This window comes from Gordonia sp. HS-NH1, assembly GCF_001418765.1.
Taxonomy (GTDB): domain Bacteria; phylum Actinomycetota; class Actinomycetes; order Mycobacteriales; family Mycobacteriaceae; genus Gordonia.
Window position 1 is genome coordinate 1 of record NZ_LIYC01000032.1, and the last position, 56,767, is coordinate 56,767.

The 56,767-nt window shown below is 68.9% G+C and carries 49 protein-coding genes, 1 tRNA gene, 1 other RNA gene, 1 pseudogene and 1 riboswitch; of the genes and pseudogenes, 31 read left to right on the forward strand and 21 right to left on the reverse strand.

Annotated elements, in window-relative coordinates:
* Positions 1-73: 73 nt before the first annotated feature.
* The 4 genes from AMD30_RS18245 to AMD30_RS18260 all read right to left on the reverse strand — a co-directional run bounded on the left by AMD30_RS18245 (position 74) and on the right by AMD30_RS18260 (position 3,363).
* Positions 74-388 carry a DMT family transporter gene (locus AMD30_RS18245; protein ID WP_010841126.1) on the reverse strand — a complete coding sequence of 105 codons (315 nt, stop codon included), beginning with the start codon at positions 386-388 and terminating at the stop codon, positions 74-76.
* 9 nt (positions 389-397) lie between these two features.
* Positions 398-464, reverse strand: a riboswitch (guanidine-III (ykkC-III) riboswitch).
* A gap of 67 nt (positions 465-531) precedes the next feature.
* Entirely contained in the window at positions 532-1,509 is a 978-nt protein-coding gene (locus AMD30_RS18250; RefSeq protein WP_014927333.1) for a carbohydrate kinase family protein, read from the reverse strand.
* Between the two features lie 180 nt (positions 1,510-1,689).
* Positions 1,690-2,049 (reverse strand): HesB/IscA family protein, encoded by a 360-nt coding sequence (locus AMD30_RS18255; RefSeq protein WP_004022921.1) that lies wholly within the window; start codon positions 2,047-2,049, stop codon positions 1,690-1,692.
* A gap of 216 nt (positions 2,050-2,265) precedes the next feature.
* Positions 2,266-3,363 (reverse strand): glycerate kinase family protein, encoded by a 1,098-nt coding sequence (locus AMD30_RS18260; RefSeq protein WP_055476592.1) that lies wholly within the window; start codon positions 3,361-3,363, stop codon positions 2,266-2,268.
* A gap of 238 nt (positions 3,364-3,601) precedes the next feature.
* Here AMD30_RS18260 and AMD30_RS18265 point away from each other — a divergent pair, with 238 nt between their 5' ends.
* Genes AMD30_RS18265 through AMD30_RS18275 form a run of 3 tightly spaced genes read left to right on the forward strand, consistent with a single transcriptional unit; the run spans position 3,602 to position 6,984 of the window.
* On the forward strand, positions 3,602-4,291 hold the full coding sequence (locus AMD30_RS18265) for a DUF3043 domain-containing protein (RefSeq protein WP_010841129.1): 690 nt from the start codon (positions 3,602-3,604) through the stop codon (positions 4,289-4,291).
* A gap of 3 nt (positions 4,292-4,294) precedes the next feature.
* Positions 4,295-6,172, forward strand: a complete 1,878-nt coding sequence (gene cobT / locus AMD30_RS18270) for a nicotinate-nucleotide--dimethylbenzimidazole phosphoribosyltransferase (RefSeq protein WP_055476593.1) — start codon at positions 4,295-4,297, stop codon at positions 6,170-6,172.
* A gap of 17 nt (positions 6,173-6,189) precedes the next feature.
* Entirely contained in the window at positions 6,190-6,984 is a 795-nt protein-coding gene (locus AMD30_RS18275) for an adenosylcobinamide-GDP ribazoletransferase (protein ID WP_055476594.1), read from the forward strand.
* A gap of 28 nt (positions 6,985-7,012) precedes the next feature.
* On the opposite strand, the gene AMD30_RS18280 is transcribed toward AMD30_RS18275, so the two are convergent.
* Positions 7,013-8,119, reverse strand: a complete 1,107-nt coding sequence (locus tag AMD30_RS18280; protein ID WP_055476595.1) for a branched-chain amino acid aminotransferase — start codon at positions 8,117-8,119, stop codon at positions 7,013-7,015.
* A gap of 90 nt (positions 8,120-8,209) precedes the next feature.
* Positions 8,210-9,328 (reverse strand): glycine cleavage system aminomethyltransferase GcvT, encoded by a 1,119-nt coding sequence (gene gcvT / locus AMD30_RS18285; RefSeq protein WP_055476620.1) that lies wholly within the window; start codon positions 9,326-9,328, stop codon positions 8,210-8,212.
* A gap of 182 nt (positions 9,329-9,510) precedes the next feature.
* Here gcvT and AMD30_RS18290 point away from each other — a divergent pair, with 182 nt between their 5' ends.
* The 6 genes from AMD30_RS18290 to AMD30_RS18315 all read left to right on the forward strand — a co-directional run bounded on the left by AMD30_RS18290 (position 9,511) and on the right by AMD30_RS18315 (position 16,655).
* Positions 9,511-11,055: a leucyl aminopeptidase gene (locus tag AMD30_RS18290; protein ID WP_055476596.1), complete on the forward strand. Its 1,545-nt coding sequence runs from the start codon at positions 9,511-9,513 to the stop codon at positions 11,053-11,055.
* Positions 11,056-11,284: 229 nt separating this feature from the next.
* The gene (gene sucB / locus AMD30_RS18295; protein ID WP_055476597.1) at positions 11,285-13,096 is read left to right on the forward strand and encodes a 2-oxoglutarate dehydrogenase, E2 component, dihydrolipoamide succinyltransferase; all 1,812 of its coding nucleotides are present in this window, start codon (positions 11,285-11,287) and stop codon (positions 13,094-13,096) included.
* Positions 13,097-13,132: 36 nt separating this feature from the next.
* Positions 13,133-14,032 (forward strand): TIGR01777 family oxidoreductase, encoded by a 900-nt coding sequence (locus AMD30_RS18300; RefSeq protein WP_055476598.1) that lies wholly within the window; start codon positions 13,133-13,135, stop codon positions 14,030-14,032.
* Complete coding sequence (lipB, locus tag AMD30_RS18305) at positions 14,025-14,777, forward strand: lipoyl(octanoyl) transferase LipB (protein ID WP_055476599.1); 753 nt, start codon at positions 14,025-14,027, stop codon at positions 14,775-14,777. The genes AMD30_RS18300 and lipB overlap by 8 nt, the downstream gene beginning before the upstream one ends.
* On the forward strand, positions 14,774-15,850 hold the full coding sequence (gene lipA, locus AMD30_RS18310) for a lipoyl synthase (RefSeq protein WP_010841138.1): 1,077 nt from the start codon (positions 14,774-14,776) through the stop codon (positions 15,848-15,850). Before lipB ends, lipA begins: the two co-directional genes overlap by 4 nt.
* A 64-nt stretch (positions 15,851-15,914) precedes the next feature.
* A complete protein-coding gene (locus AMD30_RS18315) occupies positions 15,915-16,655 on the forward strand; it encodes a DUF4191 domain-containing protein (protein WP_010841139.1) in 741 nt (246 codons plus the stop codon).
* A gap of 181 nt (positions 16,656-16,836) precedes the next feature.
* On the opposite strand, the gene AMD30_RS18320 is transcribed toward AMD30_RS18315, so the two are convergent.
* Entirely contained in the window at positions 16,837-17,340 is a 504-nt protein-coding gene (locus tag AMD30_RS18320; RefSeq protein WP_055476600.1) for a transporter, read from the reverse strand.
* A gap of 321 nt (positions 17,341-17,661) precedes the next feature.
* Here AMD30_RS18320 and glnA (AMD30_RS18325) point away from each other — a divergent pair, with 321 nt between their 5' ends.
* From glnA (AMD30_RS18325) to AMD30_RS18335, 3 genes are all read left to right on the forward strand, one after another.
* Entirely contained in the window at positions 17,662-19,095 is a 1,434-nt protein-coding gene (gene glnA, locus AMD30_RS18325; RefSeq protein WP_010841141.1) for a type I glutamate--ammonia ligase, read from the forward strand.
* Positions 19,096-19,235: 140 nt separating this feature from the next.
* Positions 19,236-19,493: a hypothetical protein gene (locus AMD30_RS18330; RefSeq protein ID WP_044506934.1), complete on the forward strand. Its 258-nt coding sequence runs from the start codon at positions 19,236-19,238 to the stop codon at positions 19,491-19,493.
* Between the two features lie 236 nt (positions 19,494-19,729).
* On the forward strand, positions 19,730-19,915 hold the full coding sequence (locus tag AMD30_RS18335) for a hypothetical protein (protein WP_010841143.1): 186 nt from the start codon (positions 19,730-19,732) through the stop codon (positions 19,913-19,915).
* A gap of 42 nt (positions 19,916-19,957) precedes the next feature.
* Here the strand turns inward: AMD30_RS18335 and AMD30_RS18340 are convergent, their stop codons facing one another.
* The 4 genes from AMD30_RS18340 to glnA (AMD30_RS18355) form a co-directional block, all read right to left on the reverse strand.
* Positions 19,958-20,644, reverse strand: a complete 687-nt coding sequence (locus tag AMD30_RS18340; protein ID WP_010841144.1) for a biliverdin-producing heme oxygenase — start codon at positions 20,642-20,644, stop codon at positions 19,958-19,960.
* On the reverse strand, positions 20,641-21,591 hold the full coding sequence (locus tag AMD30_RS18345) for an endonuclease/exonuclease/phosphatase family protein (protein ID WP_055476601.1): 951 nt from the start codon (positions 21,589-21,591) through the stop codon (positions 20,641-20,643). The genes AMD30_RS18340 and AMD30_RS18345 overlap by 4 nt, the downstream gene beginning before the upstream one ends.
* Before the next feature lie 77 nt (positions 21,592-21,668).
* The gene (locus AMD30_RS18350; RefSeq protein WP_084817313.1) at positions 21,669-24,719 is read right to left on the reverse strand and encodes a bifunctional [glutamine synthetase] adenylyltransferase/[glutamine synthetase]-adenylyl-L-tyrosine phosphorylase; all 3,051 of its coding nucleotides are present in this window, start codon (positions 24,717-24,719) and stop codon (positions 21,669-21,671) included.
* A 66-nt stretch (positions 24,720-24,785) separates the two neighbouring features.
* Positions 24,786-26,126 (reverse strand): type I glutamate--ammonia ligase, encoded by a 1,341-nt coding sequence (glnA, locus tag AMD30_RS18355; RefSeq protein WP_010841147.1) that lies wholly within the window; start codon positions 26,124-26,126, stop codon positions 24,786-24,788.
* Between the two features lie 326 nt (positions 26,127-26,452).
* On the opposite strand from glnA (AMD30_RS18355), the gene panB reads away from it, so the two are divergent.
* The 3 genes from panB to AMD30_RS18370 all read left to right on the forward strand — a co-directional run bounded on the left by panB (position 26,453) and on the right by AMD30_RS18370 (position 29,867).
* Complete coding sequence (gene panB, locus AMD30_RS18360) at positions 26,453-27,298, forward strand: 3-methyl-2-oxobutanoate hydroxymethyltransferase (RefSeq protein ID WP_055476622.1); 846 nt, start codon at positions 26,453-26,455, stop codon at positions 27,296-27,298.
* Positions 27,299-27,321: 23 nt separating this feature from the next.
* Positions 27,322-28,305, forward strand: coding sequence for a prolyl aminopeptidase (gene pip, locus AMD30_RS18365; protein ID WP_055476602.1), 984 nt, complete (start codon positions 27,322-27,324; stop codon positions 28,303-28,305).
* A 68-nt stretch (positions 28,306-28,373) separates the two neighbouring features.
* Positions 28,374-29,867: a CYTH and CHAD domain-containing protein gene (locus AMD30_RS18370; RefSeq protein WP_010841150.1), complete on the forward strand. Its 1,494-nt coding sequence runs from the start codon at positions 28,374-28,376 to the stop codon at positions 29,865-29,867.
* A gap of 23 nt (positions 29,868-29,890) precedes the next feature.
* Here the strand turns inward: AMD30_RS18370 and AMD30_RS18375 are convergent, their stop codons facing one another.
* The 6 genes from AMD30_RS18375 to cobC form a co-directional block, all read right to left on the reverse strand.
* Complete coding sequence (locus tag AMD30_RS18375; RefSeq protein ID WP_055476603.1) at positions 29,891-31,339, reverse strand: RNB domain-containing ribonuclease; 1,449 nt, start codon at positions 31,337-31,339, stop codon at positions 29,891-29,893.
* A gap of 81 nt (positions 31,340-31,420) precedes the next feature.
* Positions 31,421-31,836, reverse strand: an RNA gene (gene rnpB, locus AMD30_RS18490) — RNase P RNA component class A.
* Between the two features lie 70 nt (positions 31,837-31,906).
* The gene (locus AMD30_RS18380; RefSeq protein WP_055476604.1) at positions 31,907-32,599 is read right to left on the reverse strand and encodes a histidine phosphatase family protein; all 693 of its coding nucleotides are present in this window, start codon (positions 32,597-32,599) and stop codon (positions 31,907-31,909) included.
* Positions 32,600-32,603: 4 nt separating this feature from the next.
* Complete coding sequence (locus AMD30_RS18385) at positions 32,604-33,341, reverse strand: zinc ribbon domain-containing protein (RefSeq protein WP_010841153.1); 738 nt, start codon at positions 33,339-33,341, stop codon at positions 32,604-32,606.
* An 80-nt stretch (positions 33,342-33,421) separates the two neighbouring features.
* The gene (locus AMD30_RS18390; protein WP_055476605.1) at positions 33,422-34,564 is read right to left on the reverse strand and encodes a Nif3-like dinuclear metal center hexameric protein; all 1,143 of its coding nucleotides are present in this window, start codon (positions 34,562-34,564) and stop codon (positions 33,422-33,424) included.
* The gene (cobC, locus tag AMD30_RS18395) at positions 34,542-35,747 is read right to left on the reverse strand and encodes an Rv2231c family pyridoxal phosphate-dependent protein CobC (RefSeq protein WP_055476606.1); all 1,206 of its coding nucleotides are present in this window, start codon (positions 35,745-35,747) and stop codon (positions 34,542-34,544) included. Before cobC ends, AMD30_RS18390 begins: the two co-directional genes overlap by 23 nt.
* Positions 35,748-35,777: 30 nt before the next feature.
* Here cobC and AMD30_RS18400 point away from each other — a divergent pair, with 30 nt between their 5' ends.
* On the forward strand, positions 35,778-36,464 hold the full coding sequence (locus tag AMD30_RS18400) for an HAD hydrolase-like protein (protein ID WP_055476623.1): 687 nt from the start codon (positions 35,778-35,780) through the stop codon (positions 36,462-36,464).
* A 48-nt stretch (positions 36,465-36,512) separates the two neighbouring features.
* Complete coding sequence (locus AMD30_RS18405; RefSeq protein WP_010841157.1) at positions 36,513-36,992, forward strand: low molecular weight protein-tyrosine-phosphatase; 480 nt, start codon at positions 36,513-36,515, stop codon at positions 36,990-36,992.
* A 114-nt stretch (positions 36,993-37,106) separates the two neighbouring features.
* On the opposite strand, the gene AMD30_RS18410 is transcribed toward AMD30_RS18405, so the two are convergent.
* Entirely contained in the window at positions 37,107-38,111 is a 1,005-nt protein-coding gene (locus AMD30_RS18410) for a zinc-binding metallopeptidase family protein (protein WP_055476607.1), read from the reverse strand.
* 35 nt (positions 38,112-38,146) lie between these two features.
* Here AMD30_RS18410 and AMD30_RS18415 point away from each other — a divergent pair, with 35 nt between their 5' ends.
* A complete protein-coding gene (locus AMD30_RS18415; RefSeq protein WP_197282807.1) occupies positions 38,147-39,142 on the forward strand; it encodes an SURF1 family cytochrome oxidase biogenesis protein in 996 nt (331 codons plus the stop codon).
* Here the strand turns inward: AMD30_RS18415 and AMD30_RS18420 are convergent.
* Complete coding sequence (locus AMD30_RS18420) at positions 39,120-40,157, reverse strand: cobalamin biosynthesis protein (protein ID WP_055476608.1); 1,038 nt, start codon at positions 40,155-40,157, stop codon at positions 39,120-39,122. The two genes, AMD30_RS18415 and AMD30_RS18420, sit on opposite strands and share 23 nt — an antisense overlap.
* 119 nt (positions 40,158-40,276) lie before the next feature.
* Between AMD30_RS18420 and AMD30_RS18425 the strand changes: the two genes are divergently transcribed.
* A complete protein-coding gene (locus AMD30_RS18425) occupies positions 40,277-41,086 on the forward strand; it encodes a spermidine synthase (protein WP_055476609.1) in 810 nt (269 codons plus the stop codon).
* A 132-nt stretch (positions 41,087-41,218) separates the two neighbouring features.
* Positions 41,219-43,207 carry a protein kinase domain-containing protein gene (locus AMD30_RS18430; protein WP_055476610.1) on the forward strand — a complete coding sequence of 663 codons (1,989 nt, stop codon included), beginning with the start codon at positions 41,219-41,221 and terminating at the stop codon, positions 43,205-43,207.
* A gap of 117 nt (positions 43,208-43,324) precedes the next feature.
* Here AMD30_RS18430 and AMD30_RS18435 read toward each other — a convergent pair whose 3' ends face one another.
* The gene (locus tag AMD30_RS18435) at positions 43,325-44,149 is read right to left on the reverse strand and encodes a maleylpyruvate isomerase family mycothiol-dependent enzyme (RefSeq protein WP_055476611.1); all 825 of its coding nucleotides are present in this window, start codon (positions 44,147-44,149) and stop codon (positions 43,325-43,327) included.
* 157 nt (positions 44,150-44,306) lie between these two features.
* On the opposite strand from AMD30_RS18435, the gene AMD30_RS18440 reads away from it, so the two are divergent.
* The 6 genes from AMD30_RS18440 (at position 44,307) to AMD30_RS18465 (ending at position 49,805) form a co-directional block, all read left to right on the forward strand.
* Complete coding sequence (locus AMD30_RS18440) at positions 44,307-45,872, forward strand: serine/threonine-protein kinase (protein ID WP_055476612.1); 1,566 nt, start codon at positions 44,307-44,309, stop codon at positions 45,870-45,872.
* A gap of 75 nt (positions 45,873-45,947) precedes the next feature.
* A complete protein-coding gene (locus AMD30_RS18445) occupies positions 45,948-46,931 on the forward strand; it encodes a helix-turn-helix transcriptional regulator (RefSeq protein ID WP_010841165.1) in 984 nt (327 codons plus the stop codon).
* A gap of 103 nt (positions 46,932-47,034) precedes the next feature.
* On the forward strand, positions 47,035-48,126 hold the full coding sequence (locus tag AMD30_RS18450) for an NAD(P)H-binding protein (protein WP_055476613.1): 1,092 nt from the start codon (positions 47,035-47,037) through the stop codon (positions 48,124-48,126).
* 51 nt (positions 48,127-48,177) lie between these two features.
* Positions 48,178-48,885: a type II CAAX endopeptidase family protein gene (locus tag AMD30_RS18455; RefSeq protein WP_055476614.1), complete on the forward strand. Its 708-nt coding sequence runs from the start codon at positions 48,178-48,180 to the stop codon at positions 48,883-48,885.
* A 184-nt stretch (positions 48,886-49,069) separates the two neighbouring features.
* Positions 49,070-49,144 (forward strand) — tRNA-Val (locus AMD30_RS18460).
* 139 nt (positions 49,145-49,283) lie between these two features.
* Entirely contained in the window at positions 49,284-49,805 is a 522-nt protein-coding gene (locus AMD30_RS18465; RefSeq protein WP_055476615.1) for a hypothetical protein, read from the forward strand.
* Here the strand turns inward: AMD30_RS18465 and AMD30_RS18470 are convergent.
* A complete protein-coding gene (locus AMD30_RS18470; RefSeq protein WP_055476616.1) occupies positions 49,802-51,067 on the reverse strand; it encodes a tyrosine-type recombinase/integrase in 1,266 nt (421 codons plus the stop codon). The genes AMD30_RS18465 and AMD30_RS18470 overlap by 4 nt on opposite strands.
* Before the next feature lie 334 nt (positions 51,068-51,401).
* On the opposite strand from AMD30_RS18470, the pseudogene AMD30_RS25835 reads away from it, so the two are divergent.
* From AMD30_RS25835 to AMD30_RS18485, 5 genes and pseudogenes are all read left to right on the forward strand, one after another.
* Positions 51,402-51,530: pseudogene (locus AMD30_RS25835) on the forward strand (hypothetical protein); the annotation flags it as partial.
* A 103-nt stretch (positions 51,531-51,633) separates the two neighbouring features.
* Positions 51,634-53,928, forward strand: coding sequence for an AAA family ATPase (locus AMD30_RS18475; RefSeq protein WP_055476617.1), 2,295 nt, complete (start codon positions 51,634-51,636; stop codon positions 53,926-53,928).
* A gap of 562 nt (positions 53,929-54,490) precedes the next feature.
* Positions 54,491-54,727 (forward strand): hypothetical protein, encoded by a 237-nt coding sequence (locus AMD30_RS25100; protein WP_156354316.1) that lies wholly within the window; start codon positions 54,491-54,493, stop codon positions 54,725-54,727.
* Positions 54,728-54,860: 133 nt separating this feature from the next.
* Positions 54,861-55,823: a hypothetical protein gene (locus AMD30_RS18480; protein ID WP_156354318.1), complete on the forward strand. Its 963-nt coding sequence runs from the start codon at positions 54,861-54,863 to the stop codon at positions 55,821-55,823.
* A complete protein-coding gene (locus tag AMD30_RS18485; protein ID WP_055476619.1) occupies positions 55,823-56,071 on the forward strand; it encodes a hypothetical protein in 249 nt (82 codons plus the stop codon). Before AMD30_RS18480 ends, AMD30_RS18485 begins: the two co-directional genes overlap by 1 nt.
* Positions 56,072-56,767 lie beyond the last annotated feature (696 nt).

Consider the following 56,767-nt stretch of genomic DNA (forward strand, 5'->3'; position numbering starts at 1 on the left):
ACGCAACAGCCCGATATGTCGCGGACTTCCCCGCGGAGGGCGCATTTCTGGGGCGGTTGTCGTTCCAGCGGATTCAGTGCGCGAGCTTGAGACCGACGACTCCGCCCACGATCATCAGCAGGAAGAACACCTTGAGCGCCGACACGGCTTGCTCACCGGTGGCCATGGCATAGACGACGGTCAGCACCGCACCGATGCCGACCCACACCGCGTAGGCGGTCCCGACCGGCAGGTCGCGCATCGCGTACGCCAGGCCGGCCATGCTGGCGACCAGCGCCGCGACGAACACGGCGGTCGGACCCAGCTTGCTGAAACCCTCCGACTTGCCCAGTGCGGTTGCCCAGACGGCTTCCAGGACACCGGACACGACCAGAATCAGCCACGACATGACGCCTCCTCCGGGCCGTCTTGTCGCGCACCGGGTACAGCACCCCTCGTCCGGGAGCCCTCGATCGGGGCTCATCTCCAACGTCTCACGCCGGGCCGGGAGTGGCAACGTCAGACGGGTCACCACCCCCCGGCGGACCGGGCTCAGCCGGCGAACGCCGCGCTGATCTCCGCAGCGGCCTCGGCGCCGTATGCGCCTTCGATCCGAGCGAGGGCCGAGTTCGAATCCCAGGCCCAGTCCTGCGTCGAGACAGTTTCGAGCACCAGCACCGCGACCATCGACCCGACCTGCGCGGCCCGCTCGAAGCCGAGTCCCTTGGACAGCGCAGACAGGAACCCGGCGCGGAAACCGTCGCCGACACCGGTCGGATCGACCTTCTCCGTCTCCGGCACGACGGGCACGTGGATGCGTGTGCCGTCGCGGTCGACGATCTCGACGCCGTCCTTGCCGAGCGTCGTGACGCGGACGCCGACCATCTCGGCGACCTGCGCTTCGGACAGTCCGGCCTTCTGGCGCAGGAGACCCCACTCGTACTCGTTGGTGAACAGGTAGGTCGCGCCGTCGATCAACGTGCGCACCTGCTCGCCGTCGAGCCGTGCCAACTGCTGCGACGGGTCGGCGGCGAAGGGGATGCCGGCAGTCCGGCATTCCTCGGTGTGGCGGATCATCCCGGCCGGATCGTCCGCACCGATCAGAACCAGATCGGGCGAACCCACCTCCGCGAAGACCGACGAGAGATCGATGTCCTTGCTCTCGCTCATCGCGCCGGCGTAGAAGGTCGCGAGCTGGGCCATCGTCTCGTCGGTGGTGCACATGAAGCGAGCGGTGTGGTGGGTCTCCGACACCCGGACGCCTCGACAGTCGACGCCGTTGGATTCGAGCCACTGACGGTAGTCGTGGAAATCGGAGCCGACCGCGCCGACGAGTACCGGCGTGCCCCCGAGCTGACCCATGGCGTAGCTGATGTTGGCTCCCACACCGCCGCGCCGGACGACGAGATCCTCCACCAGAAAACTGAGGGAGATGTGTTCGAGGTGATCGCCGAGCAACTGCTCGGAGAACTTGCCCGGGAACTTCATCAGATGATCGGTCGCGATGGATCCGCACACAACGATTGCCACTGGAGATCTCAGCCCTTCATGTGGTTGCCCGATGGATGGTGCCCAGCAGGTGGTGACCCAGGCAGGTGATGACGACGACACAGACAGGTGTCCACGCTACTCACCTCCCGGCACATGACAACGGCCGCACCCCCATGGGATGCGGCCGGTGCCGGAAAGCCTCTGACGCGAGTCGTCGCGTCAGTTGAACGAGTCGCCGCAGGCGCAACTGCCGGTGGCGTTCGGGTTGTCGATCGTGAAGCCCTGCTTCTCGATGGTGTCGACAAAGTCGATGGTGGCTCCCTGGACGTAGGGGGCGCTCATCCGGTCGACGGCGAGCGTCACTCCGCCGAAGTCGGTGGTGATGTCACCGTCGAGGGTGCGATCGTCGAAGAAGAGCTGGTAGCGCAGCCCCGCGCAACCACCCGGCTGTACGGCGATACGCAGCGCGAGGTCGTCGCGGCCCTCTTGGTCGAGCAGCGCCTTGGCCTTGGACGCGGCAGCGTCGCTGAGGACGACGCCGGTGCTCGTGGCTGTGCTCGTTTCGTTCTGCACGGTCATGGATGCTCCTGTAAGTGGTGTGGTCCCGGTGCAATGTGGCCCGATGCCGTGGTGGGTTGCGGCCCCGCACGTCGTTCGGGATTCACCCCGCTCGCCGGGAGGTCGACCGGTTGTGCCCGTGCGTACAACCGTACTCCTCCCCGTGGTATTCCCGTCCAGTCGGACGGGCGTTTCCGCGAGGTCCGCGCCGTGTGCTCGTCTCGCACGAGCGCGAGGTCAGCCGCGCGCGTCCCCGAGGTCCGACGCCACCGATTCGGCGAGTGCGGCGAGCTGGTTCTCCGCGTCGGCCATCGCGACCTCGACCGAACCCGCGACGTCGACGATCGCGTGCGCGGCCGCGACACCGGCCGCGGCGATCTCGTCGGCACCCAGGGCGACCTGCCCCGCGAGGACGATCGTCGCGGCACCGGCACCACGGGCGCCGAGCGACGAGGCTGCCGAATGCAGCGCGGAGACGACCTTCCCCTGCAGCGTCTGCGAGTCGAACTTCCCCTCCCCGGTGACGACGATGTCGGCCGCGGCGACCTCGGCGGCCAGGCCGGTCGCCTCGGCGACCACGGTGGCACCGGACACGCGAGTAGCGCCGAGAGCGAGGAGCGCAGCACCGAGGCCACCCGCGGCACCGGCGCCCGGCTCGTCGGCGATGTCCCGGCCGGCGAGCGCACCCAGGGTGCGCGACCAGTCGTCGAGTCGCTTCTCGAGAAGGGCGACGGTGTCCGGGTCGGCACCCTTCTGCGGACCGAACACGGCTGCTGCGCCCAGCGGCCCCAGGAGTGGGTTCTCCACGTCCGACGCCACTATCAGCTCCAGCCCACGGAGTCGTTCACGGGCGTGATCGCCGCCCCCGAGGGCTTCGACCAGGCCCACACCGCCGTCGGTGGAGGCACTGCCACCGAGTCCGATCACGATCCGGCCCACCCCACGAGCCAGCGCCGCCGCGACGAGCTCACCGACACCGTGGGTGCCGGCCGCCACCGCGGTTCGCGGTGTCGGCGTGCCACCGAGCTGGTGCAGACCGCAGGCCTGCGCGCACTCGATGTAGGCGGTCGAGGGTTCGTCGGGGGTGGTCGAGGGTTCGTCGAGAAGCCACCGGGCGGTGACCCCCGCGCCGAGCGGCCCGGTCACCGATTCCCTGATCACGGTCCCGAACCGCGACGCCAGGACGTCGACGAATCCGGGGCCGCCATCCGACTGCGGGGCCACGACGAGTTCGTCATCCGGCCGTGCGGCACCCCACCCCCGGGCGATCGCACGCGCGGCGACCACCGCGGACATGGTGTCGCCGAACGAGTCCGGCGCGATCAGGACGCGCACCCTGATCCCGTCGCCGACTCCGTCGTCGTCGCACCGCGCGGCGCATCATTCCCGGTCATGAGCACGGAGTATAGGTAGCCGGACAGAACCCGGCAGCGCTCGGCGGAGCCGGGCGGGCCCCACGGGACGACGCCGAGACCCCGGATGCCCCGCCGTCTCCCCGGCTGCGGGAGACGACCACCCAAAAGCGACGACCACGCGTTTGTCTCGCAACACCGATCACCTAGGCTCTACAGGCGTGAAGCTGCCATGGAAGAAGGACGACACCCAGGCGGATTCCGGCGACAGCTCGGTCTCCACCTACACCGCCGACGACGAGTCCGGCACCGACGTCGCGCCCTCCGCCAAGGGCAGCAAGTACACCCCGGGCAAGGGACGCCCGACGCCGTCTCGTCGCCAGGCCGAGAACCGGCGTCGCGGTCCGGTCGCGCCGCCGCCGACGAACCGCTCCGAGGCTCGCGCCCGTAAGAAGGAACTCAAGTCGTCGCTCTCCAAGGAGGAGAAGCGCGCACTCTCCGCCGAGCGACGCGAGAAGCGGCTCCAGCAGCGGGAACGGATGATGTCCGGCGACGAGGCCTACCTCATGCCGCGCGACAAGGGCGCCTCGCGGCGCTACACCCGCGACATCGTCGACGCGCGACGCAACTTCGCCGGGCTGTTCATGCCGTTCGCCATCCTGCTGATCGTGCTGATGTTCCTGGTCCCGCAGGCCGCCGCACTGACGAACCTGATCCTGGTCGCCTTCGTCGTGCTGATGGCCATCGACGGTGTGATCCTGGGCCGCATGGTCAACCGGCGCGTCGCCGAACGTTTCCCCGAGTCCAGCGACGGGGGCTTCAAGCTGGGCTGGTATGCCTTCACCCGTGCGATGCAGCTGCGCAAGATGCGCGCCCCCAAACCGATGGTCTCACCGGGCGACGAAGTCTGATCGATGACCGATCGCGCAGTGCGCACCCTCGTCCTGGGAGGCGTGCGCTCGGGTAAGTCCGCGCACGGCGAGTCGCTTCTCGGCGACCACCGGCAGATCCGCTACCTCGCCACCGGCCCGCTGACGTCCTCTGACGGGGACTGGATGGACCGCGTTCGGTTACATCGCGAGCGCCGCGACGACCGGTACACGACGATCGAGACGACCGACCTCGGACACGCTCTGCGCGCCGCGCCCGACATCCCGGCCCTGGTCGACGATCTGGGTAACTGGCTCACCGCGCAGATCGACGCCGTGCACGGCTGGACCTCGGGTTCGGAGATCGACCTCGACGGTCCGATCGACGACCTCTGCGACGCCCTGGCCGCCATGACCGCCGACGTGGTGCTCATCAGCCCCGAAGCCGGGCTCTCGCTCGTTCCCCCCACCCCCGCCGGTCGGGTCTTCCAGGACCTGCTCGGCACCCTCAACGTCCGGGTGGCGCAGGTCTGCGAGCGCGTCGATCTCGTCGTCGCCGGCCGGGTTCTCCATCTCCCGGCCGAACCGCAGCCCGCGACGACCAGCACACCTGACGGCCCGGCGGCGGGCGTCGAGGCGCCGGGCCCGGGCACCACCGAGACGGACACCACCGAGAAGGACACGACCGACAGCACAGACACCCCGGCGCCGGTGGCGACGACGCCGGACCGCGGTGAGCCCGCCTCGGCACCGTCGGACCCGGTCGCCGCGACCGTTTCCAAAGCTCCCGAACCCGTTGGGGGCGTGGGGCTCTCCGAGCGTCCCCGGCCGGACCCCACCGATGCCGAGGTGTTCGCGCCCGTCAGGCCGCCGGACGAGCTGGTCGCCCAGGACGCCCGCAACCGACAGGCGACGCTCACCAAGCCGCCGGGATCACTGGGTCGCGTCGAGGAGATCGGCGTCTGGATCGCCGCATGCCAGGGCCAGTGCCCGCCCGCACCCCTCACCTCCCCCACCGTCGTCGTCTTCGCCGGCGACCACGGCGTCGCCCGCGGCGGAGTGTCGGCGTTCCCGCCCGAGGTGACCGCGCAGATGGTCGCCAACATCTCAGCGGGCGGTGCCGCGGTGAACGTCATGGCGGGACGCGTCGGCGCGGCGGTCAAGGTGGTCGACATGTCCGTCGACGCCGACACCGCACCCGAACTGTCGCGGTATAAGGTCCGTCGCAGCAGTGACGACCTCCGAACCACCGACGCGATCACTCTCGCGGAGGCGCGCGAGGCCCTGGCCGCCGGGCGCGCGATCGCCGACGACCTGATCGACTCGGGCACCGATCTGCTGATCGCCGGTGAGATGGGCATCGGCAACACCACCCCGGCGACGGTCCTCATCGGCGCGCTGACCCGGCGCGAACCGGTCGAGATCGTCGGTCGGGGAACCGGTGTCGACGACGCCGGGTGGATGCGCAAGACAGCCGCGATCCGTGACGGTATGCGCCGCGCGCGCAAGGTGATCCACGACCCGCTCGCCTTGCTGGCCGCCGTCGGCGGAGCCGACCTGGCCGCCACGGTCGGATTCCTCGCACAAGCGGCCCTACGCCGGACGCCGGTCATCCTCGACGGCGTGGTGATCACGGCCGCGGCCATGGTCGCCAACGAGTTCGCGCCGGGGGCGATGCGCTGGTGGATCGCCGGGCACCGGTCGGTCGAACCCGCCCATCAGATCGCGCTCGAACACCTCGATCTGGTCCCGGTTCTCGATCTGTCGATGCGGCTCGGTGAGGGCAGCGGCGCCGTTCTGGCGTTGCCGATCGTGCAGGCGGCCGCCGACCTGCTCGTCTCGATGGCCACCTTCGACGAAGCCGGCGTGTCCGACAAGAGCACCCCGGCCGGGGACACCGCAAACGACGCCGAGACATCCTGACGCCGAACGGATCCGCCATGATTCCGCCGACCCGGGCGCTCCGTACGGCCGTCAGCTGGCTGACGGTCGTGCCCGTCGGCGGACACGCGTCGGACGCGCCCGATCGGTCGCTGGGTGCGGCGGTGATGGCGTCGGTCCCGGTGGTGGGCGCGCTCCTGGGTGCCGCGTCGGCATTTGTGGCCTTCGGGCTCACCCACACCGGACTCCCGACCTTGCTGATCGGCGTGCTCGTCGTCGTCCTGCTCGCCGCGGCCACCCGGGGCATGCACCTCGACGGGCTCGCCGACACCGCTGACGGACTGGGGTGTTACGGGCCACCCGATCGGGTCACCGAGGTGATGCGCAGCGGCACCGTCGGCCCCTTCGGGGTGGCCACCCTGGTCCTGGTACTCGCTGTGCAGTCGACCGGCTTCGCCGCACTCGCCGATGAGTCACAGTGGTACGGCCTGGCTTTCGCCATCGGCCTCGGCCGGATCGGCGCCGTCGTCGGCACCCGGAGGTCGCTGAAACCGGCCCACCCCAACGGTTTCGGCGCCCTGGTCGCGGGCACACAACATCTCTCCGTCGCCGTGTGGCTGGTTCTCGCGCTCGTAGCGGCCGTCCCACTCGGACTGTCCGCCAACGGATTCGACGGCGGCCACCTCGAGGTGGCCGCCGTCGTCCGAGGAATCGCGATCGTGCTCGGTGTCGCCGCGTTCGCCTGGTGGTTCACCCGGCATTGTGCGCGCCGGATGGGCGGGATCACCGGTGACGTACTGGGCGCGACCATCGAAGTCGGGGTCGCACTCGCCGTCGTCGGGCTGTTGCTCTGACCCGCCACGGGACCCGTCACGCGAACGTTCAGCTGCGGTAGAGCTCCGTCATCCAGCCGTGGGTGTCGGCGAACGTCCCCCGCTGGATGCCGGTCAGGGTGTCACGCAATGCCTGCGTCACCTCGCCGGTCTCGCCGTTGTTGATGGTGTAGTCCTCGTTCTCACCCTTGACCCGACCGACCGGGGTGATGACCGCGGCGGTGCCACAGGCGAACACCTCGGTGATGTCGCCCGAGGCCACGCCCTTGCGCAACTCCTCGGTGGTGATCTTGCGTTCCTCGACCTCGAAACCGGCGTCGGTGGCCAGCGTGAGCAGCGACGAACGGGTGATCCCCGGCAGCAGTGACCCCGACAGTTCGGGGGTCACCAGTCGGGCGTCGGCGCCCGAACCGAACACGAAGAACAGATTCATGCCGCCCATCTCCTCGATGAAGCGGCGTTCGATCGCGTCGAGCCACACGACCTGGTCGCAACCCTGCTCGGTCGCCTGCCGCTGCGCGAGGAACGCCGCGGCGTAATTGCCTCCGCACTTGGCGAATCCGGTGCCGCCCGGCGCCGCGCGGACGTACTCGGTGGAGAGCCAGACGCTCACCGGCTTGATGCCGCCGGCGAAGTAGGCGCCCGCCGGTGAGGCGATGACCGAATAGATGTAGCTCGTGGACGGAGCATTCACGCCCAGGCTCGCCTGCGAGGCGAACATGAACGGACGCAGGTACAGCGACTCCTCGCCGCCGGCGGCGGGCACCCACTCGTTGTCCGCGGCCAGCAGGGCCTTGAGCGAGCCGATGAAATCCTCGACCGGCAGCGCCGGCATCGCGAGTCGTTCGGCACTGCGCTGCAGCCGTGCCGCGTTGGCCTCCGGCCGGAACGCGGCGATCGAACCGTCCGGCTGCCGATAGGCCTTGAGTCCCTCGAACACCTCTTGGCCGTAGTGCAGGACCGTGGCGGCGGGGTCCAGCGCGATCGGACCGTACGGCTTCACCGTGGCGCTGTGCCAACCCACCTCGGCGTCGTAGTCGATCATCACCATGTTGTCGGTGAAGTGGCGCCCGAATCCCGGGGCGGACAAGATCTCCGCGCGCCGGCCCTCAGACACCGGGTGCGGGTGCTTGGTACGGTTGAACTCCAAGGTCATGGCGCCATCGTACCGCCGGCCACAAAAGCAATTCCGTGCCCCGTGGGTCACCCCCGGACCCGGGCGGGGCCTCGTGCCGGTGGCCGCAGGTCACACGTGCGACGGCACGAACGGCGGGATCACGACCTCACACGCGAGGTCGCGGCCGCGGACGTCGACCACGACCTCGTCGCCCTTGCGCACACCCGACGCCGTGTCCAGCAGCGCGAGCGCGATGCCCTGTTTCAGCGTGGGCGAGAACGTGCCCGACGTACAGGTCCCTATCTGCCCCCCGCTCTGGGAGTCGCCCGCGAGACGAACCGCGCATCCGGCCCGCGGCACCCCGCGCCCGGTCGCCCGCAGCCCATACAGACGACGCGACGGACCGGCCTCTTTCTCGGCCAGCAGCGCGTCGCGGCCGAAGAACGACGGCTTGTCCCAGCCGACCGCCCAGCTCGAACGCGCCTGTACCGGCGAGATGTCCGGACCGAGCTCGTGTCCGTGCAGGGCATAACCCATCTCGGTGCGCAGGGTGTCCCGGGCGCCCAGTCCCGCGGGCAGCCCGCCGGCCGCGGTGATCGCCTCCAGCAGGACGTCGAAGACTGCACCGGCGTCGTCCCATCGCGGCACGATCTCGTACCCCCGCTCACCGGTGTATCCGGTCCGGCAGACCCGCACGCGAGCCGGACCGTCGGCCGTCGCCAGATCGGCGTCGGCAAAGGCCATGTACTCCATGTCGGCCGGCAACCCGAGCCCGGTGAGGATGTCGGGCGATCTCGGCCCCTGTACCGCCAGGACGGCCAGGTCGCGGTGCCGGTCGGTGATCGAGATACCCTCCGGCGCAACGGCTTGCAGCTGGGCCACGACAGCCGCGGTGTTCGCCGCGTTGGGCACCAGGAACACCTCGTCGTCACCGACGAGATAGGCGATCAGGTCATCGACGACACCACCGGAATCGTTGCAGCACAACGTGTATTGAGCCTTGCCGGGGACGATCTTGCCGAGGTCGTTGGTGAGCGTCGAGTTGACGAACGCCGCCGCGCCCGCCCCGGACACCAGCGCCTTGCCGAGATGGCTGACGTCGAAGATGCCCACGCTCTCCCGCACCGCCGCGTGCTCGGCGACGGTGCCCGAGTACGACACCGGCATGTTCCAGCCACCGAACTCGGCGAAGGTGGCCCCCAGTGCGGCATGACGGTCGGCGATCGGCCCGGCGAGGAGTTCACTCATGGCGTCCACGCTATCGGGCGATCCGTGCCGCCGGGGCGCGGACCATCCGCGCCGGCGGCGGCGCAGAACGCCACGGGTGGTACCGGCCGGCCGTTGTCCACGCATGCACCCGAGACGCCGCGTCCCGGCCGATGAGGTTCGTGGCAGCCCCGCCGCGTCGGCGCTGTGGCAGAGTTGAGCGGGTGAGCAAGAACGACACCGTCGACCGCGCGCGCGGCCCCGAACTCGAACTGTCCACCTCGATCGGCAAGGACGATTCCGCCCTGGTCATCGGCCTGATCAGCACGTCGTCCCCCGACGACGACGCCGACGGCCCCGCCACCGAACCGACCCTGGCCATCGGTGACGGCATCCTCGACGACGCCCAGGCGGCCGCCATCAGCGCCGCCCTCACCGCGCTCGGGGCCACCGGCTCGCACGGCGAGGTCACCCGGACCGCGGCTCCCGATTCGTTGCCGGTCGATGTCGTCGTCGCCGTGGGCCTCGGCGACGCCGACAACCTCGACGACGCCGATCAGGTCCGGCAGGCAGCGGGCATCGTCGCCCGCGAACTCGACGGACACGAGTCGGTGTCCACCACGCTCTCCGCGATCGACCTGGCCGCCGCGGCCGAGGGCCTGTTCCTCGGCGCCTACCGGTTCGACGAGTTCCGCTCGGCGAAGTCGAAGCCGAAGAGGACTCCGCCGCAACGCATCACGCTGCTCGTCGAATCGAAGTCCAAGGAGGCCAGGGCGGGCCTGGAGCGGGCCGTCGCGGTCGCCGACTCCGTCGCCATCGCCCGCGACTTCGTCAACACCCCGCCGAGTCACCTCTATCCTGAGGAGTTCGCCGCCCGCACCCGCACGCTCGGGAGCAAGGCCGGCCTCAAGGTCGAGATCCTCGACGACAAACAGCTCGAGGCCCAGGGTTACGGCGGGATCATCGGCGTCGGCAAGGGATCCTCCCGGTTGCCGCGCCTGGTCCGACTGACCCACACCGCCAAGAAGTCGCCCAAGAAGGTCGCGCTGGTCGGCAAGGGCATCACCTTCGACACCGGCGGCATCTCGATCAAGCCCGCCGCGAACATGGACGCCATGACCTCCGACATGGGTGGCGCCGCCGCGGTCATCGCCGCGACCATCCTGGCCGCCCGCCTCGACGTCGACGTCACGGTCACCGCGACCGTGCCGATGGCCGAGAACATGCCGTCGTCGACCGCGCAGCGGCCCGGTGATGTGCTGACGCAGTACGGCGGACGGACCGTCGAGGTCCTCAACACCGACGCCGAGGGTCGTCTGATCCTCGCCGACGCCATCGTGCGGGCCTGCGAGGACGATCCCGACTACCTCATCGACACCGCGACCCTGACCGGCGCGCAGATGGTGGCGCTCGGCACCCGAACTCCCGGCGTGATGGGCACCGACGAGTTCCGCGACCGCGTGGCGGCCCGGTCGGCCGATGTCGGCGAGAACGCCTGGGCCATGCCGCTGCCCGCGGAACTCCGCGCCGACCTGAAGTCCCGCGTCGCGGACCTGGCGAACGTGACCCCGCACCGCTGGGGCGGGATGCTCGCCGCCGGCATCTTCCTGAAGGAGTTCGTGCCGGAGGACGTGCAGTGGGCCCACATCGACATCGCCGGACCCGCCTTCAACACCGGAGGGGCCTGGGGCTACACCACGAAAGGCGGTACGGGCGTGCCCGTCCGGACCATCGCCGCGGTGCTCGAGGACATCGCCGCGAACGGCTGACCGACAGCAACCGGCACCCGCGCACCGGCCCGATGAGAATCGTTACCGACGAGTACGAGCCGAACCGAGTCGGCGACGCACCCTACGGGTAGGGTTGGCCGCGGGGATGAGCGGCTGATCCGCCACTCATCTGCGCGGGCTCCGAACCGCCCCCGACCCCGTGCCCACGGCGCACACACCATTGGGCATCACCTACAGACCACCACGTCGAGTTCAGGAGTTCACAACGATGGCCTTCTCCGTCCAGATGCCCGCCCTTGGTGAAAGTGTCACCGAGGGGACAGTCACCCGGTGGCTGAAGGAGGAGGGCGACACCGTCGAGGCCGACGAACCATTGCTGGAGGTGTCGACCGACAAGGTCGACACCGAGATCCCGGCGCCCACTTCGGGTGTGCTGACGAAGATCATCGCCCAGGAGGACGACGTCGTCGAGGTCGGCGGCGACCTCGCCCTCATCGGTGACGCCGACGAGGCCGATTCCGGCTCGGACGATTCCGGCTCGGATTCCGCCGGCGGCGACGAGCCGACCGAGGCCGCCCCCGAGCCCGAGCCCGAGCAGGCCGCCGAGGAGCCCTCCACCGATGAGGACGCTCCCGCCGAGAAGCCAACGGCCGACACCGGTTCCGGCTCCGCAGAGGGCACCGACGTGCTCATGCCCGAACTCGGCGAATCGGTCACCGAGGGCACCGTCACCAACTGGCTGAAGTCCGTCGGCGACGAGGTCGCCGCCGACGAACCGCTCCTCGAGGTCTCCACCGACAGGGTCGACACCGAGATCCCCTCCCCCGTCGCCGGCACCCTGCTCGAGATCCTCGCGCAGGAGGACGACGTGATCGAGGTCGGCGGCAAGCTCGCCGTCATCGGTGATGCCTCGGCAGCACCGTCGAAGAAGGAGCCCGAACCGGAGCCGGAACCCGAGCCCGAGCCCGAGCCCGAGCCCGAGCAGAAGTCGGAGCCGGAACCCGAGCCCGAGCAGGCGCCCGCCCCCGAGGAGGAGCAGAAGCCCGCACCCAAGGCCGAACCGAAGACCTCGGAGCCCAAGTCGCAGGCCGCGGAGAAGTCCGATCCGCCGACCGTCGAGTCGACTCCGTACGTGACCCCGCTGGTGCGCAAGCTGGCCGCGGAGAACAACATCGACCTCAACGCGATCAAGGGCACCGGTGTCGGTGGCCGGATCCGCAAGCAGGACGTGCTCGCCGCCGCCGAGGAGGCCAAGGCACCTGCCCCCGAGCAGAAGCCCGCCGCTGCTGCTCCGTCGGCACCCGCGGCATCGGCCGGGAAGTCCGCATCGCCTGAGATCCGCCCCGAGCTGGCCGAGCTGCGCGGGACCACGCAGAAGATCAACCGCATCCGTCAGATCACCGCCAAGAAGACGCGCGAGTCGCTGCAGCAGAGCGCACAGCTCACGCAGGTCTTCGAGGTCGACATGACCCGCATCGCCGGACTCCGCAAGGCGGCCAAGGAGAACTTCAAGGCCTCCGAGGGTGTCAACCTGACGTACCTCCCGTTCATCGCGAAGGCCGTCGTGGAGGCGCTGAAGGCGCATCCCAACGTCAACGCCTCGATCGACGAGGACAAGAAGGAGATCACCTACTACGACAAGGTGCATCTCGGCATCGCAGTCGACACCCCGCAGGGACTGCTGTCGCCGGTGATCCACAACGCCGATGACCTGTCGATCGCCGGCCTGGCACGCGCCATCGCCGACATCGCGGCGCGGGCACGCTCCAACGGCCTCAAGCCCGACGAGCTCGCCGGCGGCACCTTCACCATCACCAACATCGGCAGTCAGGGTGCGCTCTTCGACACCCCGATCCTGGTCCCCCCGCAGGCCGCGATGCTCGGTACCGGAGCGATCGTCAAGCGTCCGGTCGTCATCACCGGCGAGGACGGCTCGGAGTCGATCGCAGTGCGGTCGATGTCCTACCTGCCGCTGACCTACGATCACCGCCTCATCGACGGCGCCGACGCGGGCCGCTTCCTCACCACGGTGAAGAAGCGCCTCGAAGAGGCCGCCTTCGCCGCGGACCTGGGCCTCTAGCCCGGATCTCCGGTTACGGCACACCGAGGACTCACGATGCGCATCGCCGTCGCAGGTTCGCAGGGGCTCATCGGCAACGCCCTGGTCAACTCGCTGCGCGCGGCGGGCCACACGATCACCCGTCTGGTCCGCCGCGAGGCACGCGCCGATGACGAGTTCAGCTGGGATCCCGAGACCATCGGCGTGCCGCCCGAGAGTCTCGAGGGCGTCGAGGCGGTGGTGTCGCTCGGCGGCGTGGGGGTCGGAAACGGCCGGTGGACCGGGCGCTTCAAACAGGAGCTGCGGAACTCCCGGGTCACGCCGACCGAGGTCCTCGCCGAGGCCGTGCGTGATCTCGGCATCCCCACGTTCGTGAGCGCCAGTGCGTCCGGCTTCTACGGCGACACAGGCAGCCGTCCCGCCGTCGAAACCGACGGTCCCGGAGAGGGATTCCTCGCGGACCTGGTCGTCGACTGGGAGGCCGCCGCCCGTACCAACGTCGGCACCGACACGCGCCTGGTCCTCCTGCGGACCGCACCGGTGTTGAGTGCGCAGGGCGGTCTTCTCGGCAAGCTTCGTCCGCTGTTCAAGCTGGGGCTCGGCGGACCCATCGGCGACGGGAAGCAGTACTTCTCCTGGATCAGCCTCATCGACGAGGTACGTGCCATCGAGTTCCTCCTCGACTCCGACGTGTCCGGGCCCGTGAACCTGAGCGCGCCCGGCGCGGTGCCGTTCGGCGAGTTCGCGTCGGCGCTGGGCCGCGCCGTACACCGCCCGACGGTGCTCAAGGTTCCGGCCTTCGCGGCGCGCCGGGTCGGCGGCGAGATGGCCGAGGAAATGATTTTGTTCAGTCAACGCGTTGCACCTGAGGTGCTGACCGATCACGGATTCACCTTCACCCATCCCGGTGTCGACGAGGCCCTGGCCTACGCCACCGGAACCAATCGCCATGACTGATCGTCCGATCCGCGCGAGTACCGAACCGGTCGAGATCCGTCGGCTCGGCGTCCTCGACTACCAGGCTGCCTACGACATGCAGCACGGTCTGGCCACCGAACGCGCGGACGGCCTCCTCGACCACGACGTCCTGCTCCTGCTGGAGCACCCCTCCGTCTACACCGCGGGCAAACGCACCGAGGACTCCGACCGGCCCACGAACGGCGCACCGGTGGTCGACGTCGACCGCGGCGGGCGGATCACCTGGCACGGCCCCGGGCAGCTCGTCGGCTACCCGATCGTCAAGCTCGCCGAGCCGCTGGACGTCGTCGAGTACGTACGGCGGCTCGAGGCAGCACTCATCTCGGTCTGCGCCGGACTCGGCGTGACGACCGGGCGCGTCGACGGCCGGTCGGGAGTGTGGATCACCGATGACGCCGGGGAACGCAAGCTCGGGCAGATCGGTATCCGCGTCGCGCGCGGAGTCGCGTTGCACGGGTTCGCGCTCAACGTCGACCCCGACATGGCAGCCTTCGAGGCGATCGTCCCCTGCGGGATCGCCGACGCCGGGGTGACCTCGCTCGCCCGCGAACTCGCGCGGCCGCTGTCGGTGCACGACGTGCTCGACGTCACCGCCGACGCGGTGCTGTCCGCACTCGACGCACCCACTTTCGACGTCACCCATTCCGACACCACCGGCACCCCGGCGACCGCCGCCACACAGTCCGGAACACCCACTTCTGCAAGCGTAGGATCGATACAGTGACCGCGTCCCCCCTCACCCCCGGACCCGGTGCCCCCGAAGCCACACCCTCGGCAACGGCACCCTCAAACCCCGCCCCCGAAGGCCGCAAACTGCTCCGCCTCGAGGTGCGCAACGCGCAGACCCCCATCGAACGCAAGCCGGAGTGGATCCGGACCCGCGCGACGATGGGCCCGGAGTTCACCGAACTCAAGGGCCTGGTCAAGCGTGAAGGCCTGCACACCGTCTGCGAAGAAGCCGGCTGCCCCAACATCTACGAGTGCTGGGAAGACCGCGAGGCGACCTTCCTCATCGGCGGCGAACAGTGCACCCGCCGCTGCGACTTCTGCCAGATCGACACCGGCAAGCCCGCCGCCCTCGACCGCGACGAACCCCGCCGCGTCGCCGAGAGCGTGCAGGCGATGGGCCTGCGCTACTCGACCATCACCGGCGTGGCCCGCGACGACCTGCCCGACGAGGGTGCCTGGCTCTACGCCGAGACCGTCCGCGCGATCCATCGCCTCAATCCCGGCACCGGTGTCGAGAACCTCATTCCGGACTTCCATGCCAAGCCCGATCTGCTGGCCGAGGTCTTCGACGCCCGGCCCGAGGTGCTCGCACACAACCTCGAGACCGTGCCGCGCATCTTCAAGCGCATCCGCCCGGCGTTCCGCTACGAGCGGTCCCTCGAAGTCCTCACCGCCGCACGCGATTTCGGTCTGGTGACGAAGTCGAATCTAATCCTGGGCATGGGTGAGACACCGCAGGAGGTGCAGTCGGCGATCGTGGATCTGCACGAGGCGGGCTGCGACATCCTGACCATCACGCAGTACCTGCGCCCGTCGCCGCGGCATCATCCGGTCGAGCGCTGGGTCAAGCCCGAGGAGTTCGTCGACCATTCCGAGTTCGCCACCGAGGTCGGTTTCGCCGGTGTCATGGCGGGTCCGTTGGTGCGCTCGTCGTACCGGGCAGGCCGGCTCTATGCGCAGGCGATGGCCCACCACGGCCGCGACATCTCACCCGCTCTGGCCCACCTGGCAGCCGAGGGATCGGCAAGCCAGGAGGCCTCCAGCCTGATGGCACGCCTCGCCCGCTGACCCCTCGTGCGGCGTCCGGTGACCTTTCCGGCGGTCGCCGGACGCGCGGACGTAAACTGGCCTCATGGCAAAGGCGCAGGTGAACAAAGAGGTCAAGGCCGAGAAGAAGAAGGCCCGTAAGGCGGCATCGAAGGAACGGCGCCAGCAGCTGTGGCAGGCCTTCCAGATGCAGCGCAAGGAAGACAAACGGCTCATCCCCTACATGGTGGGTGTGATCGTCCTGTCGATCGCCGTCTTCACCGTCCTCGGGTTCGTGCTCGGCTCGCCGTGGCTGCTGATCCCCCTCGGCGTGGTGCTGGGCATCCTGGGCGCGTTCATCCTGTTCGGCCGCCGGGTCCAGAAGAACGTGTACACCAAGGCCGAGGGACAGCCGGGCGCCGCGGGATGGGCGCTGGGCAACATGCGCGGACAGTGGCGGGTGAAGCAGGCCGTCGCCGGGACGTCCCAGCTCGACGCCGTGCACCGGGTCATCGGCAAGCCGGGCGTCATCCTCGTGGGTGAGGGCTCGCCCACGCGCATCAAGTCCCTGCTCGGCCAGGAGAAGAAGAAGGTCGCGCGCGTCGTCGGCGACACCCCGATCTACGAGATCATGGTCGGCAACGACGACGGCCAGGTCCCGCTGTCGAAGCTCGAGCGGCACCTCAACAAGCTGCCCAGCAACATCGACCGCAAGCGGATGGAGACCCTCGAGGGACGGCTCTCCGCCCTCGGCAGCAAGGCTCCCGGCCCCGGGATGCCGAAGGGGCCCCTGCCCGGGAACGCCAAGATGCGCAGCATGCAGCGGACGGCACGCCGCCGCGGCTGACGCCACACCCGTCGACTGGGCGTCAATCCCGTCGACTGGGCGCCCGATTCCGTCGACCGTGCGCTGAATCCCATCGACTGTGCGCCCTGCATACGACCAAACCCACCACCGATCTGGACCAAGTCCGATCCGGTGGTGGGTTTGTCGGTGAGTGGTGGGTCCGCGGGCGGCTCGGCGCCTGTCAGCGGGTCCGGACGAGCGCGGTGCCGGTCGCGCGGTCGTGGAGAGCGCGTCCGTTGTAATCGTTGATCAGGGCCGGAACCAGGAACACCATCAGCAGCTGACGGAAGAAGGCCCGAACGATCCCGACGGCAGCCGGGCTCTGTTCGCCGGTCGCCTCCGCGGTGTTGCGTTCAACGCCGAAGTCGACTCGCGCAACTCGCATCCCGATGACGAGCTGGCCGGGTGTGAAGCCGAACAGCGTCACCGCGAAGACGCCCATGACGAACCAGATGCCCAGCTGGGTGGTGCCCAGGTGGGGCGAGGGAAACCCGACGAACGCCATTGCCAGACCACCGGCGATCAGCCAGTCGACGAGCAGAGCCGCGACCCGCGGCCAGCCGGTCGCCAGCGAACCGGGACCGCTCTCCGGCAGGCCGAGATCTTGCCCTCGGTACTCGTTGTCCACGCCGGTCGCGGGACCGATCTGCGGTCCCGACAGCCAGGAACCCGTGACTCGTCCCATCGGTGATGACTCCTCTCACGCGACCGCGCAACCCCCTCGGTCCGCGTCGTCGCCGCACTGGGAACCATCGTAGTCGCTGGTTGTGGCGACCCGTCCCGCCCGTTCGGGCCTCCCGCTAGGGTTGGGGTGCGCCGAGTGCGTCGCGCCCCGGACACACCGTGTAGCGAATACCACTCGCGTGTAACACGGGGGAAACACGGACTTAGCGCATGGGCAACTTCGCCTCCATACGGTTGCCGCTGAGATCCGCTGCTGTTTCTCAGTGGCGGATGTGGCGTGTCCCCATACACGGACCACCGATCACGAAGGAGTCACCGCACGGTGTACAGCAGTAAAGAAGAACTACTCGAGGGCATCAAGAAGGAAGGTGTCGAGTACGTCGACATCCGATTCTGCGACCTGCCCGGTGTCATGCAGCACTTCTCGATCCCCGCGTCGGCCTTCGACGAGGACGTCTTCGAGGACGGTCTGGCATTCGACGGCTCGTCGGTGCGTGGCTTCCAGTCCATCAACGAGTCGGACATGATGCTGCTGCCCGACCCGGCCACCGCGCGGATCGACCCGTTCCGCAAGGCCAAGACGATGAACCTCAGCTTCTTCGTCCACGATCCGTTCACCCGTGAGGCCTACAGCCGCGACCCGCGCAACGTCGCCCGCAAGGCCGAGGACTACCTCGCCTCCACCGGCGTGGCGGACACCTGCTTCTTCGGCGCCGAGGCCGAGTTCTACATCTTCGACTCGGTGTCCTTCGGCTCCGAGATGAACGGCACCTTCTACGAGGTCGAGTCCGAGTCCGGCTGGTGGAACACCGCGTCCCCGACCGATCCCGACGGCAGCCCGAACCTCGGCTACAAGGTCCGCCCGAAGGGTGGCTACTTCCCCGTCGCTCCGTACGACCACTACGTCGACCTGCGCGACGAGATGTCGACCAACCTGCAGAACTCGGGCTTCGAGCTCGAGCGCGGCCACCACGAGGTCGGCACCGCGGGCCAGGCGGAGATCAACTACAAGTTCAACACGCTGCTCCACGCAGCCGATGACGTGCAGCTGTTCAAGTACATCATCAAGAACACCGCGTGGCAGAACGGCAAGTCGGTCACCTTCATGCCGAAGCCGCTGTTCGGTGACAACGGCTCGGGCATGCACGCCCACCAGTCCCTGTGGAAGGACGGCAAGCCGCTGTTCCACGACGAGGCCGGCTACGCGGGCCTGTCGGATCTGGCGCGCTACTACATCGGCGGCATCCTGCACCACGCGCCGTCGTTGCTGGCCTTCACCAACCCGACGGTCAACTCCTACAAGCGTCTGGTGCCGGGCTACGAGGCCCCCATCAACCTCGTCTACAGCCAGCGCAACCGGTCGGCCTGTGTGCGTATCCCGATCACCGGCAACAACCCGAAGGCCAAGCGCCTCGAGTTCCGTTGCCCGGACAGCTCGGGCAACCCGTACCTGGCGTTCGCCGCGATGATGATGGCCGGCCTGGACGGCATCAAGAACAAGATCGAGCCGCACGAGCCCGTCGACAAGGACCTCTACGAGCTCCCGCCGGAGGAGGCGAAGAGCATCCCGCAGGCTCCGACCTCGCTGGCCGCGGTCATCGACCGCCTCGAAGAGGATCACGAGTACCTCACCGCCGGTGGCGTGTTCACCGAGGACCTCATCGAGACCTGGATCGCGCTGAAGCGTGAGAACGAGATCGAGCCGGTGCAGATCCGTCCGCACCCGTACGAGTTCTCGCTGTACTACGACTGCTGAGCCACTCGGCTCATATCGACTCGGCCCGCTCCGCGATCGCACTCCGATCGCCGAGCGGGCCGTTTCGTTGTACATCTACCGGCACGTCAATCCGCGCGAGGCGCCCAATTCGACCGGCGCACCGTGCGACGATGAGCCGCATGGGCACACTTCTGACGTCCGACGAGTTCGAGATCCGCCTGCTGTTCGCGGAGTCGGTCCCGGAGGTGATGCAGTTCGTCCGCGATGTGGTCCGGCAACGCGAACCGATCGCCCTCGAACTCGAGGGATCGGCTCACCTCGTGAACCTCGCCAACGTCGCGCACCTCTCGTTGGTCGATCACACTCCCGACGACGACACGCTGGACTCCGACGAGCGAACCACCGTCGTGCTGTCCATCTCCGAGGCGAGAGAGTAACGGCGCCACGCACCTCGGGCGCATGGCCGTCGCAGCTTTCCTCGCCGACTCCTGACGTGTGCCGGCCCGGCCCGTAGAGCAAGCTCGATCGCGCCGACGATTCGTCTCACGGTGAGACCGTGAACGGCGATCGTCGAAGCATCGGTCGCCGGCGTGGCGACCCTCACACGTGATCCATATCACTTTTAGGACTTGTTGCTCTGCCGACTCACAAGGTACGACCGTAGTTTGGACGGATGACCCGTGATGTATATGTCGAAGACCTCGTACCCGGCGACCGGATCAGCCTCGAAGGCACCCCTCGCGTGGTTCGCACCACCAGTCGTCTCGACGACAACCAGCTGCGTATCGAGCTCGTGAAGGGCCACGACGATGTGAGCGAGGTCGTGCTGCACCGCACGGTCAAGCTGCAGGTCAACTGAGCCGAGCTCGACAAATTCCGGCCGCTCGGGCGGACCTATGGGTCAGGCTGCCCGGGCACCGTCGAGATCGCCGAACACTGCCTGGTTGTGATCGAACGCCGCCACGGCCTCGTCGACGAGACGATCGATCCCGTCCGCGTCGAGGGGTAGCGCGTCGAGCCGCGCCCGGTAGGCGTCCTTGTAGCGCTTGAGCTTGTCGATCTCGTCGAACGAGTAGAAACTCAGCGCGTCGTCGTCGACGCCGTAGTGCTCCCGCATGCGATGGGCGACCACCTGGCCGCCGCTGAGGTCGCCGAGGTAACGCGTGTAGTGATGGGCCACATAGCGCGCCGGATCGGCACGGGTGGACTCGATCGCTGTCACATAACGCCGCACGGCCGGCAACGGCGTCTCGCGCGACGGGTCGATGCCGAACGACGCGAGGTCGGCACCGAGTCGTTGCAGGCGTAGCAGTTTCGGGTCGAGCACGGCGTCGGCGACCGGGTCCCCGGCCAGTTCCGCACCGACGCGCTCGAGTGCCTCGTAGACGAAGTAGAGCTGGATCGCGAGGCGCTGATACTCCCCGGTGTCCAGCCGGCCCGACATCAGATCGTCGATGAACGGAGCATGCTCGGCACGTTCGTGCGCCACCGCGGTCGCCGATCGGAGTCGCGCGGAGATACTCGGGTACTCGGGAACACTCGGGCCGTCGGCGGTCTGGGGTCCGGCCTTCTCGGGATCGGGGGTCATGATGCCACCAGTGATACCACCAGAGTCCGGTGATCGGAACCCGGAAGGTAGTGGGTGTCCATCGAGGTCGCCACGAAGCCGCGCAGGATGACCCGGTCGATGGCGACCAGCGGCCGATTGCCGATCCGCTTGTCGGTGGGATAGCTCGGCAGGAAGCCGGCGCCCGCGAGGTCGGTCCCGTCGACGAGTCCGTTGGTCAGCAGGTTGCGGTACTTCGCGTGATTCCAGGTCGAGTTGTAGTCCCCGATCGCGATGACCCGCCCGGGTTGAAGCTGCTCGAAATGCTCGGCGAGGGTGTCCATGTCGGCGAGCCAGTCCCAGTTCCGGCCCCACAGCGGTGCAGCCGGGTGGATCGCCAGCACCTGGGTCCCCGCCGCCCCCGGCAGATCCGTACGGGCCTGCAGATTGTGCAGCACGGTACCCGGGATGTTGTACCGCTCGTCGAGCGGCTTCTTGCTGAACAATGCGGTGCCGGCCGCGTACGTGTACGGGATCGCGAACCGATGAGGCAGCGCGCGGCCGATCTCGCTGCGCCGCAGGCGCTCCAACGCCTCCGGTGTGACCTCCTGGAGCGACAACAGATCAGGATCGGCGTCGGCGACGATCTTCTCGAGCACACCGAGGTCGCCACCGCCGAAGAGCAGATTCGACGACACCACGGTGAACCGCTCGCCGGCCGGCACGGGCTCGGCGACGACGAGGGGCACCTGGGTGTAGGCCAGCGCGCCGGCCGCCATGACCGCGAGCGCCAGCATGAACCAGCGTCGCAGGACCCCGAAGACGACGATCGCGATCAACCCGGGGATGAGGGCGAATTGCACCCCGCTAGTGAGGTACAGCGCGACGTCGCCGCGCGACGGGTAGAAGTGCAGGAACACGCCCAGCACCACGCCGGCGAGCATCGCCCACCCCAGGACGTACGCGGCCGCCCACAGAAATCTCGTCATCGCTCCCCCAAATGGTCCGGTGTCCCCCGCCGGATTCGTCTGAGCCCTTCTCGGGCCTGGTCAGTCGCGTCGGCGCGTCAGGCCCCGAAGACCTTGAGCACCACGGCCTTGGCCCGGCGCGTGACCCGTAGATAATTCTCCAGGAATTCGTTGGCCTGGTCTTCCGGCCATCCGGCGGCGAAGGCGATCTGACGCAGCTGTGCGCCCGGTCCGGGGAGTTGGTCGATCGGCTTGCCACGGACCAGGACCAGCGCGTTGCGCGCCTTCGTCGCGGTCGTCCAGGCGTCCTTGAGCAGCGCGACGTCGTTCTCCGACAACAGCTCCGCGGCGCCGATGGCGTCCAGCGAGTCGAGGGTCGACGTGTTGTGCAGGCTGCGGTAGCGGTGCGCGTACTTGAGCTGGAGCAGCTGCACGGTCCACTCGATGTCGGCGAGGCCGCCGCGTCCGAGTTTCGTGTGGGTGGCCGGATCGGCACCGCGCGGCAGACGTTCGGCGTCCACCCGGGCCTTGATCCGGCGGATCTCCTTGACGGCGTCGTTGCTGACCCCGCCGGCCGGATAGCGGACGTGATCGATCATGTGCAGGAAGTCGATGCCGAGCGCCTCGTCGCCGGCGACCTGATGCGCGCGGAGCAGCGCCTGGACCTCCCACGGCTGGGCCCACTGCGCGTAGTACGCGGCATACGACGCGAGGGTCCGCACGATGGGACCGTTCCGGCCCTCCGGGCGCAGACCCGTGTCGACCTCCAACGGCGGATCCGCACTGGGACTGCCCAGCATCGACCGCACGTTCTCCGCGATCGTCTGCGCCCACTTGAGCGCCTCGGACTCCTCGGCGTCCCGATCGGGCTGGCACACGAACATCACGTCGGCGTCCGAACCGTAGCCCAGCTCACCGCCGCCCAGCCGGCCCATGCCGATCACCGCGATGCGGGCCGGCGCCCGGCTCCCCCGCTCGCGTTCGGAGATGTCGATAGCCACGGTGAGCGCGGCGTTGAGCACAGCCGCCCAGACACTCGACAGCGCGTTGCAGACGGCGGGCACGTCGAGAAGCCCCAGGACGTCGGCCGAAGCGATGCGGACCAGCTCGGCCCGTCGGTGCGACCGGGCCACGGCCACCGCGCGTTTCATGTCCTGCTGGCGGACGGTCGACGCGATGAGGCCCCTGGCGACGTCCTCGGGTCGTACGTTGCACAGCTTGGGCCCGTCGGGCCCGTCGGAGTACTGGTGGATCACCTCGGGCGAGCGCATCAGCATGTTCGCGATGTACTCCGACGTCCCGAGCACCTTCATCAGCCGCGCCGCGACGACGCCGTCGTCGCGCAAGAGCCGCAGGAACCAGTCGGTGTCCTCCATGACCTCGCACAACCGGCGGTAGTTCAGCAGACCCGCGTCGGGATCGGGGGTGTCCCCGATGTGCTCGAGCAGCTGGGGCAGGATGAGGAGCTGGATCTGGCCACGCCGCCCCGGCGCGTTCGACAGCGCGCGGATGTGACTCAGCGCGCGTTCGGGCTTCGCGTAACCCAGTGCGGCCAGCCGTCTCTCGGCCGAGGTGTCGGTCAGGGTCAGCTCGTCGGTCTTGAAGCGTGTGACCGCTTCGAGCAGCGGCCGGTAGAACAGCTTCTGGTGCAGGCGCCGGACCCGCAGGCTCTGGTGGCGGATCTGTTCGCGCAGCACCCCGGTCGCGTCGAGTTCGCCCTCGCGCCGGATGTGGGCGGCGCGCGCGAGCCAGCGGAGGGCCTCGTGGTCGTCGGGCTGGGGCAGGAGGTGGGTCCGGGACATCCGCTGCAGCTGCAGGCGATGCTCCAGCAGACGCAGGAATTGGTACGACGCACTGAGATTCGCGGCGTCGTCGCGTCCGACATAACCGCCCGCGGTGAGCGCGGCCAGTGCGTCGACGGTCGGCATCACTCGCAGGTTCTCGTCGACCCGGCCGTGCACCATCTGCAGGAGCTGGACCGCGAATTCGACGTCGCGCAGACTGCCGCGTCCCAGTTTGAGGTTGCGTTCCCGCTCGGCCTCGGGCACCAGCGATTCGACCCGGCGTCGCATCTTCTGCACCTCGGGGACGAAGTCGGGTCGCTCGGCGGCCTTCCACACCATCGGTTTGACGGCGGCGATGTAGTCGTCGGCGAGTTGCATGTCGCCGGTCATCGCCCGTGCCTTCAGGAGCGCCTGGAACTCCCAGGTCTTGGCCCAGCGCTCGTAGTAGGCGACATGCGATTCGAGGGTCCGCGTCAGCGCGCCGGACTTCCCCTCGGGCCGCAGCGCGGCGTCGACCTCGAAGAAGGCGAGTGAGCCGATGCGCATCATCTCGCCGGCGATGCGCGCCGCGGTGCCGTCGGCCGGGTCACTGACGAAGATGACGTCGACATCGCTGACGTAGTTGAGTTCGCGCGCACCGCATTTGCCCATCGCGACGACGGCGAGGCGAACCGAGATCGGCTTGTCCCCGCACACCTCCGCGAAGGCGACGGCCAGTGCCGCGGTGAGGGCGGCGTCGGCCAGGTCGGACAGGTACGCCCCGACCTCGGGCAGCCACATCACCGGCTCGTCCTCGACGGTCGAGGCGACGTCGTGTGCGGCGAGCTGCAGGATCAGGTTTCGGTAGGCCAGACGCAGCGACACCACGGCCTTCGGGCCGGTGAGCCGGGCCCGGTACACCCGATTGCCCTTCTCGATCTCACCCGGCACGGGCTGCGCATCGACCGAGGCGAGCATCAGCCGGTCGACCTCGGCGCGGTCGGGCAACTCGTCGGGGACCAGCAGCCGCCAGCTCGACGGTTCGGCGACGAGGTGATCGGCGAGTGCGTCGGAGGAACCGATGACCGCGAACAGGCGCCCGCGAAACGAGCGTTGTGCGCGGACCAGGGCGTCGATCTCGGACCACTCGTCGCCGACCGCACCGCGCAGCCGGACGAGGGTTCGCAGCGCGAGGTCGGCATCGGGAGATCGCGACAGCGCCCACAACACGTCGACCGATTCGGGCGTGTTCCAGCCGAGATCGGCCAGGTTCCGGGGTGCGGAGTCGTCGAGGAGACCCAGGCGGCCCGCGCTGGGGACCGTGCTGCGTCCGGCTCGCCCAGGGAGTCCGGACCGTGCCGGGGGTGGTCCCGATCGTGTTGTCACATCACAAAAGTAGCGACCGGGTCCGCCGAATACGACATCGCGGTCCCGGACCGGGCCGCAGCACCCCTACAGCGGCAGGTAGTTCTTCAGCTCGAACGGTGTCACGAGGCTGCGGTAGTTGGTCCATTCCGTCCACTTGTTGCGGAGGAAGTAGTCGAAGACGTGCTCGCCGAGTGCTTCGGCGACCAGCTCCGAGTTCTCCATCTCCTTCAACGCGTCGGCCAGGCTTCCGGGGAGTTCCTTGTAGCCCATCGCGCGACGCTCGGCCGAGGTGAGGGCCCAGACGTCGTCCTCGGCCTCGTCGGGCAGCTCGTAGTCCTCGTTGATGCCCTTGAGTCCGGCGGCCAGCAGGACCGCGAAGGTCAGATACGGGTTGCAGGCGGAGTCGGGGCTGCGGACCTCGACGCGCCGCGAGGACGCCTTGTTCGGCGTGTAGAGCGGGAGACGGATCAGCGCGGACCGGTTCGCGCCACCCCAGGTCGCCGCGGTGGGCGCCTCACCCCCGTGGATGAGCCGCTTGTAGCTGTTGACCCACTGATTGGTGACGGCGCTGATCTCCGAGGCGTGGTGCAGGATGCCGGCGATGAACTTCTTGCCGGTGACGGAGAGCTGCATCGGGTCGTCGGGGTTGTGGAAGGCGTTGATGTCGCCCTCGAAGAGGCTCAGGTGGGTGTGCATCGCCGACCCGGGATGCTCGCTGAACGGCTTGGGCATGAAGGTCGCCCAGACGCCCTCGTTGATCGCGACCTCCTTGATGAGGTAGCGGAACGTCATGACGTTGTCGGCCATCGACAGGGCGTCGGCGTAGCGCAGGTCGATCTCCTGCTGCCCCGGAGCGCCCTCGTGGTGGGAGAACTCGACCGAGATGCCCATCGACTCGAGCGCCTCGATCGCGTGCCGCCGGAAGTTCGGCGCGGCGTCGTGGACGGCCTGGTCGAAGTAGCCGCCCGAGTCCGCCGGGGTCGGCACCGACCCGTCGAGAGGGGCCTCCTTCAGCAGGAAGAACTCGATCTCGGGATGGACGTAGCAACTGAAGCCGAGGTCGGCGGCCTTGTTCAGCTGCCGGCGCAGGACGTGACGCGAGTCGGCCCAGCTGGGGGTGCCGTCGGGCATCGCGATGTCGCAGAACATGCGTGCCGAGTGGTGCCGGCCGGCCGAGGTGGTCCACGGCAGCACCTGGAAGGTCGACGGATCGGGTTTGGCGACGGTGTCGGCCTCCGAGACCCGGGAGAAGCCCTCGATGGCCGAGCCGTCGAAGCCGATCCCCTCGGCGAACGCGCCTTCGAGTTCGGCGGGGGCGATCGCCACGGACTTCAGATAACCGAGGACGTCGGTGAACCACAGACGGACGAAACGGATGTCGCGCTCTTCGAGGGTCCGCAGCACGAATTCCTTTTGGCGATCCATGGTCGCCGACCTTAGAAGTACGCTGTTAAATCCGTGTTACACGCGCGAATCCAACTCGCTGTGCAGCGGCTTTGCCGACGCCATCCCACATGATGAGACGGCTGGCCGGTCACCTGGGATCCGGCACGGCACAGTCGTACCGCCGGCTCGGTGTCCAGAGTCGCATACGCCGAAAGTCGAGACGCTCGTACGTGTGACCAATCGCATAGAGACGACCGGTCACAACGGGCCGCGCCGGTGAAACAATGGCCTACGTCCGTGTTCAACCCGGGTACCCGCCGCGCCGATCTCCGGCCAGTCGGGACTCGAGGCAGAAAGAGACAATGATGTCCGATTCCTCGGTCTATGGTGCGCCCGCCTCCGGCCAGTCCGCCAAGCGTCGCGTGACCCGCATCCACCACCTGGCCCAGATGAAGGCCGAAGGCGAGAAGTGGTCGATGCTCACCGCGTACGACTACTCCTCCGCCCGCATCTTCGATGCCGCCGAGATCCCCGTGCTCCTCGTCGGCGACTCCGCGGCCAACGTCGTCCTGGGCTACGACACCACGATCCCGATCACCGTCGACGAGATGATCCCGCTGATCCGCGGCGTCGTACGCGGCGCACCGCACGCACTCGTCGTCGCCGACATGCCGTTCGGCAGCTACGAGATGGGTCCGCAGCACGCCCTCGAAAACGCGTTCCGCATCTTCAAGGAGACCGGCGCACACGCGGTGAAGCTCGAGGGCGGCGAGCGTGTGGCACCCCAGATCGCCGCGTTGACCGCCGCCGGGATCCCGGTCATGGCGCACATCGGTTTCACCCCGCAGAGTGTCAACGGGCTCGGCGGATTCCGCGTCCAGGGCCGCGGGGACGGCGCCGATCAGCTCATCGCCGACGCCATCGCCGTCCAGGAGGCGGGTGCGTTCGCCGTGGTGATGGAGATGGTCCCGGCCGACCTCGCCGGACAGATCACCCGCAAGCTCACCATCCCCACCGTGGGGATCGGCGCGGGCAACGAGACCGACGCCCAGGTCCTGGTGTGGCAGGACATGGCCGGCCTCACCCACGGCAAGACCGCCCGATTCGTCAAGCGCTTCGCCGATGTCGGTGGCGAGTTGCGTTCGGCCGCCGAGCAATACGCCGACGAGGTACGCCGCGGGGTGTTCCCGGGTCCCGAGCACAGCTACTGATCGGGACGCCTACGCTGGCGTCCATGCGGAACTTCTACCCGGAGATCGAGCCCTACGCCGCCGGTCACCTCGACGTCGGCGACGGCCAGCAGATCTACTGGGAGACGTCGGGCAACCCGGACGGGAAACCCGCCGTCTTCGTGCACGGCGGGCCCGGTGGCGGAACCGCCCCCGCGCAACGCAGGTTCTTCGACCCGGCGAAGTACCGGATCGTGCTGTTCGACCAGCGCGGCTGCGGACAGTCGCGGCCCCACATCGCCGACGGCGCCGACCTGACGGTCAACACGACGCCGCACCTGATCGCCGACATGGAACGGCTCCGCACCCATCTCGGGATCGAGCGCTGGCAGGTCTTCGGCGGATCGTGGGGCTCGACGCTCGGACTGGCCTACGCGCAGACACATCCCGAGCGCGTCACCGAACTCGTGCTGCGCGGCATCTTCCTCCTGCGGCGCAGCGAGATCGACTGGTACTACAACGGCGGGGCCGCACACATCTACCCCGACCTGTGGGAGAGCTACCTCGAACCCATACCGGTCGACGAGCGCGACGGCGACCTGGTCGAGGCGTACCACCGGCTGCTCACCTCCGGCGATGCCGCGACCGCCCGCGCCGCGGCCCGCGCCTGGACTGGCTGGGAGCAGGCGACGAGCTACCTCCTCCCCCGCCCCGACGAGGGTTCGGACGGTTCCTCGGGAGACGACGCCGAGACCGGGGACACCGGCCGCTTCGACCTCGCGTTCGCGTCGATCGAGAACCACTACTTCGTCAACCACGGATTCCTTCGCGACGGCCAGCTCCTCGACGACATCGACCGGATCGCCTCCATCCCCGGCGTCATCGTCCAGGGCCGGTACGACGTGGTGTGCCCGGCGCGCAGCGCGTGGGACCTGCACCGGGCGTGGCCGGCCGCCGATCTGCACATCGTCGCCGACGCCGGACACGCGTCCTATGAACCGGGTATCCGCCATCACCTCATCGAGGCGACCGACCGCTTCGCGCGGTAGCCGACGCCGACGGTCGGCCGAGGTCACTAGACTCGACGGACAGCCGTCGACGACTTCAGGAGGAACAGGTGGCCGCATCCGAGCAGGTCGAGGTGGAGCTCAAGTTCGATGTGGACGCCGGCCACGCGGCCCCCGACCTGCGGGCGCTGCCGGGCGTCGTCTCGGCGACGACCCCCGAGACCTTTTCCCTCGACGCCACCTACTTCGACACCGAGAATCTCGATCTCGCCGGTAACAAGATCACCATGCGCCGGCGTACCGGCGGGACCGACGAGGGCTGGCACCTCAAGCGCCCCACCGACATTCCCGGGGCACGGCGCGAATTGCAGGTGGGTTTCGACGAGGCGCCCGCGGACGGTGAGGTTCCCGAGGCGCTGTCGGGCCCGGTCCTGGCCCACATCCGCGCGCGAACGCTGATCCCGGTCGCGGTGATCTCGACGACGCGCACGGTGACCCGGCTGCTGGGTGCCGACGACGAGCCGCTCGCCGAGCTCGCCGAGGATCTGGTGACCGCGCAGTCGCTCCTGCCGGGTGGCCACTGCCAGCAGTGGGCGGAGTGGGAGTTCGAACTGCTCTCCGGCGGCACGCCCAAGCTGCTCAAGGCGGCCGACAAGGCGCTGCGCGCCGGCGGCGGTCGTGAGGCGTCGAGCGCGTCGAAGCTCGCCCGGGCGATCGGCGCGACACCGACCGTGCACGAGCCGCGACTCTCCAAGCGGCCCACCGCACTCGAACTCGTCGTGACCGACATCGCGCTCCACCGCAATTCACTGGTCGCCTACGACCCGCTGGTGCGCGTCGACGCCCCCGACGCGGTGCACCAGATGCGCGTGGCGTGCCGACGCCTGCGCAGCGTGTTGTCGGGCTTCCCCACCGTCCTCGACGCCGAGCGCACCGCACACGTCGGCGCCGAACTGAAGCTGCTCGCCCAGATCCTGGGTGACGCGCGCGATTCGGAGGTGCAGCTGGAGTTGAGCGAGTCGCTGCTGCGTGGCGAGAACGCCTCGCCCGAACTGCTCGCCGAGCTCGCCGGCACCGAGGTCACCGCGCACGACCGGGCACTTCGCGCGGCGCACGCCGCCATGTCGTCGAAGAGGTACTTCACCCTGCTCGACAGCATCGACGGCCTGATCGCCTCGCCCCCTCCGGGTCCCGACGCCGACCTACCGGCGACTACGGTCGTCGACAAGGCGATCGCCCGCAGCCGCAAGCACATTCATCGGGCGCAGGCCCGCCTCGCCGGGTTCACCGAGGGTTCCGACGAATGGGAAGAGCAGCTGCACACCATCCGCAAGCGGGCGAAGCGGCTGCGCTACAGCATCGACGCGACCGAACCGCTCGGCAAGAAGAAGTACCGCGAGGTCGGCTCGGCGGCCAAGAAGATCCAGTCCGCCCTGGGGGATTTCAACGACACCCGGATCAATCGGACGCGACTCGCGGAGATCGCAGCGGCCGGAAACCTCGGTGGCCCGGACATGTTCGTCCTCGGCCGGATCGACGCCCGGCTCGAGGCCGACGGACACCGTGCGATCGCCGCGTACCGTCGGGTCGCGAAGGAACTCTGACCCGCCGGCGCAGCCACGACAGGTCAGACCCGGCGGAACTCCACCGTCCGGCTGACCTCGTCGGCCTTGACGAGTTCCACGACGACGCGGTCGCCGGGCCGGAGATCACCCGCGCACCGCGCCACGACCGGTGGATCGGCCAGAAAGATCTGGGCCGGCCGTCGCTCGGTGGCGCCGGACATCACCACCGCCTCGAAGCGCTCACCCACCCGTTCCCGGAGGATGACGGCCTCGGCGAGGTCGATGCTCGCCCGGTCCGCGGTGGCGCCGAGCGTGTCGGCGGACCGCAAGATCTTGGGAAGTGTCGGCAACGCACGCTGCACCCAGTCCGGTACCGGCGTACCAGCGGTGACCGCCAGGCACACCTCGGTGGCGAACCGGTCGCCCAGGCGACGCAGGGGCGCGGTGACATGTGCGTAGAGACCACCGATGGCCGAATGCCGCATGAGTGCGTCGTCGACGCGATCGGCTTCACCGGCCCCGGTGAGCGCGAGATAATTGGCGCCCCGCATCAGGCCCCCGGCGGCCGACTGCAGGGCCAGCGTGCTCGGCTCGTCACCCGGCAGACCCGCCAGGAACCGTCCCACCGACAGTCCGTGCGGCCAGTGCACGCCGAGCGCCCGGGTGGCGGCGCGCAGGTCCTCGACCGCGTCGTCCTCGGCCGGCGGCAGTGTGCGCAGCAGCCCCACACCGGCCTCGGCCATCAGCGTGCCCGCGCACATCCCGGCCAGCAGCGACACCTGCGCGTTCCACATGTCGGCGGGTGTGTGCGCCTCGAGATCGAGCCGCCACCCGTCGTCGGTGCGGGTGACCGTCTGATCGGGCAGGTCGAGTTCGACCGCGCCCCGCTCCAGCGCGACCTCGTGCCGGAGTTCGCCGAACGCGGGCAGAGCCGCGATGGACGGATGCAACCGGCCTGCGGTCGTCTCGGCCGAGACGCCGGCGTAGTCGAGGCGCGCGACGGACCGGATTCGGGATCGTCGCACCCGCACATCGGCCACCGATCCGTCTCCGTCCACCCGGATCGTCCACAGCACACACAGCCTGACCTGTTCGGGCAGAAGAGAACCCACGCCCTCGGACAGTTCGCGAGGATGCAGCGGGACCGAGCCGTCCGGAAAGTACACGGTGGTGCCGCGTCGTCGGCTCTCCTGGTCGAGGGCGCCCTCCGGGGTGACCAGGGCCGCGACGTCGGCGATCGCGTAGTCGACGACGAACCCGCCCCCGTCTGCGGTGATGTGCACCGCCTGGTCGAGGTCTCGCGAGGTCGGCGGGTCGATCGTGACGAACGGCAATTCGGTGTGGTCCTCGCGGACATCGGCGTACCGGTCGGCGCCCGCGGCGCCGGACTCGATCAGTTCCGCGGTGGCCCGTGCTTCGGCGAGGGCATCCTCGCCGTACTCCTCGTCGACGCCCAGTTCGGTGCGTATACCGGCGAAGTCGATGTCGGGGGCCGAGAGAATGCGCTTCACTCCCCCAACCCTAGAGAGCACGACGACCCGGGTGGGGCGCGACGCGCGCCGATGGGCACGGCATCGACCGGACGAGAGAGGCGAACGAGTCGGCACGTAAGCCGGATCCTGTACCCGCACGGTCGTGAGACCGATGCGGGTGGCGACCATCCATCTGGGCACACCGTCGCCGGGTACCTCGAGCGGCCCACCCGCGGGCTGGGGCGAGCAGCCCTCGTGACGCCCGCGCACACGCACCGCGAGGTGCGTGCTTCGGCCTTGCTCCGGGTGGGGTTTACCTAGCCGGCACGGTCACCCGTGCCGCTGGTGCGCTCTTACCGCACCGTTTCACCCTTACCTGCCTTGCGGCCGGCGGTCTGTTCTCTGTGGCACTGTCCCGCGGGTCACCCCGGGTTGCCGTTGACAACCACCCTGCTCTGCGGAGTCCGGACTTTCCTCGATGCGCGGCGTGGCGGGAAACCGCCCGTTCCGCGCACCGCGGCCGCCCGGCCGACTCGTTCGCGCACTCAGGATACGCCCGGGACGGTGAGTCGACGGCACCGGTGTTCTGACACCGGACTGCGACGGTCAGACGCGCCAGTGTGCGGCGTCGTTGACGAGCCGGACCACGGACCCGCCGTCGTCGAAGTACTCGGCGATCGACACCGATGCGAGGTCGAGGTGCAGCCGGAACAACAGTTCGGGTCCGACGCCGAGTGCATCCTGCAACATCGTCTTGATGGGGGTGACGTGCGAGACCAGGACCACCGTCTGCCCCGGATACCTGTCCAGCAGTTCGGCTTTCGTCTGCGCGATGCGCTCGGCGACCTGGGCGAAACTCTCCCCACCCGGGGCCGGCACGGTGACGTCGGACAGCCAGGAGCGGTGCAACTCCGGGTCACGCGCGGACGCCTCGGTGAACGTCAGGCCTTCCCAGTCGCCGAAGTCGTTCTCGATCAGCCCGGCGTGTTCGACGACCTCGATCCCGGTCAGCGCGCCGACCTCCTCGGCGGTGGCGCGCGCACGACGCAACGGCGAGGTCACGATCGCGGCGATCCCGTCCTCACGCACGACGCGCTCCGCGGCCGCGCGGGCCTGGCGTCGGCCCTCGTCGGTGAGTTCGGGATTGCCGCGACCGGAGTAGCGTCGTCCGACCGACAGCGCGGTCTGTCCGTGCCGGAGCAGAATGAACCGCGTCGGCTCCCCGCGCCGTCCCTGCCACGACGGCGCCTTCGCCGCCGAATCGCCTTCGGGCACAGACTCTTCGGCCGTTGCCGTCATGGATCTAGATTCCGGACTCGACAGTGCGCACCAGGATCGCGCCGCACTCTTCGCATCGGATGACCTCGTCGGACTGCGCCGCACCGATGGCCGCGATGGTCCCGCGGTCGAGTTCCATCCGGCACGCCCCGCACCGGCGGGCCCGCAACAGGCCTGCACCGATGCGGCCTCCGGCACGCTGCTTCTCGTACACCGCGAGCAGCGGCGGATCGATCTCGGCCTCGAGGGACTCCCGGCGCTCCCGGGCACGCGACAGGTCCTCGTCGATCGACTCCAGCGACCGGTCTCGCCGGACCTGCGCCTCGGCGACCTTCTCCTCGAGGTGGCCGATGGTCGCCGCCGCGCGGGTGCGTTCGGACTCGACGGCCTCCTGCTGCTCCATCAGCGACAGCATCTCGTCCTCCAGCACGGCCCGCCGACGACCCAGCCCGGCGAGCTCGTGTTGCAACTCCGACAAGGCTTTCGGCGCCAGGCCACCGCCGGTCAACAGAGCCGAGTCCTTGGCTTCGCGGTTGGCCATGCCGGTCACCTCGGAGTCGATCCGACGGTACTCGCGGCCCAGGTCCTCCGCGGCGATCTCCGCGCGCACCAGGTCGTCACGCGCGGCGTCGATCGCGGAATTGTGCTCGGCGATCTCGGCGTCCTCCGGCAGGGTCTTGCGGCGATGGACGAGACGGTTGATCTCGGCATCGGAGTCCGCGAGATCGAGCAGCAGTCGCTGCACGGCGGCGTCGACTTTCATTGCGGTCTCCTCTTCGGCGAAAGTCCCCCTACCGTACGCGGGAGGTGCGGGAGAGTCGGCGGCGGCTCGGTGTCGGTGACTCAGCCCGCACTGTGCAGCGCGAACGGATCGGTCGGGGCCTCGAACACACTCACCGGCGTGCCCAATTCGGCCTCCAGAAGTGCCCCGACCTGAGCGCACCACGGGAACTCGGTCGCCCAGTGCCCGGCGTCGACCACTGCCGGCCCGCCGTCGCGGAGGCTCTCGTCGACCGGATGATGACGCAGGTCGGCGGTCAGATAGACGTCGACGCCGAGACCGCGGACACGTCCGAGCAGGGAATCCCCGGCCCCGCCGCACACCGCAACGGTCCGCACCAGCGCATCCGGGTCACCCGCGGCGCGGACGCCGGTCGGAGTGCGCAGCACCCGAGCGGCCCGGTCGACGAAGTCGCGCAAGGTCATCGGTTCCTCGAGCGACCCGACCCGCCCCAGCCCGACGTCGCTGCTGAGGTCGGCCAGCTCGAACACGTCGAAGGCCGGTTCCTCGTAGGGGTGCGCGTTACGCAGGGCGCGCAGGACACCGGCGCGCAGCCCTCGTGCCGCGACCATCTCGACCCGCGCCTCGTCGACATGCGTGCGCATCCCGATCTCGCCGATGGTCGGCGACGCGTCCTCACCGGCCTCGAACTGTCCGGTACCGACGACCGTCCAGGAGCAGTCCCGGTAGTCGCCGATCGCCCCCGCGCCCGCGGCGAACATCGCCTCACTCACCTGCTCGACGTTTCCCTCCGGCACCATGACGACCCATTTGTCCATCGCCGCAATCGGTTTCGGCTCGATGGGGACGGTGCCGCGCAGTCCGAGACGGTCGGCGAGCGCGTCGGAGACGCCGGGCCGCGCACTGTCGGCGTTGGTGTGTGCGCACAGCAGCGCGATCCCGTTGCGGATCAGCCGATGAACGATCCGTCCCTTGGGGGTGTCGGCGGCCACCGACGTGACGCCGCGCAGCAGGAGCGGGTGGTGGGCGACGACGATCCCGGTGCCGGCCTCGACCGCGGCGTCGACCACCGCATCGGTCACGTCCACGCACACCAGCACACCGCGCGCGGAGTCGGCCGGGTCGCCGCACACCAGACCGACCGCGTCCCACGATTCGGCGAGGGCGGGTGGATAGGCACGCTCGACCACGTCGACGACGTCGCCGACCGTCACGGACGGGTCAGCGCGGGGTTCCGACTTCACGGTCGATCTCCTCTCGTACCAGCTCGATCGCGCGCGTGAGCGCCCGAACCTGCGGAAGCCGACGGACGGCGAGACGAAGGTGCGAATCACCGAGACCGACGAAGTTGGCGCAGCTGCGCACCGCGAAACCGTGGCGGATCAGACGATGTTTCACCTCGGTGGCGTCGCGCATCTCGACCAGGACGAACGGCGCCGCGGGCTCGGCCGCCACGCGGAGCCCGACGCGCGTGAGTTCACCCACCATGTCGGCGCGCTCCTCGGCGACCGCCCGTGCGGTCTCGGCGCAGTATCGCTGTCCCTGCTCCTCGACGCACGCGGTCAGCGCGGCGAGCGCCGGGGTCGACACCGCCCACGGTCGGCGCCCGGCGCGCAGCCGGTCGAGCAGGCCGACCGGTCCGAGGAGGTAGCCCGCACGCAGGCCGGCCAGTCCGAATGTTTTTGTCACGCTTCGGATCACGAGTAGATCAGGCCAGTCGGCGGATGCGAGGGACTGCGGTTCGGGCATCCCGTCGGCGCCCAGCGTGAGGTCGGCGAAGGCCTCGTCGACGACGATGATCCGGCCCGGGCGGCGCAAAGCGGCAACGGCCTCGACCGGATGCAGCACCGAGGTCGGATTCGTGGGGTTGCCCAGGATCACCAGGTCGGCATCGTCCGGCACGGTCGCGGCAGTCCCGATCCCGTCCGGTGCGGGCAGGTGCCAGGGTTCGGTCAGCACCACCTGCGAGATCGGGATGCCGGCGGCTCGCAGCACGATCTCCGGTTCGGTGAACGACGGCTGGATCAGCGCCGCATGCCGAGACCCCAGCCGCGGCAGCATCTCGAATCCGTCGGCGGCTCCGGAGAGCAGCAGCACCTCCTCGGGGCGGCGGTCGTGTGCCGCGGCGATCGCGTCGACGGCACGTCGCTCCTGCGCTCCGGTCGGATACCGCGCGAGGTCGTCGAGTCCCGACCGGATGGCGTCGAGCACGAATGCGGGCGGCGTACCACGGACATTCACCGCGAAGTCGACGAGTCCCGGGGCGGCGTCCTGGTCACCGTGGCGTTCCGGGTCGGTGAGATCGGCGTGCGGTGGGTGCGTCTGGGTGGGCACCGCACCGGCGTGACCGGCGCGTGTCGGCCCATCGGACGCGGACGGACGCGAGGGCCCGGTCTCGACATCGAGCGCGTCGTACCCAGCTGTCATGTGTTCAGACCTTACGTGCACGATGGAGAGGTGACGACGACGCCGGATCCACGCCACCCCGAGACCGTCCTACTCGTCGACCTCGACGGCACGGTGACCGACAGTTTCGCAGGAATCGAGAACAGCTTTCGGCACGCGCTCGCCACGGTCGGAGCACCCGAGCCCGACCCGCGCCTCGTGGCCGGGATCGCCGGCCCGCCGATGATCGACACGCTCAATGCGCTGGGGCTCTCGTCCGAGGTGGCCGACAAGGCGATGCGCGCGTACCGAGAGAGATACACCGAGGTCGGCTGGCTGGAGAACTCGGTGTTCGACGGGATGGGCGAATTACTCGCCGATCTGGCCGCCGCGGGCCGCACGTTGGCGATCGCCACGTCGAAGAACCAGACCACCGCGCGCCGGATCCTCGAGCACTTCGGTCTCGCCGACCACTTCCGCTACATCGCCGGTGCCAGCGACGACGGCACCCGCCGCGAGAAATCGGATGTGATCGCCTCTGCGCTGGAAGAACTCCGGATACCCACCGACCCACAGACCGGGCACGTCACCGCTCCGGTCGTGATGATCGGCGATCGCAGCCATGATGTGCTGGGCGCAGCGGCATTCGGCATCCCAGCGATTCTCGTGCGTTGGGGTTACGCTCTGGGCGGGGAGGAACAGGGCGCGACCTGGGCAGTCGGGTCCGTGGCCGAACTGCGCGACGTCCTGGGTGCGTGATCCGCACCCCGAATCCCGGCTGACGGCGAATCGACTTGTGAGGTAGCAGTGGCTGACGAACTTCACATCTGCTTCGTGTGCACGGGCAACATCTGCCGGTCACCGATGGCGCAGAACATCTTCCGGACCGCACTCGATGACGCCGGGCTCGGCGGCAAGGTGCGTGTGTCCAGCGGCGGGACGAGCAGCTATCACGTCGGCGAACCGGCCGACAACCGTGCGCGGACCGAGCTGGTCGCGCACGGCTACTCCGACGCCCATGTCGCCGCCCTGCTCGGACCCGAGCATTTCGACGCCGACCTCCTGCTCGCCATGGACGAGGGCCACGTGCGCGAACTCGAACGCAAGCGGCTCGGCGACCGCACACGGCTGCTGCGCTCGTTCGACCCCTCCGCCCCCGCCGACGACCTCGATCTCGCCGACCCGTACTACGGCACCACCGAGGACTTCGTGGTGACGCGCGAACAGATCGAGAGTTCGATGCCGGGTCTCATCGACTGGGTACGCGGCGAACTCGGGGTGTCCTGAGCTCGATCCGCACGACACGCGCTGGGCCTGACGGGCGAACGGTGCGCCCGCCCTGCTCCCTGAGCTGAGGTGCGAGGAGCAGGGCGTTGTGGTGTTTGGACCGAGATGACAGCCTCAGGCCGCCGGGGCCACCAGGTTGTGCACGAAGCGGATCTTCGTCAGCACCTTCTCGGGCAACACGAACGGATAGAGGTCCGGGTGACCCATCGACCGGTTGATCTGGTTGAGCGCCCACGTCAGCGGTAGCCACTCGTCGAGGAGGCGATCGAAGCCGACATCGCCCGGCGGCACACCCTCGAAAGTCGCTCCGGCGGGCGCCATCGCGAACGCCGCCGCGGTGTCGAGGGTGTCGCGGATGTGCAGGTAGTGCGCGAACGTCTCGGCGAAGTCCTCGGCCGGGTGCATCGTCGCGTAGGACGACACGTAGTCCTGTTGCCAGCCCTCGGGAGCGCCCTCGCTGTAGTGGCGGTCGAGAGCCGCCTGGTAGTCGTCGTCGGGGTTGCCGAACAACTCCTCGAAGCCCGGACGACGGTCGTCGGTGATGAGGACGAGCTGGTAATAGTGACCGATCTCATGCCGGAAGTGCCCGAGGACGGTGCGATACGGCTCGGCGAGTTCGACGCGCATCTGTTCCCGGTGAACGTCGTCGCCCTCGGCGAGGTCGAGCGTGATGACCCCGTTCGCGTGGCCGGTGATCACCGACTGCTGCGCGCTGGAGAGGAGGTCGAAAGCCAGTCCGGACTGCGGGTTCTCATCCCGCGTCTCGATGGGCAGCCCCAACTCGTCGAGCTCCAGGATGAGACGACGCTTGGCGGTCTCGGTCTGGCCGAATATGGGCAGCGCCTCGGTGTCGTCGTCACCGGGCCGGGTGCGGGTGAGTCGGCACGACTCGCACATGGTCGGCTTGCCGGTCCACTTCACCAGCCAGTTGCATTGCGCCACTTTGGTGTTGGCGCAGCGCTCGAGCAGCACGCCGTCCACCTCCGCGCGCGCCTTGTCGTCGAGGACGTGGATCGACCTGGTCTTCAGCCAGAAGCCGAGAGGGCTCCGGCAATTCAGGCACAGGCTGTTCTCGAAGGAGAGACGTTGACCGCAGTTCAAGCAGAGGAAGTCTCGCATTTCGACCAGGCTACCCCGCTCGGTAGCCTGGCGGTGTGCACGTACTGCGAACGATCCTTCGGCCCGGGTGGATTGCCCTCGGTGTCGTGGTCGCTGCGTTCGCGGTGGCCTGCTTCACCCTCCTCGCGCCCTGGCAGCTCGGCAAGAACTCCGACACCGAGCGCCGCAACGACCTGATCCGCACCGCCACGTCGATCGAGACGGCCCCGCTGGCCGAGGTGGCGCCGTCGTCGGCCTTCGTGCCGTCCTCCGAGTGGCGGTCGGTCGCGGTGACCGGTCGTTATCTGACCGACCGGCAGGCCCTCGTCCGGCTCCGCAACATCGACCAGCGTCCCGCGGTGGAAGTACTCACCCCGTTCGCGGTCAGCGGGTCCGATCGGGTGATCCTCGTCAACCGCGGGTACGTCCGACCCGTCGAGGGTGCGGTCCCCGACATCCCCGCGCCGCCGGCCGGCGAACAGACCGTCGACGGCCGGATCCGCGCAGCCGAGAGTGTGAGCACGGATCGCGGCGCCCGCGTCGAGAACGGCGCACTGACCGTCGCGACCATCAACCCCGGCCTGGTGGCCGACGCGACCTCGACGCCGATGGACGACTTCTACCTCCAGCTCTCCCCCGACCAGCCGGGGTCACTCGGTGAGATCTCGCTCCCGCAGCTCGACACCGGTCCGTACCTGTCCTACGGCCTGCAGTGGCTCGCCTTCGGCGTGATGGCGCCCCTCGGCGTCGGATACTTCCTGTTCTCCGAGATCCGCGCCCGACGCCGTGCTGCCGCCGAGGCCTCGGCGTCCGCCACCACGGCCGACGCCACCGCGCCCGGTACCGACTCCGACCCCTCGTCCGCCCCGGCGGCCGCTCCCGGTCCGGCCGCCGAATCGCGCGCTCAGCGCCGCCAGCACCGTCGCGACGAGCTCCGGGCAGCCGCCGGAACCACGATGACCCAGCAGGTCGGCGAGATCGGCCACGGGCCGCGGACCGCCGACGAGTCCCGCGACGTTCGCGACAAACTCACCCGGCGGTACGGCGGCTGAGCCGGCGCAACGCGGCCGTCACCCCCGGTCGCGCCAGGGCGACGGCCGCACAGGTCAGCACGGTGGCCTGCTGCACCCGTCGCGACAGGGCGACCGCGGCGCGGAGATCCGCCGGCCCCGGCGCCGGTCCGGAACCCAGGGTCGGACGCACCTCGACGCCGTGCGGGTACACCGTCCGTCCGCCGAGCTGCACCCCGAGCGCACCCGCGAACCCGGCTTCGACGACGCCGGCATTCGGACTCGGGTGGGCACCGCTGTCGCGACGCCAGGCCGCGATCGTCCGGCGCGGAGCGCCGCCGAGAATCACCAGCAACGAACCCGCCAATCGCGCCGGCAGCAGGTTAGCGAGGTCGTCCAGGCGCGCGGCCGCCCAACCGAAGTTCCGATAACGCCGGTTCCGGTAGCCGACCATCGCATCGAGCGTGTTCACCGCCCGGTACCCGAGCACGCCGGGAACACCGGCAAGCGCCCCCCACACCAGCGGCCCGACCGTCGCGTCCGAGGTGTTCTCCGCGATCGACTCCAGAGCCGCACGGCACAGACCCGCCTCGTCGAGCGACTCCGGGTCCCGGCCGCACAGGCTCGGGATGAGCGCACGCGCGGCGTCGATGTCACCGGCCTCCAACGCGTCCGCGACCGCGTCGCCCACCCGGCACAGCGAGGTGCCACCCAGGGCGACCCACGTCGCCGCGGCGGTCACCGCGACACCGGCGACGCCCGTCGCGCGTCGATCCGGCACCGCCGCCAGGACCACCGTCGACCCCACCATCACCCCGACCAGACCCGCACCCGCTCTCCGCGAATCCCGATAGAGGCGACGCTCGACCGCGCTGGTCAGCCGACCGAACCCGGCCACCGGATGTCCACGGGACGGATCCCCGAACAGACCGTCGAGCACGAAACCGACCAGCATCCCCGTCGCGGTCACCGCACCGCGCCGGCGATCTGGACGCGGGCGATGAACACGCGGTGGTCTGGGCACCGCGCGATGGTATCGACCCGGGCCGGTGCACATTCAGCCCGCTCGCTCCGCTCCGGCGCCACAACGATTCAGCCCGCTCGCTCCGCTCCCGGCGCCGGCATCATCCGGCCCGCTCGCTCCGCTCCCGGCGCCGGCTGGGACACTTGGCCCCCGTGGCCCGGACACACGCACAGCCAACACCCGGTCGGTACGACATCGACACGGGCGTCGCCGAGCTGAGCCCCGACACCATCGCGGGCGGCTGGCTGCTGACGATCAACGGAGCCCACAGCTCACACATCCACCCCGACGACCCCACCGCGCTCGACTTCGAATATCTGCGACAGATGGCCGCCGTCATCGAGGAACGCCACCCCGCCACCGAACGCCTCCGGGTCCTGCACCTCGGCGGTGCGGCGTGCGCACTGGCACGCCACCTCGACAATCGCTACACCGACGCCCGCCAGGTGGCCGTCGAGATCGACGCCGAACTCGCACGCCTCGTACGCGAATGGTTCGACCTACCCCGAGCGCCGAAGCTGCGTATCCGCGTCGGCGACGCGCGCGAGGTCGTCGAGGCACTCCAACCCGGCACGCGCGACGTCGTGGTGCGGGACGCCTTCGCCGGCGATCGCACCCCGCGACATCTGACGACCACCGAGTTCACCAATCACGTCCGCGACGTCCTCACCCCCGGTGGCCTGTACCTCGCCAACTGCGGCGACAGCCGGGACCTCGCCGGTGCTCGCGCCGAGGCCGCGACCGTCGGAGCGGTGTTCGATCACCTCGCGCTCATCGCCGACGCCGCGATGTTCAAGGGTCGACGCACGGGCAACATCGTGATCGCGGGCAGCGATGCCCCGCTCGACCCGTCGGCAACGCTGATCCGCACCCTGCTCAGCGATCCGCTGCCGGCCCAGACCCTCTCCGGAGGTCGAGCGCGGGAGTTCGCCCGCGGCGAGGCGCTCGTCGACGAGGCGTGACGCTCGGCGGCCGTGAGGAACCGCCGGAGCGGGCCGTCCCTCGGAGATCCCGAGCGCCGAGGCGCGCTGCACGTCGATCTCGGTGAATGGATAGGGTTTACTCGATCCCGACGCCGAGGAACCGAGGATGACGTGAGCGATCCATCGTCGCGGGCGGGGACGACGCTGGGCCCGTACCGCATCGACAGACTCCTGGGTCGCGGCGGCATGGGCGAGGTGTACGAGGCCTTCGACACCGTCCGCGAACGCCGGGTCGCATTGAAACTCCTTCCCCCACATCTGGTGCACGACAAGGATTTCCGCGAACGATTCGAGCGCGAGTCGAAGACCGCGGCGAAACTCTCCGACCCGCACGTCATCCCGATCCACGACTGGGGCGAGAAGGACGGCGTCCTGTTCATCGACATGCGACTCGTCGACGGACAAGACCTGCGCGCACTGCTCGCCTCCGGTCCACTGCCCGCCACCCGCGCGATCTCGATCCTCGGTCAGGTCGCGTCCGCGCTGGACGCCGCACACCGCGGCGGCCTCGTCCATCGAGACATCAAGCCCGACAACATCCTCGTCGACTCCGACGACTTCGCCTACCTCGTCGACTTCGGGATCGCGCAGGGAACCACCGACAGCCGGCTCACCCAGAACGGGACGGCGCTCGGGACACTCGCGTACATGGCGCCGGAGCGTTTCGGTGACGATCCCGCCGGGCCGAGCTCGGACAACTACGCACTCGCCTGCGTGCTCTACGAGTGTGTGACAGGTCAGCCGCCGTACCCGGCGAAGACCGACCAGGGTCTGATGGCCGCGCACATCACCAAGGAACCGCCGACGATGGGCGGTCCGCTCGACCCGGTGATCGCACGCGGACTCGCCAAGGACCCCGCCCAGCGCTACCCCACGGCACGCGAACTGATCCGGGCCGCGTCGACCGCGCTCACCGAGCCGCCCGCCCCGTCAGCGCCACCGACGGTGACACCCCGCATCGTGACACCCCCGCCGATGGCCCCGCCAACGATGGCACCGCCGACGTACGCACCGGGCGGGTCCGGCTCGGGCGCACCCGCGACGCCCGGCGGTCCGGTCGCCTCGGATCGGACGATCATCTCGCCCGGCACGCCCCCACCGGGCCCGGCGGGCGCCGCGCGAGGCTTCCTCTCGCCGCCCGGGGGTCCCGGCCCGCAGAGACCCCCCGACCCACCGAGACCATCGGGCCCACAACGACACTCGGGCCCCCAGCAGTTCTCCGGGCCCCAGCCGTTTCCCGGTCCCCAGCAGTTCTCCGGTCCCCAGCGATCCTCTGCCGGCCCGCACTTCTCGGGCCCGAACCCCTATGGCGGTGCGCCGACACCCCCGGCGCACAAGTCGAACACCGGACGGAATGTCGCCATCGCGGTGGGAGTCGGGCTGGTGGTGCTCGTGCTGGCGGTCACCGGGATCGTGGTCGTCCTGGCCGGTTCCGGCGGCGACGACGACACGGCCGCCCCGGGGACGTCGACCAGCGCGATGCCGGCGGGTACCGTGACGTGCGACTACCCCCAGCGCACGGCCGTGGGCGGAATCACCGAGCCCGCACCGGCCGCGACCCAGCCGAACACCGGAACGGTCGAGGCGCAGATCCCCATCGCGGGCCAGGGCACGATCGATCTGACGCTCGACCGCGCGGAGGCGCCCTGCAACGTCGGGGCGGTGGTCTCGTTGATCAAGTCCGGCTTCTACGACAACAGCAAATGTCACCGCGCTTCGCGGCAGTACCTCATCTGCGGTTCCTCCGGCGGCCGGGAGGGAACCAATCCGGGGTGGACCAGCCCGGACGAGCTGCCCGAGAACCTGCCTTCGGCCGGCACCGACGACGACGGGGTACCGCAGGTCACCTATCCGCGCGGCTCCGTCGGCATCCTCGACCTACCCGACGAGGAGGGCGCAACCGGATCGACCACGTTCTTCCTGCTCGCCGACGACACCCGACTCCCCCTGACCTACTCGATCGCCGGCACCATCGACCCGTCCGGGCTGGCCGTCCTCGACAAGGTCCTGGCGGGCGGCTTCACCCCGACCCGCCCCGGTGCCGCATCAGGCCCGCCGAACCAGAACCTGCTGATCCAGAAGGCTACCGTCAGCGAATAACGCGCGAGCACACCGTGATCCGGTTGCGCTTTGTCCCGGATACCGGGACAAAGCGCAACCGGAACTTCGAGACCAGCCGGCTGTTACCGCGGCGTGACGATCTCGACGGACCGCCGATCAGATCACGTAGTTCATCCGACTCAGGATCGCTTGTCCCAGAGCCTGATCGCCGTGCAGTTCCACCGCGGACGGGTCCGCGTCGCGTCGACCACCGGCGAACCGCGCCAAGTTGGTCGCGTCCAACCGGATACGCACATCGGCCGCGTCGTCGCCGCCGTCGAACTCGTCGACGATGCCCGCCCGGTCCCCGACGGCGATCCGTACCGTTCGCGGGGACAGCCCGGTGATGTCGAAGAGCACGGAGCTGCCCCTCGGCGCATCGGCCCGCTTGCCGACGACGAACGGGAGCGACGCAGCGAGCTCGTCCAGTGCGAACGACGCCGGCACCGGATCGACGACCGCGGAACGGTCGGTGCCGTCACGCAGGTCGATCTCGTGCACCCAGCAGTCGAAGATGCGGATCCGCATGAAGCGAGCGTAGGTCTCGGGTCCCGCGGGCGTCATCGCCTCGGCGTCGAAGTCCGCCTGCGACATCGCTTTCAGCGCCGCGGTGCGCACACCGACGATCTCGTCGAGGGCGGCGACCACCTCGGCACGCGGCTTCGGACGGTAGTGGTCGACCCACTTCTCGTTGAATTCGCCGATCGGATTGCGGACGTGATCGAGGGCGCTGACCGTGCGGGTGGCCTCGACATCACGACCCTCGAGCATGCTCTCGGTGCCGACGATGTGGGCGACGATGTCGGCGTTGGTCCAACCGGGCAGGACCGACGGCGCCGACCACGCGTCGTCACCGAGCGCGCGGGCGAGCTCACCGAGCGCACCCCACTGGGCGATCAGCGCCCCGGTCACCTCGCCGATCGGAAGGATCGTCGTCCCCATCGTCACTCCTCGGGTCCGTGCCGGCGAAAACGTCGCCGACGGCTCACTCGGGACAACCGTATCGGGGACCGCTCCGCGGATCCCGGAACCCGCCGAACGGGCGACATCGCGCGGTGTCGGCGTCGGTGAACGACCACGGCCCCCTACGCTTGTCCGCGTGTCAGCATCCCTACGCGCCGGCGACCGGCTCGGTCCCTACCTCATCGAGGGCTTGATCGGCCGGGGCGGAATGGGTGAGGTGTACCGCGCCACCGACACCCGCAAGGATCGGGTCGTCGCCCTGAAACTGCTCGGCCCCCAGGTCGCCGACGATCCCGCCTTCCGCGACCGGTTCCATCGCGAATCACGCGTTGCAGCCCGCCTCAACGATCCACACGTCATACCGATCCACGACTGGGGCGAGATCGACGGGCGGTTGTTCATCGACATGCGACTGGTCGACGGTCGCGACCTGCGCACGCTGCTTGTCCAGGACGGTCCCCTCCCGGCCGAACGCGCGCTTCGGATCGTCGGCCAGATCGGTGACGCCCTCGACGCGGCACATCGTTCCGGGCTGGTCCACCGCGACGTCAAACCCGACAACATCCTCGTCGACGATCGCGACTTCGCGTACCTCGTGGATTTCGGCCTCGCGCAGGCGGACACGGATACCCGGTTCACGAGCACCGGCACCGCAGTCGGTTCGTTCGGGTACATGGCGCCGGAACGCTTCGGCGACGGCGTCGTGGGAGCGCCCGCGGACATCTACGCGCTGGCATGCGTGCTCTTCGAATGCCTCTCCGGCACACACCCGTTCGCCTCGGCGACCACCATCGAGCGGCTCATCGCCGCTCATCTCACCGCCCCGCCGCCGCGGCTCGGCGCGGCCGTCGACGAGGTCATCGCCCGCGGAATGGCGAAAGATCCCGGGCAACGGCAGCATTCGTCTGCCGAATTGGTCGCCGACGCAGGCGCGGCCCTGCGCTCGGAGCCTCTCGGCGGCGCCCCGACGATCATTCCGGGCGGACCCCCGCCCGCCGTGCCCGTCGCTCCGACCGTGTCCACACCCGGTGGACCGCCCGGTCTGGGCACGCCGTGGGATGCCACCAGAGCCGCGGCATGGACCGCACCGCCCCGACGGCGATCACCTCTGATCCCGATCATCGTGGCCACGGTCGTCGTACTGCTGATCTGCGCCGGGATCGTCGCGTGGGCGATCGCCACGACCCAACAGGACCAGCCGGCCGGCACCGCCGGTGATGCCGCGCCGTTGTCGACCACCGCCGACGCCACGCTCCCGTCGACGTCGGCCTCGACTGCAACCGGCCCGAGTCCCGGACCGACATCGGAACCGGGTCCGTCGTCGCAACCCGGCCCCGGGCCATCGGCGGGCGTCCCGCGCACGATCGTCCCCGGCGATCTCGGTCTCACCGTGCCGATGACCCGGCCGGCGTGCGACGGAACGGGAATCGTCGTGGTCGCCAACGCGATCGCACCCGGGAACTACCCCGGCGAGGTGCAGTCCTACCTGAACCGATACCCGGGAGCGAGTTACCTCCGCACCGACCAGTCGTGTCCGTCGCTGAAGCAGGTGAGCGACGTGGGCACCCCGATCTACGCGGTCTACTACGTCGCCGGCCCGACGCTCGACGACATCTGCACGCTGCGCAACCGGATCGGCGGCGCCGCGTATGGCAAATGGCTCGACTACACCACCGACCCGGCATCGCTGATCACCTGCTGACCTTCGGCCGGCCCGGCGTGACGCCGCGCCGAACAAGGACCGAAACTGTCCGCATCATCGGGCACGATGTGATGCATGTTGGAAACCTCCGCGCGGTTGCTGGCGTTGCTGTCACTGCTGCAGACACGACGGGAGTGGTCGGGCCGAGAACTCGCCGAGCGGCTCGACATCACCACCCGCACCGTGCGCCGCGACGTCGACAAGCTACGCGAACTGGGTTATCCGGTGGACGCCAACGTCGGCTCGCGCGGCGGTTACCGACTGGGCGCCGGCGCGGAGATGCCCCCACTGCTGCTCGACGACCAGGAGGTCCTCGCGGTCGCCCTGGGGCTCGACGCGGTGACAACCGGCGCGGTGGCCGACATGGCCGAGGCGTCGGCGGGGGCGCTCGCGAAGCTCCGGCAGGTCATGCCGTCGCGGCTGCGCCACCGGCTCGACGCCCTGCGGATCGAGGCCGTGCCCCGCACCGCACCGGCGAGCGCGGTGTCCGCCGACCGCCTCACCGAGATCGCGACCGCGTGCCACCGCAACGAGCGCCTGCGGTTCGACTATCGGCGCAACGACGGCGAGGAGAGTCGGCGCGAGATCGAACCCTATCGGCTCGTCCGCAACGGAAATCGTTGGTATCTGGTCGGTTTCGACGTGCAGCGCGTGGCCTGGCGATCGTTCCGCGTCGACCGGATGGAACCGAAGGTGCCGACCGGGCCGCGTTTCACCCCGCGCGAACCACCCGAGGGCGGCGCCGCGGCGTTCGTGCTCCGCGGTCTCGGTTCGGTGTACCGGCGGGCCACCGCGCGGGTGCGCATCCACGCCCCGCTCGACGAGGTCTCGGCGATGGTCCACGAGTCGTGGGGGGCTCTCGAGTCCGGCGACGAACACAGCTGCGAGGTCACCCTCTACAGCACGTCGCTGACATCGATCGCGCGCTGGATGTACGCCTTCGGAGCGGACTTCACCGTCATCGAACCGGTCGAGCTCCGTGCCGAGTTGGTGGCGGCTGCGGAGTACCACGACCAGGTCGCCGAGCGGTATCGTCGGGCGGTCGACGCGCAGCCGTGACCACGGTCACACCTCGTGATCTCGCCGTGACACCGGCACCGTGTCTGTCACATGCGAGTCCGTAGGCCGACCCATTCCGTCGAATGTCTCTACCGTCGGTGTCATGCGACTTCTCATCACTGGCGCCACGGGGTACGTCGGTTCCCGATTGGTGTGCGCACTGCTCAAACAGGGACACGACGTGGTCGTCACCTCGCGGGACACCCGCAAGCTCGCGACGTTCGGCTGGTCGTCCCAGGTCAGCATGGTGACCATGGACGCCGACGACCCGGCTTCGGTCAGAAAGGCGATGTCGGACGCGGGGCAGATCGACGCGATCTACTACCTCGTCCACGCCATCGGCCAGGGCGATTTCGCCAACGGCGACCGTGACGCGGCACGCAACGTGGCCGAGGCGGCCCGCGACTCCGGAGTCGGCCGCATCATCTACCTCGGTGGTTTTGTGCCGTCGGACGACAAGCTGTCGACCCATCTGCAGAGCCGGGCCGACGTCGCCGAGGGGCTCGTCGTCGACGGCGGGCCCGAACTCGTGTGGTTGCGTGCCGCCGTGATCATCGGCGCCGGCTCGACGTCGTTCGAGATCATCCGGTACATGGCCGACCGGCTGCCGGTGATTCCCGAGCCCGGCTGGATCACCAACGAGATGGACCCCATCTCCATCCGCGATGCCGTCCATTACCTGACCGCGGCGTGCGACTCGTCCGTTCTGCCCGCCGGGGACTACGACATCTCGGGGCCCGACAGCGCGCGCTACATCTCGATCCTGCACGAGTACGTGTCGGCGATCCGGATGCCGAGGCTGCGGCTGCCGGTCTTCGGGATCTCGACCCGCCTTGCCGGACGGGTGGGTGGCATGCTCGTGCCGGTCCCCTCGTCGCTCACCGAAGAGCTCGTCACCTCGCTCGACCACCCGATGACGGCGTCTGAGCACCGTATCCGCGATCTCGTCCCGCCACCGGCGGGCGGTCTGACGCCGATGCGCGAAGCCATTCACGCCTCGGTACGGTCGCCGTATCCGCGATCGGTGTGCGACCTCGACGACCTGCATCACCTCGCGGACACGGACCCGGCCTGGGCCGGCGGCGATTGGCTGCGGGTCAAGCGCAGCGTCGTCGAGACGATCGGCACGTCCCTCGGAGTGGCGGCCAAGGTCGTCGGGGTCCTCCGCCCGCCGCGCCCCGATGTAGCGTCGTGACCGGTAACCGTTGATCGACCGATTCCCTGACCGATCGAACTAGGTGGTGATGTGCTGGTGACCTCACTGGCGCGCGACCTGTACGAGTCCGTCGCCGCGGACCGAGACCCCGATCCCGGCGCCCACTACGTCCGACGACGCTGGCTGGTCGGCGTCTTCCTCGTCATCGGCGCCGTCGTGCTGGGCGTGTCGCTGCGTGTCGAACCGGGCGACGCGGCGTTCTACCCGTTGACACTCGCGCTCGCGGCGGTCTGGATCGTCGGCGCGTTCCTGTCCGGTCCGCTCCGGCTCGGCGCCTTCAGCCCCACGCCCTCACGCCCGCCCGGACGCATCGGCGCGATCGGGCTGGGTGTCGTCGTGGGCGTGGCGGTGGGCGGGGCGTTCCTGGTCGGCGGTCTCGTCGCCAGGATGATCCCCGGCGTCAGCGACCTGGCCAATCAGGTGCTCGCCTTCGCCGACTACGGCAGCCTCGCGGTGGTCACCGCGATCACGATGATCAACGGCCTGGCCGAGGAACTGTTCTTCCGCGGCTCGGTCTATTCGGCGGCGCGCCCGCACAACCCGATCCTCGTGTCGACGGTGATCTACGTGCTGGTCACCATGGCCAGCGGCAATGTGATGCTCGGCTTCGCCGGCGCGGTGCTAGGCACCGTGTGCGCGATCCTCCGACGCAGCACCGCAGGCATCCTCGCACCCGCGATCACCCACGTGATCTGGGGCGCCGTCATGGTCATCGCCCTTCCGCCGGTCTTCGCCTGACCGCCCGCTCCCTGAGGTGCGAGCGCATGAGCAACCCTTTGCTCCCTGAGGTGCGAGGAGCGCAAGCGACGAGCCTCGAAGGGCCGGCGACCCACATCACCGGCCGCGGTCAGACCCGGTTTGGGCGATCGGCGCCGAACCGACTAAATTCGGGTGCGCAGCGCCACGAACGTCGGCACGGCACGCGCGTATAGCTCAGCGGTAGAGCTCTGGTCTTACACACCAGCGGTCAGGGGTTCGAATCCCTTTGCGCGCACCATATAATCGCAGTTCAAAGGCCCAACGCCTCGCAAGCGCTGAGACCGATAGGTCTGCAGTCCGCAACCAGTCCGCAGTACGAAACACGTGAACCTCTCGTCGGGCGTTACTTGGCGCTCCTGTTTCGTACTATTCGCCCCATGGATAGTTCCGTGCCGTTGTGGGCTTTCGTCGGGCTCGGGTTGGCTGCGCCGCTGGTTGCGTTGTTTAGCGTCCTACTCACGACCGGAGCGGAGAGCAGGCGTTCGCATCGGGATTGGCTGAGACACACGAAGTTCGAAGCCTACGATGCCCTTTTCGGAACCTTTCACGCCCTGACACAGACCTACAGCCGCTACCTCGACTTGCCGACCGTCACACCCGAGAAGGTCACGGAGCTGAATGACACAGCACAGAGATTCAAGGACCAGTACGAACGAACGATGCTGGTGGCGTCGATGAGGGTCTCTCTCTCGATGGAACGGGAGCTGTTTCCAACCTGGCTAGACGTCTACATCGCAGTCGAGGATGCGGTCGTCGGCGAACCGCCAGCAAACCCGCGCCGCGACGCGTTCGGTGACCTCGGTGAGACCCGGAGAGCGGTGCGATACGACCTAGGGGTGCGTCGTGATCCTGACCTGTTTGGGAAATGGCGGGACCGAGACTACGTCGTTCGCGGTTAATTGTTGCCACTGATCGCACGGTCTAGAAGCGAGAGCGCGCGGTCAGTCTCCGACGCGAACAAGTGTCCGTAAACGTCGGCCGTGAGCTTCAGCGAATGGTGCCCCATCCAGTCCTGAACTTGCTTCGGCGGGACGCCCGACGTGAGCGTGATCGACGCGAACGAGTGGCGCAGCGAGTGCAGAGTCGCGTCGCCGTCGACGCCCGCGAGGTCCCGCGCCGGAGCGAACACGCGCTTGCTGAAGTTCCCGCGGCGCAACGGCCCACCGGCAGTAGTCGTGAACACGTACTCCCCCGCATCACGGTCAGTGATCTGGACCCGCAACGGATCGACCAACGCCGCTGGTATGGGAACCTCGCGCGTCTTGCGATTCTTCGGCACGCCGACGACCACGCGCCCCGAGACCTCAGAGACGGCGGTGTCGATGATGAGACGTCGCTTGTCGAGCTCAACCCTCGAAACCCGCAGACCGGCAAGCTCGCCGAAGCGCAAGCCACACAGACCGAGCACCCGCAGCGCGAGACCATTCGCTGAGACCGGGGCTTCGACGGCCGACCAGTCGGCGGACGCTTTGCTCGCCTTGCCCGCGGCGATCCGGGCCGACCGCGTCGCGGCGAGGTAGTCGGCTGCGCGTCCGAGCCGTTCGATCTCGGCGGGGTCGAGGAACACCTTGTCAGTTCGCGTCATTGCGGGGAGCGGGACGTCGCTAGCAGGATTCGACCGCAGCCGCTTCGACCGCACTGCGAGCCCGAGGATTTGATGCAGCACCGCGTGGCAGTGCCGGACCGACGACGCCGAGAGCTTGCGGTCAGACGTCTCGGCGGTGCCGTCGGTGAGTCCGCCGACCCACATAACGATCTCATCGTGGTCGACCTGTGCCAGCGGGACATGCCCCCACTGTGGTTTGACGTGCTTGGTCCACACGTTCTCATAGCTCGCCTCGGTCGCGGCCGTCTTCGCCTTGTTGCCCGCGCGCCAGGTCTCTGCAACCTCGCCGACCGTGACGGCCGACTTCGACGGGTCCACCCATTCGCCGCGCACCACCGCGGCCGACTGTTCGCGCAACCATGCTTCGGCCTGTTTCTTCGCCTTGTCCCTAAAGCTTTTCGTGTGCTCGCGGCCGTCGGTGCCGACGTATCGCGCCAGATAGCGCATTCCCTGCCCGTCGCGGGCCGACGGAGACCCGTCCCGACGTCGCCAACGGTCCTCGACGCGGGCACCCGTGACGCGCTTGGTCGGGACAGATTCGGGGGTGATCGACATGAAGCGATCGTAACCGCGGACCCACTTTAGGAGGTCGGGCGCAAACTGTGCCGTACATCACATTTGAGAACTGTTTTCCCAGTTCACGCGAGGTTGTCACGGTTGATCGACAACCGTTCCATCTGCCTCCTGCCAGCACCGATGCAAGTTGTCACGGTTGACATCAATTGCACTGACAGACAGGCACTTTCGACAAACGTGTTTCGGCGTGTCTAACTGATCTCAGACCGCTCCGATGACCGCCGGACACAACCAGGGAGACCAACCATGAACGACACCAACGACGCACTGACCGTCACCGAAGCCGCCGCCTACCTCGGGATCGCGGCAGACGCTCTACAACCTCCGCTCGGCTGGCGCAGGTCCGGCGTCCTACTTGATCGGGAATCGGCTCCGGTACGACCGCCGAGACCTGGATCTCTACATCGCGCAGCGCAAGGCCGCGACGCTCGTCGCTGGCTGACCGCACGACCTGACCGCTCGCCGCCCGCCCATTGCCCCGGGGCCGTCAGTCACGCCAGCAACCGCGCGTAATCCGTTCGCGCGCAATACACACAGGAGAAACCTTGTCCGAAAATGAGGAACGGGGCCCGGCTGCCCCACCGAGCCCCGTCGCCGCGCTGAGCGGTGAGCAGGAGATTGCCCGACTCGACGATACGTCGATCGTCGGACACTTCGCCACCATCGCACGCGCTATCGCCGACGCGACCGTCGGCCCGCTCATTGGCAAGGAGCCGACCACCCCGACCACCCCCCACGGGTTCTACGACTTCGTGACGGTCGATGACCCGGGGTTCGCGGAGATGGCCGACTACGCCGACGCGAGCCCGCGGGTGACCGGGGTCGGCTGGCGGCCGCCCGTTGGCATCGCCGTGCTCGACCTCGACGAGTACAAACCTCATGCGGCACAGCAGTTCGCGACGTTCGCCGCCGCCGTCGAGTTGCCAGACACACTGACGGTTGTGACTGGTCAGGGTGGCCGCCACCTGGTCTACAGGCTGCCCGACGACGCCCGTAGGTCGGCGCTGTCGAGACCGAAGGACAGCGGTATCGACGCGGTGCGCACGCACTCGCAGGGCTATCTGGTGGGACCCGGTTCGGTCCACCCGGACACCGGTGAGCTGTATCGGTTCGGAGAGCTGCGCCGACCGATCGCGGAGCTGCCCGCGGACGCGGCGACCGCATTGCGCGCACGGGATCGAATCCCGCGGCGTCACACCACCGGTGGCGAAGCGTTCATTGGGGAGTCCGACCTGGCCGCGGTGCTTTGTCAGTTCCCCAACGGCGAGCCGTCAGTGGCGATGCTGTCGGTAATTGGGGATCCGCGAACCTACGCGGCCGCCCTCACCGGGAGTCTGCACCCGACCATCCACAACTCGGTAACGCACGCGGTGCGGTTGGCGCTGGAAGGCGACGCCGGTCTGCCGAGTTGCCTCATGGTGTTGGGTGCCGCGTTCGTCGGTGAGTTGGACCGACGCGAGCGGTCTGGCGAGGCCATCGGTCGGTCTGTCGAGCACGCTATGCGTGAGTTTCAGAGCATCGTGGTCGACGTCCTCGCCGTCGAGGGGCTGGTGAGCCGGTGTCGTCGCCATGGGACGGCCTGCTGGCACGCATTACCGAGACCTTGGGGATCACCGACCCACGCGGCGAGGTCCGGGGGTTTCAGCAGGCGCGCGGCCGCCGTAGCGGGTGGTCCCGAGGATGACGACGAGCTAGCGCAGTTTCGACGGAGTCTTGGTCTCAACGACGCGGGCGACGCGGACAATCGCCCGGCGTCGGCCGGTCTACTCGACCTCGAATCGCTCCGCGCGCAACCGCTTCCGCCACGTGAGTGGCTGGAGACCGGCATCTTTGAGATGGATGCGGTCAACAAGCTGACGTCGGTGTCTGGAGCGGGGAAGTCGATTCTGCTCGCTCACTGCGCGGTCAACTGGTCATTGGGCCGTTCCGCGCTCGATGTCGATGAGTCCGGTCGGTCGCGGAGGCTGTCCCGGCCGGTGCATGTGCTCTACATCGACGGCGAGCTGGGTCCGCGGTGGTGGCACCGGACGCTTGACAAGCTGGCCGCGCCGTCGGGTTTGCCTCGCTTCCACGTCGTCACCCTCACCGATTCCGCGCCGACGTGGGGAGCGCTGTCCACGCCGATCGGCGCAGCGGAGTTCGTGGACTTCGTGAGCGACCTCGACGACGAACTCGACGGGCTCGACGTCGTCATCGTGGACACACTGAGCGCCTTCGTTGGCGGTGAGGAGAACTCGAACGACACGTGGGCCGACTTCGACCGGCTGGTGACCCTGCCACTGAAGCGGGCCGGATTCACGCTGGTCTACGCCGACCATGCAGGGCACGGTGGCGAACGCGCGCGCGGTGGCAGTGCCAAGAAGGCGAAACTTGATGTCGAATGGGTACTCACCGTCCGCGACCCCGAACGCGATCCGAACCGGTTGGAGCTCTCGTCGGACCCGACCCGCGGCAAGATGCGCAACGGCCACGACGGGCACCCCATGCGGGTGGTGCTCGACCGGGTCGACGGGCCGCTGGGGCATCGCCGGGTCGCGGTGGCCGTCGCACCTTCGCCAGACACGCGAGTGCGTGACGAGCTGTTGCAGGTCTTCCGCGATAACCCGGACGGGCTGACCAAGACCGCGGCTATCGACCTTGTCGGCGGAAACTCGACCCGAGCGCGGGCCGAGTTCGATCGCCTCGTGTCGCACGGTCGCCTCGTTGTCGACGCTCAGCAGTACAAGACCAAGCGCGGGCAGATGCGATCGAAGCACATCTATTCGCTCGCGCCGACAACGATCTCGTTGAGCGTCAACCGCGACAAGTCCAGCAACGATGACGAAGAGTCGGGAAAATGATCGTTTTCGCAGGTCAGAGGGAAATTTCTGGCACCGTCCAAGGTGCCAGACGGTCCCAGGATTCGCCGAACCGTTCTGACGCCGTCCAGACACTCGGACGGTCCCAGACTTCCCCAGACTCGAATCGCCCCATCGTCGCAGTTCAGGGCGGATTTCTGACGCCGTCCAGACACTCGGACGGTCCCAGACTTCCCCAGACTCGAATCGCCCCATCGTCGCAGTTCAGGGCGGATTTCTGACGCCGTCCAGACACTCGGACGGTCCCAGACTTCCCCAGACTCGAATCGCCCCATCGTCGCAGTTCAGGGCGGATTTCTGACGCCGTCCAGACACTCGGACGGTCCCAGACTTCCCCAGACTCGAATCGCCCCATCGTCGCAGTTCAGGGCGGATTTCTGACGCCGTCCAGACACTCGGACGGTCCCAGACTTCCCCAGACTCGGACCGGCGCGTTTCTGACGCCGTCCGTCTTAGGTTTCCTAAGGGGCTGGACGGCGCCAGGATTTCGAGTCGTTCAGACCCTCCAAAGAGACCCCGGAATCGCTCCCCGCGAGGCGCAGCGATGACCGCGAGTACGGGAGGCAGCGGACCCCGTCGAGCCAAGGACGTCGAGCGGCAGATGGCCCGCCGCGCGCAGTTCGAGCGCTATTGCGACCGGCAGATAAGGAACCCGATGCCGGGCACCACGTGGCACCCGCTCTACCGCTGGCCGAGCGACACCGACGCCGATTACGCGGCCCGGGTCGCCGAGCACGAGACCGCACACACCGAGACCACCGGCCGCACGGCCGGAGAATGAGAGGACACCATGACCAAGACCCCCCCATGACCCGTACGATCCCGCTGCGCCGCCGAGCGATGAGGCGTTCACCCGCAAGCGCGGCCACAACGACGCCGGGACCGCGATGCCCGAGCGCGCCGCTATGGCGCGGATGAACGCGAACACGGCCGCGCGCAACTCCGACGCGCGCATGGCCCACGAGACCGCAAGGGCCAGCGTCACCCCGAGGGTGCCGAGGACCGTGCCGCCGCACCCCCCGACGCTGAAGCTGGTCGAAGCTGGCGAGATCGGCGCAGCGGTGCTCGACCTCGTGCGGCTCGACCGGGTCGATGGCGCACTGTCCCGGTCGCTCGCCCGGGTCGCCGAGGAGAGCCGGGAGCTGTCAGAGCAAATCGCGGTCGACAACCTGCGAGCCCGCACCACCGCCGCCGCTGGTGCTGCGCTCGACGCCGCCGAACGCAAGGAACGGGTGCCCGAGGTTCTGGGACCGATCCTGACGTGGCAGCACAGCCGAATCGACCATGTCGACCAGGACGTCGAAATGGGCCTGCGCCTGACGATTCAGAAGGAAGCCGCAGACCGCGCGCTGTCCGCTGTCCGCGGAGTCCTCGACGAGATCGATGCCGCGGTGCTCGACGAGGCACACGGTGTCCTGTCTGACACGGTGCAGGCACACGAGCGTCTGAAGCTGGCCGCGCTGTCGGTCGATGTCACTCTCGACGAGGTGATCGACAACGGCGACGACGGCGCGCTGTCCGCGGTGCGGCTGTGGCGGTCGTCGGTATCCCGCTGGGACAACGTGCAGGCGGTACGCCAATGGGTTGCCGCTGTGCTCGACCGCGGGTTCGAGGTCCATGACGGTGTACTCCGCGTGGTGTCGCCGCCGCGGGTGCGCTCTGGCGCATTCCTCACCGACGCGGAGGCGCGCGCGCACAACAGCCCGCAGGCCGAGGCCCGTACCCAGGGGTCGCAGTGGGAGGGGTCCACTGCGCCGGGGTGGCTGGCAGACAAGGGGTCTCACGAGGCACTGCGATGGTGGGTCGACCTCAGCGAAGCGCAGCGACCGGCACCGCGTGGTGCTGCCGACCTCGACAATCGAAAGGGTGGAAAGTGATGGCGCTCTACGACGACCACGAGGGACACGCGCGGGGCTTTGGCCGCTACCTCGACGATGCGATGCGGGATCGACCGCATACCGCGGCCGAGGCGGACCGTGAGCGCGCGCAACGCGGCCGGGACACTGTCGCCGATCACGACAACGAGGACGCCGCCGACGGTCGCGAGCACCGTCCGCCGCCGAGGACCGGAGGAAACCGGGTCAGCCGTGACGGCAAGGGATTCGGCCGATACCTCGCCGACTGACGGTTAGCCGTGTACGTCGATCTGAGACCCCGATACTGCCTCGTGTGGTGTCGGGGTCTCGTCGCGTCCGGCACGGGGGGTGTCACCCCTCCCCGGGTAGATCACGCAGGGCACCGCCCCGTACTGTCGCCGGCCGAGCGCGCCGTTGAACCGTACCCTGCCGGGGTGCCCGAAACCGCCCCTGAACAGCGGTTTTCTGCGCCCTGAGAGCCCGTCGAGCGCCTCACAGGGCCGTCCGGCCGTCGAAAGTCCTCAATCCGCGCCGCGGGAGTCGTTGTCGCGCGGCGATTTTGGCGGAGCGTGAACCCACCCGCCGCCCACCAGATCCAAATGCCGACCCGGCGCCACGCCATCCGCAGGTGAGGGTGTCGCCTGTAAGCCCCCAGACGCCCGTAGACGGTTGGCGGACACCTACAGGGGTCGAAAGCCCGCGAGCGGGGCGCATAGCGAGCGATACGGACGACCCGGGTGCCAACCGTCGGCGGTGAGCACACCCAGCAACCCACTCAGCGGGTGAAACCGGTGCCGATGCCTGCTTCTCGCCACACCCGACGACATGCTCAATGCCCACGAGACGACACCGACCGCGGACATCTCCACGGCGAGGACACACAACGAAGAGGGCGAGCAACGGGGGCCTTCCGGCAGATCAGCGGGTGAGGGCAAGCCACAGACCGTGTCAACGGCCAGTTTGAT

What these genes read in the sequence shown, in the direction of transcription:
- AMD30_RS18245 (WP_010841126.1), bottom strand. Translation starts at nt 388, where the DNA reads ATGTCGTGGCTGATTCTGGTCGTGTCCGGTGTCCTGGAAGCCGTCTGG.
- AMD30_RS18255 (WP_004022921.1), bottom strand. Translation starts at nt 2,049, where the DNA reads ATGACCGTGCAGAACGAAACGAGCACAGCCACGAGCACCGGCGTCGTC.
- cobT (WP_055476593.1), top strand. Translation starts at nt 4,295, where the DNA reads ATGACCGATCGCGCAGTGCGCACCCTCGTCCTGGGAGGCGTGCGCTCG.
- AMD30_RS18275 (WP_055476594.1), top strand. Translation starts at nt 6,190, where the DNA reads ATGATTCCGCCGACCCGGGCGCTCCGTACGGCCGTCAGCTGGCTGACG.
- AMD30_RS18280 (WP_055476595.1), bottom strand. Translation starts at nt 8,119, where the DNA reads ATGACCTTGGAGTTCAACCGTACCAAGCACCCGCACCCGGTGTCTGAG.
- gcvT (WP_055476620.1), bottom strand. Translation starts at nt 9,328, where the DNA reads ATGAGTGAACTCCTCGCCGGGCCGATCGCCGACCGTCATGCCGCACTG.
- sucB (WP_055476597.1), top strand. Translation starts at nt 11,285, where the DNA reads ATGGCCTTCTCCGTCCAGATGCCCGCCCTTGGTGAAAGTGTCACCGAG.
- AMD30_RS18300 (WP_055476598.1), top strand. Translation starts at nt 13,133, where the DNA reads ATGCGCATCGCCGTCGCAGGTTCGCAGGGGCTCATCGGCAACGCCCTG.
- lipB (WP_055476599.1), top strand. Translation starts at nt 14,025, where the DNA reads ATGACTGATCGTCCGATCCGCGCGAGTACCGAACCGGTCGAGATCCGT.
- AMD30_RS18315 (WP_010841139.1), top strand. Translation starts at nt 15,915, where the DNA reads ATGGCAAAGGCGCAGGTGAACAAAGAGGTCAAGGCCGAGAAGAAGAAG.
- AMD30_RS18320 (WP_055476600.1), bottom strand. Translation starts at nt 17,340, where the DNA reads ATGGGACGAGTCACGGGTTCCTGGCTGTCGGGACCGCAGATCGGTCCC.
- AMD30_RS18330 (WP_044506934.1), top strand. Translation starts at nt 19,236, where the DNA reads ATGGGCACACTTCTGACGTCCGACGAGTTCGAGATCCGCCTGCTGTTC.
- AMD30_RS18335 (WP_010841143.1), top strand. Translation starts at nt 19,730, where the DNA reads ATGACCCGTGATGTATATGTCGAAGACCTCGTACCCGGCGACCGGATC.
- AMD30_RS18340 (WP_010841144.1), bottom strand. Translation starts at nt 20,644, where the DNA reads ATGACCCCCGATCCCGAGAAGGCCGGACCCCAGACCGCCGACGGCCCG.
- AMD30_RS18345 (WP_055476601.1), bottom strand. Translation starts at nt 21,591, where the DNA reads ATGACGAGATTTCTGTGGGCGGCCGCGTACGTCCTGGGGTGGGCGATG.
- glnA (WP_010841147.1), bottom strand. Translation starts at nt 26,126, where the DNA reads ATGGATCGCCAAAAGGAATTCGTGCTGCGGACCCTCGAAGAGCGCGAC.
- panB (WP_055476622.1), top strand. Translation starts at nt 26,453, where the DNA reads ATGTCCGATTCCTCGGTCTATGGTGCGCCCGCCTCCGGCCAGTCCGCC.
- pip (WP_055476602.1), top strand. Translation starts at nt 27,322, where the DNA reads ATGCGGAACTTCTACCCGGAGATCGAGCCCTACGCCGCCGGTCACCTC.
- AMD30_RS18380 (WP_055476604.1), bottom strand. Translation starts at nt 32,599, where the DNA reads ATGACGGCAACGGCCGAAGAGTCTGTGCCCGAAGGCGATTCGGCGGCG.
- AMD30_RS18385 (WP_010841153.1), bottom strand. Translation starts at nt 33,341, where the DNA reads ATGAAAGTCGACGCCGCCGTGCAGCGACTGCTGCTCGATCTCGCGGAC.
- cobC (WP_055476606.1), bottom strand. Translation starts at nt 35,747, where the DNA reads ATGACAGCTGGGTACGACGCGCTCGATGTCGAGACCGGGCCCTCGCGT.
- AMD30_RS18410 (WP_055476607.1), bottom strand. Translation starts at nt 38,111, where the DNA reads ATGCGAGACTTCCTCTGCTTGAACTGCGGTCAACGTCTCTCCTTCGAG.
- AMD30_RS18420 (WP_055476608.1), bottom strand. Translation starts at nt 40,157, where the DNA reads ATGTGCACCGGCCCGGGTCGATACCATCGCGCGGTGCCCAGACCACCG.
- AMD30_RS18435 (WP_055476611.1), bottom strand. Translation starts at nt 44,149, where the DNA reads ATGGGGACGACGATCCTTCCGATCGGCGAGGTGACCGGGGCGCTGATC.
- AMD30_RS18445 (WP_010841165.1), top strand. Translation starts at nt 45,948, where the DNA reads ATGTTGGAAACCTCCGCGCGGTTGCTGGCGTTGCTGTCACTGCTGCAG.
- AMD30_RS18450 (WP_055476613.1), top strand. Translation starts at nt 47,035, where the DNA reads ATGCGACTTCTCATCACTGGCGCCACGGGGTACGTCGGTTCCCGATTG.
- AMD30_RS18465 (WP_055476615.1), top strand. Translation starts at nt 49,284, where the DNA reads ATGGATAGTTCCGTGCCGTTGTGGGCTTTCGTCGGGCTCGGGTTGGCT.
- AMD30_RS18470 (WP_055476616.1), bottom strand. Translation starts at nt 51,067, where the DNA reads ATGTCGATCACCCCCGAATCTGTCCCGACCAAGCGCGTCACGGGTGCC.
- AMD30_RS25100 (WP_156354316.1), top strand. Translation starts at nt 54,491, where the DNA reads ATGACCGCGAGTACGGGAGGCAGCGGACCCCGTCGAGCCAAGGACGTC.
- AMD30_RS18480 (WP_156354318.1), top strand. Translation starts at nt 54,861, where the DNA reads ATGAACGCGAACACGGCCGCGCGCAACTCCGACGCGCGCATGGCCCAC.
- AMD30_RS18485 (WP_055476619.1), top strand. Translation starts at nt 55,823, where the DNA reads ATGGCGCTCTACGACGACCACGAGGGACACGCGCGGGGCTTTGGCCGC.